This is a genomic window from Cupriavidus sp. 2SB (genome assembly GCF_005503625.1).
Lineage (GTDB): Bacteria > Pseudomonadota > Gammaproteobacteria > Burkholderiales > Burkholderiaceae > Cupriavidus.
In genome coordinates this window covers 1-46715 of sequence record NZ_SCMX01000053.1, presented here as the reverse complement: position 1 = coordinate 46715, position 46715 = coordinate 1, and the positions used below count along the sequence as shown (strand labels likewise).

The window sequence follows — 46715 nt, the reverse complement described above, 5'->3', positions numbered from 1 at the left end:
GTCCTCGTACGTCCGTCGCATTGTCGATGCATGCGTGGCGTGCGACGGGTATCAGACATTCTCGTCTCACAAGCCAATCCAATTACCTCAGGTCATTTCATGACATTTGTCAGAAATTTCCGTAAGACGTTTCTGCACCTCCAAATATCGATGACTAAACGACTTGATTTTTCGTAGAAGTCCGATTTCCGAAGCTGTTTCCGAGCCTTAGCCTTACGTTCGCCACGATGCATTGATCAGAAGCGATATCGAATCGCCGCACAGACCTTGTCAGCTTCTCAGACGGGTTCGGATTGAGTTGCCTTTCCTGCCGCTTCTGCCATTCGTGACGCAACTTGTTCCTCCACTCTTGAAGGCCAGTAAAAATGAGATATCTCAAGGCAACGCTCTTCGCAGCCGCGGCGTCCCTCGCCACCATCGCTCCCCAGGCGTTCGCTGCCGACGGCACCATCACCTTTACCGGCGCAGTCAGCGCCCAAACCTGTACCGTCGCCGGCCCGGGTGGCAACACCGACTTCTCCGTGACGCTGCCCACGGTGCGCGCCGCCGCGCTGAGTGCAGACGGTGATACCGCCGGCCGTACGCCTTTCAATGTCCAGTTCACGGGATGCAATCCCACGACGGGCAACGTTGCGGTGTACTTCGAGCCCAGCGCTTCGATGGACGTCGCCACCGGCCGTCTGCGCAACATGTTCCAAACCGTGCCAGCCACCGAAACCACCCCGGCTGTGAACCCCGCGGGGAACGTGCAGATCGGCGTGTTGAACGCTGACCTCTCGCAGATCATGATGGGTTCTGCCTTTGGCACGCAAAACTCCCAGACCGTCCCCCTGGCGGCCGGCGCCGCCACGCTGCGGTACTTCGCCCAGTACGTGGCAACGGGCGGTGGAGCCTCTGCCGGCCAGATCTCCTCCACCGCCACTTACTCGGTCGTCTATCCGTAAGGCTGCACGACATCACCGCGGCATGCATGCGCATGCCGCTTCTACCCATTCCCTCCTGTGACGCAGGAACCGGACGCACTTCGCCATAGAGCTGTCATGTCACGCATTTCGAGATTGCGAGTTTCGCTCGCCGGCCTCCTGTTGGCCTTCGCTTCCCATGCAACGTTTGCTTCGGTTGTCCTGACCGGCACCCGCGTCATCTACCCCGCCGCCGAACGTGAAGTCACCGTGCGGCTAAGCAACGAGGGCAAGGCACCGGCTTTGGTCCAGGCATGGATCGATGACGGCGACCCCAATGCATCGCCGGACGAATCGAAATCGCCGTTCCTGATCACGCCGCCCCTGTTTCGCCTGGATCCCCAGAAGGGCCAGTCGCTGCGCATCATCCACCTGCAACAACCGCTGCCGGCCGACCGCGAGTCGATCTTCTTCCTCAACGTCCTGGAAGTGCCGCCGATGGGCAGCAGCAATGCCGATACACCCCAGAATTCCCTGCAACTGGCCTTCCGGTCGCGCGTCAAGCTGTTCTTCCGCCCCACAGATCTGAAGGGCGACGCGGACAGCGCGCCAGCCAAGGTCACATGGCGCTTCATCCGCAACGCCGAAGGCAAGCACGTACTCGCCGCTACCAACCCTACGCCGTATCACATCACCTTCACGCGCGTCGAAGCCACGCACGGCGCGAGCACGATGCGCGACGATAAAGGCGGCATGGCAGGCCCGGGGGAAACCATCGAATTCACCGGTGACGGCGCTCCCGCATTCGAAGGCCAGCCAGACCACGTCAAGTTCATCACGATCAACGATTTCGGCGGAGATGCAACGAGCGAGTTCAAGGCCAAGCGATCACTATTACCTGACACCAGCCAATGAACTCGCGCAACCGGAAGCCCAAGGCGTTCGCCCGCCGGTTCTCGGCGCACTGGCTGCTTGTCGCTGCCTTTCCGACGGTAGTCCTGGCCGAGGAACAGCGTCCCACCGTCAAGGTGGCGGAAGTCCAGTTCAATCCCGATTTCTTCCGTCGGCCAGATGGATCGAGCGTCGACGTAAGCCGCTACGCCAAGGGCAATGCGGTCACGCCCGGCGACTATCCGGTGGACGTCTACCTGAACGACCTCTGGGTCGGACGCCGGACCGTCCGCTTCCGTTCACCTGGCACCGCCGAGGGCGCCGTCGGCCCATGCATGGACCCGGCGCTGGTGAAGAGCCTCAATCTCGACGAGAAGGCGCTGTCGCCCGCGTACGCCGAGGGGAAGGACGCAGGCGGCGACGCTTGCGTGCAGCCTGCGGGGCTTTCCGAGGATATCGACTGGTCGTTCGATTTCAACGAGCTGCGGCTCAATCTGAATGTTGCGCAGGCGCTGCTGCGCCGCAGTCCGCGCGGCACCGTGGACCCGTCGCTCTGGGATGCTGGCGTGCCGTCGGCCTCCGTGTCCTACAACGTCAACACTTTCCACGCAGCCGGCCAGACTTCCACCTACCTGGGCCTCGACAGCGGGTTGAACATCGGCCGTTGGCACGTACGCCAACGGTCATCGATGTCCTGGCAGGACAGTAGTCCCGGCACCGGCACCGGCTCCTACAAGTACCAGAACATCGCCGCCTATGTGCAGCACGACATCGAGTCGCTGCGCAGCCAGCTCACGCTGGGCGATGCCTTCACCGACGGTGCAGTGTTCGACAGCTACTCGGTACGGGGCGTCAACCTTGCCACCGACGACCGGATGCTGCCCGATTCCGCGCGCGGCTACGCGCCGGTGGTGCGCGGCGTGGCCCGCTCGAACGCCCGCGTCACGGTCACCCAGAACGGCAACAAGCTGTACGAGACCACCGTCGCGGCAGGGCCGTTCGAGATCGACGACCTCTATGCCACCGGCTACGGCGGCAACCTGCTCGTCACCGTCACCGAGGCGGACGGCAGCAAGAGCAGCTTCACGGTGCCCTACTCGTCCGTGGTACAGCTGTTACGCCCCGGCACCACGCGATACTCAGCCACCGTGGGGGAATACCGGAACCCCGCGATCAAGTCGAATCGACGGGAGAAGCTGGTACAGGCCACCGTGCAGCACGGCTTCAACAACCTGATGACCGGCTATGCGGGCATGGTCCTCTCCGAAGGCTACCAGGCTGGCATTGCCGGCGCTGCGCTCAACCTGCCCGTTGGTGCCGTCGCGCTCGATGCGACCTACGCACGCACAAGTATCGGTAACGCAGATGCCGAGACCGGCCAGAGCTTGCGGCTGAGCTACAGCAAGTACGTGCCGACGACCAGCACGAACATGACTATCGCTGCCTATCGCTATGCCACGAAGGGTTTCTGGTCGATGTCCGACGCATTCATCGCACGCAGCGACCCCGAACGCGGCGCGATGGTGGACCGCCCGCGCAGCCAGGTACAGATCACGTTGAACCAGAGCCTGGGCGAGCGATGGGGCAATATCTACCTCACGGGTTCCTCGATCAACTACTGGAACCGCGACAACGCCGCCCTGACGTTCCAGGCGGGCTACAGCAACGCGATGAACGTGTGGGGCCTGCCGCTTTCGTACAACATCTCTGCATCGCGCCAGCGGGATGCGATCACCGGCGCCTACAGCACGCAGGCATTCTTCAACGTGATTGTGCCGCTGGGACGCGCCCGGCATGCACCCATGCTCTCGCTGGGCTTCGTTCGCGACGGAGCGGGCGAGACCTCGCAGCAGGTACGCGTCAATGGCACCGCGCTGGACGACAACTCCTTTTCCTACGGCGTGAACGCCGACCGGAACTCGCGCACCACTACTGCCGGAGCAAACGTCCAGTACCGCAGCCCGTTCGCAACCTTTATCGGTTCGTATAGTGGCGGCGGCGGTTCCAGCCAATACTCTGCCGGCATGCAAGGCGCCCTTGTGGCGCACCCCGGCGGGCTGACCCTGGCGAACTTCCTGGGCGACACGTTTGCGATCGTCGAGGCCAAGGGTGCGACCGGCGCCGCGGTGTTGAACGCGCCGGGCGTGCGTATCGATCCGTTCGGCTACGCGATCGTTCCCTATCTCCAGCCGTACAACATGAATTCGATCGAGTTGGACCCGAAGGGTATCCCGCTGGATGTATCGCTGGATGCCACCAGCATGAACGTGGCTCCTCGCGCAAATTCCGCCGTGAAGATCGCGTTCGCCACGCTGTCCGGGCGTTCGGCCATCGTCTCGGCCGCCCTGCCGGATGGCAAGTCCCTGCCGTTTGGCGCCACCGTACTGGACAGCGCAACGGGCTCGGAAGTCGGCGCCGTGGGTCAGAGCGGCATCCTGTTTGCACGTGGCCTGGGCGACGGCGGAAAGCTGACGGTCAATTGGGGCAACGACGCCCGCGACAGCTGCGAGATCGAGTACAAGATGCCACCGCGCGATCCGGGTGCCACAAGCTATACCAGGATCCAGGGCGTTTGCCGACCGCTCGCTTCTACGGGTAAGAGGACAAAGTAATGCAGGCCAACTATCGTCAAGAGACTTCGCGTCGATCCGGCGTCGCCCGCCTCCTCCTTGCGGCGCTGCTGATTGGCGCCCCGGCAGCCACCATGGCGTGCTCCATCTCCACCGATTCGCGCTTGAGGTTCGATGCAATCTCCACGACGCGCGATGCTCCGGTGGGCACGACGCTGGGTCCTGTCGAAACGTCCCAAGTCACAGTGGATTGCAATGCCAACCCAAACCCCGCCGGAGATAGCGCGGGGTATGAGCTCCGGCTCTACCCGGCCCTGCCGCTGTCCAGCACGGTGCCAAATGTCTGGCAGACCACCACCCCGGGCGTTGGGATACGCGTGGTCAACACGACCGAGAACATGCCCCTTTCCACGAGTGCCAGCGGCTCGTACACGTTGTTCGCGCCCATTCTCGGGCAGACGGCCAGGTCCCGGCAGAGCTACGTATTCTCGTACCAGTTGGTCAAGACCGGTCCCATCACACCCAGCACAGGACGCGTGGCGCAGCAGCGCCTGTACGAGCTGTACAGCTACAACCGCAGAACCGGGGTCCGATCGAGGTTGCCAGAGCCGGTGAACATGAACTCGGTCAATTTCGCGGCCCGGTCCTGTGCCATGGCCACCCAGGCCCTCACGAAGCGTCTTCTGCCCATCGGCCAGTCGAGGCTCATCATCAACGGCATTGGCAACCTCGAGGGCTTCAGTCTCTATTTGACTTGCCCCGACACCACCGTGACGATTCTCGTGACGATGACTGACCACACCAACCCGGCCAACCGCAGCGACATACTGAGCCTGACGCCCGAATCCACGGCCAGGGGCGTGGGGCTGCGCATTCGCCGGCGCGGCACTACCCCCGTCTTTTACGGGCCGGACTCCGCGGAAGCCGGAAATGAGAACCAGTGGGCCTGGAGTCTAGGATCAACCAGCGGGCTGTCGACCCTTCCGATGACAGTGGAATATGTGAGGACAGGAAGAGTGCGAGGCGGCTCCGTACATGCAATAGCCAGCTTCACATTCAGCTACCAATAGCCCGTCAGTCCTCGGGGTCGCCATCGGCCTGCGCCTGGACGCGGCGGGCATTTCGACGGTGCTCTGCCTCGGCCATGGCGACAAGGCACGCCGCTGCGTCGCCGTGCACAAGCTTGACGCTGCACGCGAGCATCAGGTTCATCGGCAAGCCGAAGTTTTCGACGACATACCCGCGCGCATCGCGTGCATCGCCGTCTGTATCGGTGGTCACGCGCGTACGATCCAGCAGCGTTCCGGCATCTGTCGCGTAGCCCCAGACCGGCTTCTGCAGCGCTACCGCGAAACCCACTTCGAAGGCCGTGCCGCTATCCGGTTCTCCCGGGCCGCGAAAGTCATCGAGATTCGCCATCACGATGTCGGCGCGGCGTATCAGCGCCACGTTGGCCTCATAGATCCACTGCGCGGTGTCCGGCCCAGACAGGCCTTGCGGCGCCGACTTGTCGAGCGGATACAGCCCTTCGAAGCCATGCTGCGCACACAACGCCTTCAACTGCTCTCCCCACGCACGCGCATCCTTGCGAAACACGTCGAATCCGGCGAGATAGATGATTTTCATGGCAGCTCCCTGAGGTCGGGGGAAGGATACACCCCACGCAAATACTCTGGGCGTGCGCCCCTCTCCCACGCAGTGGGAGAGGGGCGCAAACCATGCGGGATCTACACGTCCCCTACGGATTCAGCGCCGGATGCTTCAATGCGTGCGCTGCCTCAGCCATGTGCTGTTGGTACTGCGCCTCGTCCTGCGCAAGCCCAAGCTCTCCGTTGCGGTAAGCCATCGCCAGCGCCTGCAGCGATGCTGGATGCGCCCGTTCTCCTGCGGCTTCATACCAGGACACGGCGCGTGCTTCGTCGCGGATCACGCCATTGCCCTCGCGGTAGGCATTTGCCAGCAGGAACATCGCCTGCGGCACGCCAGCGTCGGCCGCCACCTGAAACCAGCGGGCCGCACGCGCAGAGTCGACTTCGCGGCCATAGCCACCGCGATACAGCAATCCGAGGTAATAAGCCGCGCCCACATCGCCGGTGCGTGCCGCTGCGTCGAGCCACTGCCACGCGAGCGGTGCATCGGTGCGTCCCGATGCCAATCCACCGAGCATCGCCGCCTTCCCCAGCAGGAACTGCGCACGCACATTGCCCTTCTCTGCCGCCGCTCGTAGCCAGCGTTCGCCATCGGCCCGCGTCGCTACTTCCGTACGTACCATCAGCACTTCGCCCAGCGCGGCTTGCGCCGAAGTCTCGCCTGCGGAGGCCGCTTGCTGCAGCCGATCCAGCGCGCGAGCGTCGGCAACCGAAGTGGCCAGGCGCTGCCACTGGGCGATTTCCGTCTGGCGCGTCTCGGACTGATGGCGCCATACGGCAGCGCCTGCCACACCGGTCGTGGCAACCGCCACCGCCAGCGTGGCCGCCACGAACATCGGATGGATGCGAATCCCACGCCGTGGTGCGGAGCGGTGCGAGGAAACAGCGGGCATGGCGTTGGCTTGCATGGATGGCGTCGTTACTGGCTTGGTCTTGTGGTCTGGGCTGCAACCGGGAATTGTGAGAAGGCCGGATGGCAGGGGAGTGGCGAAACCGCGTCAAACTCATGACAGGATCGTCACAAATGTCCTAAAGAGCACTTCCCACGATCGCGCCCCGAGACCACTATTTCCTTCGGCTGAACTGCCCTATCCATTCGGAGCATTGCACCCCGCTATATAGATGCGTATATTGCGGATAATCCATTCGTGCCGACTTCTTCTCTTTTCCTGCGATCCGATCCATGCGACTCCCCGCCTTTGTCCGCCGTGCCACGTCCGGCGCCGCCCTGGTTGCCCTGACGCTGGCCGCATCGCCCGTCTTCGCCGCCGACCTCGTCGTTTCCGCCGCCGCCAGCCTGACCAACGCGTTCAAGGTGCTGGCCGAGCAGTACGAGCGTGCCCATCCGGACACCAAGGTGGTGCTGAACTTCGGCGCGTCGGACGTGTTGATGCAGCAGATCGTCAAAGGTGCCCCGGCCGACGTGTTCGCCTCGGCGGACCAGGACGCGATGAACAAGGCCGAAGCCGAGAAGGTGGTGCAATCCGCCACGCGCAAAGACTTCGCCGCCAATGCCATCGTGCTGATCGTGCCGCACGACAGCAAGCTCGGCATCGCCACGCCGAAGGACCTGACGCGCGCCGACGTGAAGCGCGTGGCGTATGGCAACCCGTCGTCGGTGCCGGTGGGCCGCTATACCAAGGGCGCGCTCGAAACGCAGGGTCTGTGGAATGCCGTGGCCGCCAAGGGCGTGCCAGCCCAGAACGTGCGGCAGGCGCTGGACTACGTGGCGCGTGGCGAGGTCGATGCCGGCTTCGTGTTTGCCACCGATGCGGCCGTGATGCCCGACAAGGTGACCGTTGCCGCGCGCGTGCCGACCACCACGCCCGTCACCTATCCGATCGCCGTGACCGCGCAGACGAAGCAGGCGGGCGCCGCCAACGCCTTCGTGCAATACGTGCTGTCGGCGGAAGGCCAGTCCACGCTGGCGAAGTACGGCTTCCAGAAGCCCTGATCCGATTCAACACACTGCCATGGATGCCGTCTGGATACCGCTGCTGTTGTCGCTCAAGGTTGCGGGCTGGGCCACGGTGCTCAACGCGATCCTCGGCGTGGCGGCAGCCTATGCCATCGCGCGCTGGCGCTCGTCGGCACGCGACATCGTCGATGCCATCCTGACGCTGCCGCTGGTGCTGCCGCCCACGGTGCTCGGCTACTACCTGCTGGTACTGGTGGGCCGGCGCGGCGTGTTCGGCGCGTGGCTCGAAAGTATGGGGATCGAACTGGTCTTCACATGGCAAGGTGCGGTGCTGGCATCCACGGTCGTTGCGTTTCCGCTCGTGCTGAAGTCCGCGCGTGCCGCGTTCGAAGGTGTCGATCATCAACTCGAGAATGCCGCGCGCGTGCTCGGCATTTCCGAGACCGCGATCTTCTTCCGCGTGACATTGCCGATGGCCTTGCCTGGCATCGTCGCCGGTGTACTGCTTGCATTCGCGCGTGCGCTGGGCGAGTTCGGCGCCACGCTGATGATTGCGGGCAACCTGCCAGGTCGCACGCAGACGCTTTCGGTAGCGATCTATGAAGCCGTGCAGGCTGGCAACGACGACACCGCCAACCTGCTGGTGCTCGTCACGTCGATCACGTGCATCGTATTGCTGGTGGTGGCCGCGCGGCTGGTGCCGCCTGCGCAGCGCGGCACGGCCAATTTGTTCGAGCGTCGCCGGTTCCGCCGCAACGCCGTGGGACGGTGAGACCGTCATGACGATGCACATCGCCATCCGCAAACACATGGCTGCGCAGGATCGCCGCTTCGCGCTCGATATCGCGTTCGAATCGGACAGCCGGCGCATTGCACTGTTCGGACCTTCGGGCGCGGGAAAAAGCCTGACCTTGCGCGCGATTGCCGGACTGATGGCGCCGGACAGTGGCCGCATCGTACTCAACGGCAACACGCTGTTCGATAGCGAGACCGGCATCGATGTCCGGCCGCAGGAACGTCGCGTAGCGTATCTGTTCCAGGACTACGCGCTGTTTCCGCATCTCACCGTCGCGCAGAACATCGCGTTCGGGCTCAAGCGCGGCTGGCGCAATCCGTCGCGGCGCGCGTTGCCGCCCGAGGCCGTGCGATGGATCGATGCTTTCGGCTTGCGCGAAATCGTCAACCAATATCCGGCGCAGATTTCCGGCGGACAGAAGCAGCGTGTGGCGCTGGCCCGTGCGCTGGCGGCGAAGCCCGATATCCTGCTGCTGGACGAACCATTTTCGGCGCTCGACCCTGCCCTGCGCGCGCGGATGCGTGAAGAACTACGCGCGCTGCAGGAAAGCCTGGACGTGCCGATGCTGATGATTTCGCATGATCCCGAGGATGTCGAAGCGCTCGGCGACCACGTGCTGGAAATCCGCGATGGCCGCATTCATGCCAGCGGTCGCGCGCACCGGCACCCACCCGTCTACGCACCCATCCACGCGCACGCGGTCTAGCCCTGCCGCAGCAGGTCCACGTAGGCGCCTTCCACCAGCGCCTCTGACGCCACGCCGAGTTGTGCCATCAAGGCATGCGCTTCTTCCACGCCTGCTTCGGCTGGCTCGCCATCGTGCAGCACCACTTCAAGCTCCAGGAAATCGCCAAGCCCCTCGACGCGGTCGAGATGGATGCGCGTGCGCCCGGCCAGGAACAACGTCCGGTGCTTGCGCACGCGCCCGCCTGTGCCATGCGCAGCGGTCAGCGCCTCGCGCAATGTGTCGGGCGATGACGTTGGCGAAAGAATGTAGAAGCTCTCCTTCGGGCCTGATGCATCGGGACGCGCATAGAAGATCAACTGGCCGCGTTCCGCATCGAAGGCACGCAGCTTGAGGCGGCCATTCGGGCAAGGAAAAAACGTGTCGTCCTGATCGATGAACTCGGGACCGTGCGTGGCGATGGCCGCCGCGCGTGGGGTCAATGCTTCGACGCTGCCGATCTGCGCCTTGATTTCGATATTGCGTGCCATCTCGTTCAGCCCATCGTGCCCAAAATCACGCTCGATGCCTTGAAGATCGCCAGCGCGCGCGTGCCCTCCGCAAGCCCAAGCTCGCTCACGGCGCCATTCGTGATGATGGCCGCCACCGTGCCGCCGCCATCGAGGTCGAGCACCACTTCCGCATTGACCGCACCGGGTGTCAGGCGTGCGACCACGCCGGGCAACTGGTTACGCGCAGACAGCCGCAGCGCAGGATCGGGCAGGCCGATCATCACCGACGATGCCTTGACGAGTGCAAATGCTTCGGCACCGGGTGCCAGCCCCAGCGTCTCCACGCTCTCGTGCGTAATGGTGGAAACAATGCGCTGTCCTCCGGCCAAGGCGAGCGTGACTTCGTCATTGACGGCGCCGCCGCGTACGTTATCGACGCGACCGAACAGCTTGTTGCGGGCACTGGTCTGGATCATGAATCGCTGGATCAGATGAAGGTCATCGGAACTGGCCTGTGCCATCGCACTGCCAGCCTTTTCGAGATGCGCGATAAAGCGCGCGTGCTCGGTCGCCATCGCATGATAGGTCGCAATCAGCCGCTCTGCCCGCTCGGTGAGCCGCGTACCGCCACCGCCCTTGCCGCCGGCTGCGCGCAGGACCAGCGGCTCGCCGGCGCTGTTGTTCATGGCGTCGATGGCGTCCCAGGCGCCCTTGTAGCTGATGCCCACCGCACGTGCGGCGGCCGTGATCGATCCGTGTTCGCCGATGGCAGCCAACAACGCGATGCGGTCCTTGCCGCCCCACGCCTGCTGGCCGGCGCGGAACCAGATGGCGCCCTGGAGTTCAAGCATGTGCGGAGATGTCCGAAAGTGAAGGATGCCGTATGGTAGCGCCACTCACGCCAATACGGTTCAGCTCTGGTGTGCCGGGATGTACCAGCGCATCACGCTGCCGGCGAAGTACTGCTTGTCGAGTTGTCGAAGCAGGCGCCACGCGGTGAACGCGTCGATTGCCAGATCGACCCATGCCCACGGACGATCGGGGTCGCCCTCACGCACGATTTCGATGGAATTGACCGGAGCGTAGATCTTGAGCTTCTCGCGCAGCATTTCCTCGGTCACATCGCGATGCAGCCCTCGGATCAGTACCTGCATTGCAGCCTCTGTCTTGTTGTCGGGGTGATGCATTCATTCTAGGCCGCACGCAGATGGCCGGTGCCATCCCATGCGGCTATCGCACGTTTCACGCCATGATGTGCACACCACCATCCACATAGACCGTGTTGCCCGACAAGCGGCGCGCATACGGCGTGGCCAGGTATGCCGTAGCAAAGCCCACGTCCATGATGTCCACCAGTTCGCCGATCGGTGCCCGGCCTGCGGCCTCGGCCAGCAGCAGGTCGAAATCCTTGAGACCCGAAGCGGCCCGCGTCTTCAGCGGCCCCGGCGAGATGGCATGGACGCGAATGCCTTGTGGGCCGAGCTCGTAGGCCAGATAGCGGCAGGTGGCCTCCAGCGCGGCCTTCACCGGCCCCATGAGGTCGTAGTTGGGCACCACGCGATTCGCGCCGTCATAGCTCATGGCGAACAGCGTGCCGCCTTCCTTCATCAGCGGCACTGCGCGGCGAGCCATGCGGATGAACGAATGGCACGAGATGTCCATGGCCCGCGCAAATCCCGGCGCCGAAGAATGGATGAGGCCATTCTGCAGGTCCTCCTTCGGGGCGTACGCCACCGAGTGCACCACCGCATCGAGCCGGCCCCACTCCTTGCCGATATGCGCGAACAGCGCATCCATCTGCCCATCGTTCTCCACATCCAGCGGCATCAGGATCGGCGCGCCAATCCGTTCCGCCAGCGGCGCCACGTGCGGCCGCGCCTTCTCGTTCAGATAGGTGAGCGCCACGTCGGCGCCCAGTTCGTGAAACGCACGTGCGCAGCCCCACGCAATGGAGTCTTCATTCGCCACGCCCACCACCAGCACACGGGCGCCGGACAACGGCGGATTGGGTACCTGGACCATGATCACGCCTCCGTGGGTTTCGCCTTGCCGTTGCCGTGGTCGGTGCCGAGTGTGTCGGCCACTTCGCGATACCGCTTCAGCCAGTCGTCATCCAGCGGCCCGCCGATGGTCAGCACGCGATGCGCCAGCACCATGATGCGGCGGCGCTCCTTCATGTCGGGCACAAGTTCCGGCAGCGCCTTGAGCGCGGCCTCCGGATCGAGACTGACGATGTAGCTCTGCCGCCTGACTGCCGCCTTGAATTCCGCCAGCGTGATCTTTTCTTCCGCAGGATTCTCGCGCGCCAGTTTGCGCAGCAGGTTGAAGGGCCGTTCTTCGATGGCCGATTTGCCCTGCGTCACGTAAGACAGCACGCGCAGGAAGGCGTCGAGCGATGTGCCCTCGCCAATCTCGCGCCGTGCCTCGCGCTGTCGCAGGTCGGCCACTTCCTTGCGCAGTGCCGTGATGGCGGGTGATTCGGGGCGTTTCGGCGTGGCGCTCATACCGAGCATGGCTGGCAGCCACGGCGCGGCGTAGATCGATTCGAACATGCGCTCCTGCCAGGCATCGCGCGCATCGCGGTAGTCGTCCAGCGAGCGCACGATCTGTGCCGATACGGCCTGTTGCATCTGCAGGAACGGGTTGTCCGGCGACACCGGCTGGCGCGCCTCGCGCACGGCGGGCGCCATCGCGGCCACCCATTGCATCCACGGATTGCTGTCGCCGGTCACCGTGCGCTCCAGCCGCGAGGGATGCACCGCGCGAATCGCCTCGGCCGTAGTCTCGTTCGAAATCGCTCGCACGATCGGCGACGCGAACGTGTCGTAGAGATGCTGGTTGACCTCGGCCACGCGGCGCACCACTTCGAACGGCTGCTCGTCGTCGCGGCCATCGTCCAGCGCAAGGATGTCATCGATGGTTCGCCGCTCGAAGCGCACCAGATACCGCCCCTGAATCAGGTCACGGTGCGGCAGTTCGGGCGCAACGTCCTCGATCTTCGCTTCATAGAGACCCGGCGGCAACACGTCGATCAGGTCCAGCGCGCAGAACAGTTCCGAGTGTTCCTTGTTGGCAATGCTGCCAGACACGAAGATACCAAGATGTCCAATCGACGGATGCAGGCAATAGACGATGGTCTGCTCGTTGGCCACGAGTTCTTCCACGCTTGGATACAGGTCGGGGATCCAGTTCAGCGCCTGCTGTGGCGGCGTGATGTTGTCCCCCCAGGACGCGAACACGATCACCGGCGAGCGCACGTTGCGCAGGTCGATCACGTGCTGGCCATCGTTGCTGCGCACCTCGCCCGCCGTCAGGTGATTGCCGACGAACAGGTTCTGCACGATCCAGTCGATCTCGGCGCGGTTCATCAGGAAGTGCCCGCCCCACCAGCGTTCGAACTCCAGAAAGCGCGGCCCTTCCGTGTCGGCCTTCGCGTAGACGTTGTAGAGCTTTTCCCACAGCGTGTTGGAAGGATTCAGGCTCTCGAAATTCTGCACGAGCCACGCGCCATCGAAGCGTCCGTTGCCCATGTCCGCCGCCAGCGACGACAGCCATGTGCCACCAAGCAGGCCGCCCGCATAGCGCATCGGATTCTTGCCGCGCACCCCAGACCAGTACGCCACGGGCGCGCCAGCCAGCAGGATCGGGCCCGTGACGTCGGGAGCGGCCGCCGCCAGCATCAGCAGGGCCCAGCCCGCCTGGCAGTTGCCCACCACGAACGGCCTGCCCGGCGCATCGGGATGTCGCCTGGCCACTTCACGCAGGAACAGGCCCTCGGTACGCGCCACGTCCTCGATGGTCTGCCCCGGACACGGATCGCGGAAGAACGTGATGAAGTAACAGGGATGCCCCGAGCGGATCGCGTTGCCGATCTCGCTATCGCTTTTGAAACCGCCGATGCCGGGACCGTGGCCTGCGCGCGGGTCCATCACCACGAACGGGCGATTGGTCATGTCGGTCGGATGCTCGGGCGGCGGCACGATCCGCAGCAATGCGTAGTTGACGGGGCGCGGCAAGTCTCGCCCGTCCATCAAGACTTCGTGCTCGAACACGAGTACCGCAGGGAATCCACCGCGCTCATGTTCGACGGTCTCGGCGGCGCGGCGCCGCAGGATGTCGAAGAACAGGATGGAGCGCTGCCATGCATCGACGCCATATTCCCAGGCGGCGTGCGCCAGCGGGTTCATCGGAACGGGTGGGAAGGCGGTGAACAGCGATGCCGGATCGAACGTCGGGGGAGACGAGGGCGAGGAAGAACTATCGGTGGGGGCGGTGGTAGCAGGAGTGTCCTGCGGCGTCGACTGCCCAGCCACAGGCTGGCGTGCATTCATTTCCGTTTCTCCTTGGGGATTGGCGGATCAACTGGCGTGCAACGGGGACGAATCCAGAGGTGAAATGTGCGTGCTGCGATGCAACACAACAAAATCTACCAGCGAAGATCGCGGATGACAACCGCCCTGCCCATCCCTGCGCGCTGACCGCACCGAATAGGCCGGTCACCAAGTCGACCCCACGCCACGCGTGTTCGCCTATACTGCCCGCAGACGTTTGCGCAACGCAGCATCTACCCGCACCAGGATGCTGGCTCGCCACCCTTCCCGTTACGGAATCCTGCCATGTCGATCCCATCGTCCACGGACAAGTACGCCCTGCTCCTCGCACGCTGCGCGGACCAGCCGCCGATTCCCACCGCCGTCGCGCACCCCTGCGATCACTCCTCGCTCGACGGCGCCCTGGAAGCGGCCCGACTCGGCCTTATCGTGCCCTTGCTCGTAGGACCCGCCGCACGCATCCGGCAGGTGGCCGAAGCACACGGGCTGGAACTGGGCAACACCCCCATCATCGACGCGCCACACAGCCATGCCTCCGCCGAAGCCGCCGTGGAGGCCGTGCGCTCGGGCCAGGCCGAACTGCTGATGAAGGGCAGCCTGCACAGCGACGAACTACTGCACGCCGTGACGCGCAGCACCAGCGGCCTGCGCACCGCGCGGCGTCTGTCGCATGTCTTTGCGATGGACGTGCCGAGCTATCACAAGCCACTGTTCATCACCGACGCCGCCGTCAATATCTTTCCCACGCTCAACGACAAGGCCGATATCGTGCGCAACGCCATCGACCTCGTTCGCGTGCTGGGCATCGAGCGCCCCAAGGTGGCCATCCTCTCGGCCGTGGAAACGGTGACCGACAAGATTCCCTCGACCATCGATGCCGCCGCGTTATGCATGATGAGCCTGCGCGGCCAGATCGAAGGCGGCATTCTCGATGGCCCGCTGGCCTTCGACAACGCCATCAGCAAGGCAGCCGCCGAGACCAAGGGCATCCAATCCGAAGTGGCCGGTGACCCCGACATCCTGCTGGTACCCGACCTCGAAGCCGGCAACATGCTGGCCAAGCAGTTGACCTTCCTGGCAGGTGCCGAAGCCGCCGGCATCGTGCTGGGCGCGCGCGTGCCCATCATCCTGACCAGCCGTGCCGATAGCGTGCGCGCGCGTATCGGCAGTTGCGCAATTGCCGTGTTGCTGGCCCATGCGCGCCGCGTCATGGACGCCGCAGTCAAAGTCTGACTTCCGCGAGAATCCGCAAGCATCCGCATCAAGGAGCGAGCATGAGTACCGCACCACCCGTGCAACCCGTCCATCCGGTCATCCTGGTCGTCAACGCCGGATCCTCCAGTATCAAGATTTCTATCTATGTGGTACCCGACGCCGCGCACGACAATGTGGATGTACAACCCACGCTGGCCGCGCACGGGCAGATCGAAGGCATTGGCGTGAAGCCTCACCTCATCGCGCGCATGGCCGATGGGCGCGTGGTGGCCGAAGAGCATTTCCCGGTGGAGCAGGTAGCCGACCACAACGCCGCATTCCGGCTGATCCGCCTGACACTAAGCGTGGGATTGCGCGACTCTCCACCCGTGGCAATCGGACATCGCGTGGTGCATGGCGGCGTCCGCTACACCGATGCCGTGCGCATTGACGACGAAGTCATCGCCACGCTGGAGGAATTGGTGCCGCTTGCGCCGCTGCATCAGCCGCACAACCTGACCGCCATCCGCGCGATTCGTGGCGCAGCGCCCGAGCTGCTGCAGGTAGCCTGTTTCGATACCGCATTCCATGCGGGCCATGATCCGCTGGCGCAATTGATGGCGCTGCCGTACGAATACTACGAGCGCGGCGTGCGACGTTATGGCTTCCATGGCTTGTCGTATGCCTATATCGCGCGGCAGTTGCGGCAGGTGGCGCCCGAGATTGCGCGGGGCCGCGTTATCGTCGCGCATCTTGGCAATGGCGCCAGCCTCTGCGCAATGCACGACGGCAAGAGTGTGGAATCGACAATGGGCCTGACCGCACTCGACGGCATGCCGATGGGTACGCGCTGCGGATCGATCGATCCCGGTGCGGTCCTCTACCTCGCCGCGCAGGGCATGAGCGCCGAGGAGATCCAGTCGATGCTCTACGGCAAGTCCGGCCTGCTCGGCATCTCGGGCATCAGTAGCGACATGCGCGCACTGCTGGCCAGCGATGCGCCACGCGCGAAACTCGCGGTCGATTTCTACGCATACCGCGCCGCGCAGGAAATCGGCAAACTGGCCGTCACGCTGGGCGGTCTCGATGGGCTGGTTTTCACGGCTGGCGTCGGCGCCAACTCGCCAGAAGTGCGCGCGCGAATTTGCGAACACCTGGTGGATATCTTCGGCGTGAAGCTGGATGTTGCGGCCAACAACGAGAACCGTCAGCGTGTCAGCCGCGATACCAGCCGCATTCCCGTGCTGGTGGTGCCGACCGATGAGGAAGGGATGATTGCGCTTTCTACTGCGCGGTTGCTGCGGGAAGGTGTTGAGCGCTGACAAGCGGTAGTTCGCTCCCCTCTCCCGCGCAGTGGGAGAGGGGCTGGGGGAGAGGGCCGGAGGCTCTGCTTGCCGGCCACGTCGCGATTTGCACCGCTGGCCCTCTCCCCCGCCCCTCTCCCGCAAGCGGGAGAGGGGAGAAAACCATCGAAGAGAAAATTTCAGTCGAGATAGTGCCCGCGCAAGCGATCCAAATCGATCTTCAAATAATCGCCAACGAATCCTTCGATGCTGCCGTAGGTCTTGCCGATCGCATCCATCGATGCTTCCAGATACTCGGGCCGAACATCAAGCAAGGGCTTCATGACCTCGGCCGACACACCGTACTGGCCCACGCCGGCCAGGATCCTTTCATTGAGCCCGGCGTTCCAGTGGTTCGACTCCAGGTAGTTCGCCACGATATCGTCGTGCGCCACGCCGAGAACACCGAGCAATAACAGCGATGCAAAGCCCGTGCGGTCCTTGCCTGCGGTGCAGTGGTACAGGAGCGTCTTGCCGGCTTCCGCATGGCGCAGGAATGCACCGAACGCATCGCCATAGCGCACCGGAAAATCGCGATAGACATCGACCATGAATGCATGCATCTGCGCGGGCGAGCTGGCCTTCACGCGCGGCATCAGCACGTCCATCGACATCGTGCCATCCAGTACCGGCACAGCAAGCCACTGGAATCGCTGACCGAACACCGACTCTGCTGGCGACTTCTCTCCGGCCGAGCGGAAGTCCACCACGATGTCGAGTGCCAGCGCGTGCAGGCGGTCCAGATCGGCGGCGCAGGCCAATGCGGGATTGGCGCTGCGATACAGCTTGCCGTGTTTCACGCGACGTCCGGCCCGCGCAGCCAGCCCGCCAAGGTCGCGTGCGTTGGAGATGGTCTCCAGTTCCAGCCCCGGCCGCAGTGCGGCGATCACCTGGTTCATGGTTTGCGTCATCGCATGGTCGTTTTGATTGGTCATCTCGCCTTGAGCGGCTGAATAAGCCCGCATTCGAAATTGTTCAGCATCGGCGTCAATTCTTTCAGATCGAACGCCACGCGTACATCGTACGCGCGATGGCCGCCCGCGAACCGTTGCCAGACCTGCAATGCGGCGTTTCCCTTGACAACATCTGACTCTCCAGCGATTTGATTTAGCGCAAATTCGAGGGTGTGGCGTCCTTGGAACTCTATCAGCAGATTTCCATAATGGACGCATGTCGAACGCGGCGATCCTGCGTCGCGACGCGTTCGACAGGCTGATCCATATCAAGGGATTTCAAGATGCCTGATCCGCAACCCTCCCCCGCCGCACCTGGCGGCTCCACTGCTGCCGTGGCAGCACCGGCAGCACCGCAACTCCGTATCCACTGGCGCCTTTACCTCGCTGTCGCCGTACTGCTCGGCGTGCTCTGGATCGATACGCCCGAAGGGCTTCCGCTTGCGGGCCATCGCATGCTGGCCATCCTTGCATTTGCCGTGGTCGTCTGGATCACCGAGGCCGTGACCTACGAGACCAGCGCCATCATGATCACCTCGCTGATGGCGGGACTGATCGGCTTTGCACCGACGGTGGCCGACCCCAATACGATGTATGGCACGTCACGCGCGCTCGGCATGGCGCTGGCCGGATTCTCGAACACCGCACTGGCGCTGGTCGCCGCCGCACTGTTCATTTCCGCCGCCATGACGGTCACCGGACTCGATCGGCGCATCGCGCTGGTCACGCTGTCCGCCATCGGCACCAGTACGCGCCGCATCCTGCTCGGCACCATTGCCGTGACCATCATCCTGAGCCTGGTCGTGCCGAGCGCCACCGCGCGCAGCGCGTGTACCGTCCCGATCATGATGGGTGTGATCGCCGCGTTTGGCGTGGACAAGAAGTCGAACATCGCGGCCGGCATCATGATCATGGTGGCGATGGCCACCAGCGTGTGGAACGTCGGTATCCAGACCGCCGCCGCGCAGAACCTGCTGACGGCGGGCTTCATGGACAAGCTGCTTGGCGAGCGCGTGACCTGGCTGCAATGGCTGATCGCCGGCGCACCCTGGGCGCTCATCATGTCTGGCGTGCTGTATTTCCTGATCCGCTGGCTGCTCCCGCCCGAAACGGATGCGATTGCCGGCGGCAAGGAAGCCGTGCAGCGCGAACTCCACGCACTCGGCCCCATGACCGGTCCGCAGAAGCGGCTCGCGGCTGTGGCCATCGGCCTCCTGCTGTTCTGGGCCACCGAAGGCAAGCTGCACTCGATGGACACGGCCACTGTCACGTTCGTGGGCCTGGTGATCCTGATGATGCCGCGCATCGGCGTGATGGACTGGAAGACGATGCAGCAGCGCACGCCGTGGGGCACGCTGATCGTGTTCGGCGTAGGTATCAGCCTGGGCACCGCGCTGTTGACCACCGAGGCGGGGCAATGGCTCGGCAGGTTCGTGGTCACGCATACCGGCTTGGCCGAGCACGGCGCAATCATGGTCTTCGCGGTGCTTGCCGCGTTCCTGATCCTGATTCACCTGGGCTTTGCCAGCGCCACCGCGCTGACGGCCGCCATGATGCCGATCCTGATCTCGGTGCTGCAGACGCTGCCGCCCGGCATCAACCAGATGGGCATGACGATGCTGCTGGGCTTCACGGTGAGCTTCGGCTTCATCCTGCCGATCAATGCGCCGCAGAACATGGTCTGCCTGGGCACCGATACGTTCAACGGGCGGCAGTTCGCCAAGATCGGGATTCCGGTCACGATCATCGGCTACCTGCTGATGCTGCTGTTCGCAGCCACCTACTGGCGCTGGCTGGGATGGATGTGATGCTGCCCTGAGCGCCCTCTAACCTTTCAAGCCGCCCTCAATCATGAAGCTCTCGCTCGATAGCGCGCGTACCTTCGCGCGCCAACTCCTGACCGCACAGAATGTGCCCGAGGACATTGCTGACGATGTGGCCGAGCACCTGGTCGAGTCCGACCGGTGCGGCTACGTCAGCCACGGCCTGTCGATCCTTCCCAACTACCGCCGGGCGCTTGACGGCAACAACGTCAACGCCACCGGGCGCGCCGAGTGCGTGCTCGACCGCGACATGATGATGGTCTTCGACGGCCACGGCGGCTTCGGCCAGCACGTGGGCAAGGCCGTCATGCAGCAGGCCATCGAACGCGTGCGCCAGCATGGGCACTGCATCGTCACGCTGCGGAAGTCTCACCATCTTGGCCGCATGGGCCACTACGGCGAGATGGTGGCCGCGGCCGGATTCGTGCTGCTGAGTTTCACCAACGTGATCAACCGCCCGCCCGTGGTGGCGCCCTTCGGCGGCCGCGTGCCGCGCCTGACCACGAATCCCCTCTGCTTTGCAGGGCCGATGCCGAATGGCAGGCCGCCGCTGGTGGTGGATATCGCCACCAGCGCCATCGCCATCAACAAGGCCCGCGTGCTGGCCGAGAAGGGTGAGCCAGCGCCCGAGCACAGCATCATCGACGCCGATGGGAATCCGACGACAGACGCCTCGGTCATGTTCGGCGAACATCCCGGATCGCTGCTGCCGTTCGGGCAGCACAAGGGCTATGCACTGGGCGTGGTAGCCGAACTGCTGGCGGGCGTGCTGTCCGGTGGCGGCACCATCCAGCCGGAGAATCCGCGCGGAGGGGTGGCCACCAACAACATGTTCGCGCTGCTGCTCAATCCGGAATTCGATCTTGGTCTCAATTGGGAGCGAGGCGAGGTCGAGGCGTTTATCCAGTACCTGCACGACACGCCCACTGCACCGGGCTGCGATCAGGTGCAGTATCCCGGCGAGTATGAAGCCGCCAATCGCGCGCTGACGACCACGCATCTCGATATCAATCCGAATATCTGGCGGAATCTGGAGACGTTGGCGGGGGAATTGGGGGTGGAGGTGCCGAAGGGGTAACCGAGAGCGCTTGATATGCCTGTGGTGTGCTCCCCTCTCCCATGCAATGGGAGAGGGGCTGGGGGTGAGGGCTGGAGGGTCTGCTTGCCGGCCGTGTCGCAATTTTTGCGGCTGGCCCTCTCCCCCGCCCCTCTCCCGCGTAGCGGGAGAGGGGAGTAAACCGGAAGGCAGCCATGAGGCAATGGCACAATACGCGCCATGCAACGTCTCTGGTCTGTCTTCGTCAAGCTGGTGCTGCTCGCCCTCGTGGGTGGCGCGCTGCTGATTGCGTTTGCCGTGCTGATGGCCAGCCGGCAACTTCCTTCGCTCGATGCGCTCACGGCGTTCCGGCAGTCGCCGGGCTACGTCAGGCTCGCTGACTTCCCGCACACCTTGCCCGAGGCCGTTGTTGCCATCGAGGACGATCGCTTCTATCTGCACGACGGCGTCGACTATGTGGGCGTGATGCGTGCCGGCGTCGCCAATCTTTCCGACGAGCTGTCGCAGGGCGCATCGACCATCACGATGCAGGTGGCGCGCAATTTCTTCCTGTCGCGCAAGAAGACGTACACGCGCAAGCTCTACGAGATCCTGCTTGCGTACCGGATCGAGAATGCGTTGAGCAAGGACGAGATCCTTGAGCTATACCTGAACAAGATCTACCTGGGCCAGGGCGCGTATGGTTTCGGGGAAGCTGCCGATACCTATTTCGGCAAATCCGTCGGGCAACTGACGCTGGCCGAATGCGCGATGCTGGCCGGTCTGCCGAAGGCACCTTCGGCCAACAACCCTGTGGTCAACCCGCGCCGCGCACGGCAACGGCAGGCGTATATCCTGCTGCGCATGAAGGACCTCGGACGCATTACGGGTGCCCAATACGACGCTGCGCTGCTGGAGCCGCTCCGGTTGAAGTAAGCCGCAACCGGCACCCGTGTCAGCCGCCGCCCGACGGCGGCCGTGCATCCTGCGTGATAGCCTCACCTCACCACCGGCGCACGCCGGGACGCGCATAACGAGGCGGCCATGGATGGAATCTGGGGCGAGGTATATAGCACGCTGCGGGCGGAGTTCGCGGACGTGAACAATGTCAGCGAACTCACGAAGATCCTGGTCAGGCTGACGCTGGCCTGCCTGCTCGGCGGCCTGATCGGCTGGGAACGCGAGTCGGCGGGCAAGGCAGCGGGCCTGCGCACACACATGCTCGTGGCGATGGGCGCGGCACTGTTCGTACTGGTGCCGTTATTGGCAGGCACCCCGCTGGCGGACATGAGCCGCGTACTGCAGGGCCTGATCGCCGGCATCGGCTTTCTGGGCGCGGGTGCCATCATCAAGCACACCGACGAGAAAGAGATTCGCGGCCTGACTACGGCAGCGAGCATCTGGACCGTGGCGGCCATCGGCGTGGCCTGCGGCCTGGGCCGGGAATCGACAGCCGTGATCGCCACGCTGTTCGGCCTGGCGATCCTGCAACTGCTCTTTCGCATGGAGAAGCGCGCGTCGTAACGCACCCGCGCGTCAACGCCATGCCATGCCTCGCGCCTCAGGCAGCGGCGCGCAGTGTCACCTCGAACTTGTCGCGATGACGTGCCACGGCTTCGATCACGATGGGGTCGACCCCTTCCCCGCCCGCGTCCACATGCGTCAGGAACGCGCGCTTCATGCGTGGTTCCCAGAATTTTTTTACATGGTTGGCGATGTCGGCCAGCGCCTCGTCATGGTCGGGCATGGCTTCGAAGAAGCTGCCGATCTGGTTGGCCATCTTGACCAGGTTTTCGATATGCATTGCCGGACCCTATGCCATATGTAGTCGTTGGGGATGCGTATAGACGACGAGGCTGCCGCCCCGCACGAACCCGGCCAGCGTGATGCCCGCACTATCAGCCAGCCGCACCGCCATCGCGGTAGGCCCTGACACCGCAGCCAGCACGCCCGCACCGATGGCCGCCGTCTTCTGCACCATTTCATAACTCGCGCGGCTCGTGACGATGACCGCCCCGTGCGCGATATCTTCCTGCCCGCCACGCGACAACGCGCCCGCCAGCTTGTCGAGCGCGTTGTGGCGGCCTACATCCTCGCGCACCAGCGCCAGCTCGCCATCGGCACGCATCCAGCCCGCCGCGTGCGTGGCACCGGTATCGCGCAACAACGCCTGCCGCTTGTGCAACGCCGCGAACGCATGCTCGAACACCGCCGGATCGAAGACCGCCGCGCTCTGCACCGGCTGCGGCACGCGCATCACTTCGTCGAGCGATTCGGTGCCGCACAGTCCGCAGCCCGTGCGGCCCGCCATCGCACGGCGACGCCCTTTCAGCGCGACGAATGCACCCGTGGCGATATCGAGCCTGACCGTGATGCCCTGCTCGCTGGTCTCCACGTCGATGCCGTAGATATCGCCGGCACGTTCCACGATGCCTTCGCTGAGACTGAAGCCGATTGCGAAGTCTTCGAGATCGGCCGGCGTCGCCAGCATCACCGCGTGCGAGATGCCGTTGAACTCCAGCGCGACCGGCACCTCTTCGGCCAGGTGGTCCACTTCCGTGCCCGCCTTGCCATGCCGCCAGCGGCGCACCTCGAAGGTGCGCTGCGCGGGCATTTCTGCGGTGCCGGCGGCGCTGTCGGGTGACGGCACATCACGCTTCATCGCGTTGCGCTCCCCTGATCAACCGGCCGGCGCCGTTTCACCGGCCGCACGCAGGTGGGCCAGTTGCTCCTCATTGAATGCCTGGTAGTTGCGCTGCCATGTGGAAGGCTGCGCGACCGGCATCACCTGTACCGCCGTCACCTTGTATTCGGGGCAGTTGGTGGCCCAGTCAGAGTTGTCGGTGGTGATCACGTTGGCGCCCGACTCCGGGAAGTGGAATGTCGTGTAGACCACGCCCGGCTGCATCCGGCTGCTGACGATGGCACGCAGCACCGTCTCGCCCGCGCGGCTCTGCACGCCGACCCAGTCGCCGTCCTTGATGCCACGTTCCTCGGCATCGTGCGGATGAATCTCCAGCCGGTCCTCGTCGTGCCAGTGCACATTCTCCGTACGCCGCGTCTGCGCGCCCACGTTGTACTGCGACAAGATGCGACCAGTGGTCAGGATCAGCGGGAACTTGCGATTCACCTTCTCGTCGGTGGCCACGTACTTGGTGATGATGAACTTGCCCTTGCCCCGCACGAACGCATCGACGTGCATCGTCGGCGTGCCCTGCGGCGCTTCGGCATTGCACGGCCACTGGATGCTGCCGAGCTCTTCGAGCTTCTGGTAGCTCACGCCCGAGAACGTCGGCGTCAACGCCGCAATCTCGTCCATGATTTCCGACGGATGCTTGTAGTTCATCGGATAGCCCAGCGCATTCGACAGCAGGATCGTGGCTTCCCAGTCCGAGTAACCGGCCTGCGGCGGCATCACCTTGCGCACGCGCGAGATGCGGCGCTCCGCATTGGTGAACGTGCCGTCTTTCTCCAGGAACGACGAACCCGGCAGGAACACGTGTGCGTACTTGGCCGTCTCGTTCAGGAAGATGTCCTGCACGACGATGCATTCCATCGACGACAGTGCTTCGGAAACGTGCTGCGTGTTCGGGTCGGACTGGACGATGTCCTCGCCCTGGCAGTACAGGCCCTTGAACGTGCCGCCCAGCGCGGCTTCGAACATGTTGGGAATGCGCAGGCCCGGCTCCGGATTGATGTCCACGCCCCATGCCAATTCGAACTCGGCACGCACCGTGGAATCCGATACGTGGCGATAGCCCGGCAGCTCATGCGGGAACGAGCCGATATCGCACGAACCCTGCACGTTGTTCTGGCCACGCAGCGGGTTCACACCCACGCCTTCGCGGCCGATGTTGCCCGTGGCCATGGCGAGGTTGGCGATGCCCATCACCGTGGTGGAACCCTGCGCATGTTCGGTCACGCCCAGGCCGTAATAGATCGCCGCGTTACCGCCCGTGGCATAAAGACGTGCGGCACCGCGCAGCGTATCGGCAGGCACGCCGGTGACGGCTTCCATCGCTTCCGGCGAGTTCTCGGGCAGTGCCACGAAATCACGCCACTGCTGGAACGCGCGATCTTCGCAACGTTCGGCGATGAACTGTTCGGCCAGCAGCCCTTCGGTGACGATCACATGCGCCAGCGACGTGACCAGCGCCACGTTCGTACCCGGACGCAATTGCAGGTGATAGTCGGCGCGGACGTGCGGCGAATCCACCAGATCGATCTGGCGCGGATCGACGACGATCAGCTTGGCACCGGCACGCAGGCGGCGCTTCATGCGCGAGGCAAACACCGGGTGGCCGTCGCTCGGATTCGCACCGATCACCATGATCACATCGGCCTTGGCCACCGAGCGGAACGTCTGCGTACCCGCCGATTCACCCAGCGTGGTCTTCAGGCCGTAACCGGTCGGCGAATGGCAGACCCGTGCGCAGGTATCGACGTTGTTGTTGCCGAACGCGGCACGCACGAGCTTCTGCACGAGATAGCCTTCCTCGTTCGTGCAGCGCGACGACACGATGCCACCAATCGAATCCTGGCCATGCTGGGTCTGGATGCGGCGGAACTCCGAGGCCGCATAGTTGATGGCTTCTTCCCACGACACTTCGCGCCACGGATCGGTGATCTTCGCGCGAATCATCGGCTTGAGGATGCGGTCCTTGTGCGTGGCGTAGCCCCATGCAAAGCGGCCCTTCACGCAGGCGTGGCCTTCATTGGCGGCGCCGTCCTTGTACGGGACCATGCGCACCACTTCATTGCCCTTCATCTCGGCCTTGAACGTGCAACCCACGCCGCAGTAGGCACAGGTCGTGACCTTGCTGTGCGACGGCTGGCCCAGCTTGATCACCGACGTTTCGGTCAGCGTGGCCGTCGGGCATGCCTGCACGCAGGCGCCGCACGACACGCAATCCGATTCCATGAACGACTGGCTCGTGCCCGGCGATACACGCGAATCGAAGCCGCGTCCGCTGATGGTCAGTGCAAACGTGCCTTGCGTTTCCTCGCAGGCGCGTACGCAGCGATTGCAGACGATGCACTTGGACGCGTCATACGTGAAGTACGGATTGGACTCGTCCTTCTTCAGATGCGTGTGCGTGGCGATCGGTGCGGCACCGCCTGCACCATCGGCATAGCGCACTTCGCGCAGACCCACCACACCGGCCATGTCCTGCAGTTCGCAGTTGCCGTTGGTGGGGCACGTCAGGCAGTCCAGCGGGTGATCGGAGATATACAACTCCATCACGCCACGGCGCAGGTCGCCGAGCTTGCCGCTTTGCGTGCGCACCTTCATGCCGGCTTCCGCAGGCGTGGTGCACGATGCCGGATACCCGCGCCGGCCCTCGATTTCCACGAGGCACAGGCGGCATGAGCCGAACGGTTCCAGCGAGTCGGTGGCGCAGAGCTTGGGCACACCGATGCCGGCCTCTGCTGCGGCGCGCATCACGGAGGTGCCAGCGGGTACAGTGACGGCTACACCGTCGATCTCCAGCGTGACCAGTGTGTCGGTCTCGATGGCCGGAGTACCAAAGTCGAAATCGTCGCGTGCTTGCAAGGGACGTCTCCCGAAATACTGCTTGTGAGGATGCGCATCCCTGAGGGATACGTCAGTCTGTATGGTGCGTGGTCAGCCTAAGCCGCCTGCGCCGGCTTGGGTTGCAATCCAAAATCTTCCGGAAACTCGTTCAGCGCGGAGAGCACCGGGTACGGCGTCATGCCGCCCATGGCGCAGAGCGAGCCGCTCAGCATCGTGTCGCAGAGGTCGCGCACCAGCGCCACGTGCTTCACGGGCTGGTCGCCGGCCATGATGCGGTCGATGACTTCCACGCCGCGCGTCGATCCGATACGGCACGGGGTGCATTTGCCGCAGGACTCGATGGCGCAGAACTCCATCGCATACCGGGCCATCTTCGCCATGTCCACGGTCTCGTCGAACACGACGATGCCACCGTGACCGACCACCGCACCGAACGCTGCATAGGCCTCGTAATCGAGCGGCACATCGAAGCGCGATTCCGGCAGGTACGCACCCAGCGGGCCACCGACCTGCACGGCGCGGATGCTGCGGCCGCTACGCGTGCCACCGCCGAAGTCCATCAGCAGTTCACGCAACGTGATACCGAATGCCTTTTCCACAAGACCACCCTGGCGGATGTTGCCAGCCAGCTGGAACGGCAGCGTGCCGCGCGAACGGCCCATGCCGAAGTCCTTGTAGAACGTGGCACCACGGGAAAGGATGATCGGCACCGTGGCCAGCGAGATCACGTTATTGATGACCGTGGGCTGGCCGAACAAACCCTTGAGCGCCGGCAATGGCGGCTTGGCGCGTACCACGCCGCGCTTGCCTTCCAGGCTCTCCAGCAAGGCCGTTTCCTCGCCGCACACATAGGCACCTGCGCCCTTGCGCACTTCGAGATGGAACCGCTTGCCGGTGCCCCGGATGTTGTCACCGAGCCAGCCGGCCTGCATGGCCGTCTCGATGGCCGCTTCCGTCGCGGCAATCGCATGCGGGTACTCGGAACGCGTGTAGATGTAGCCCTGTTCGGCGCCAACGGCCAGGCCCGCAATCGTCATGCCTTCGATCAGCACGAACGGATCGTCCTCCATGACCATGCGGTCCGAGAACGTGCCCGAGTCGCCTTCGTCGGCATTGCAGACGATGTACTTGACCGGCGACTGCGCGCCCAGCACCGTCTTCCACTTGATGCCAGTGGGGAACGCCGCGCCGCCGCGACCGCGCAGGCCGGAGTCGAGCACTTCCTGCACGACCTGCTCGGGCGACATCGACAATGCGCGGGTCAATCCCGCAAAGCCTTCATGCCCGATGTAGTCATCGATCGACAGCGGATCGGTGATGCCCATCCGTGCAAAGGTCAGTCGCTCCTGATTCTTCAGGAACGGGATCTCGTCGGTCAGGCCGTGTGCCAATGCGTGCTGGCCGCCTTTGAGGAATCCCGCATCGAACAGCGCCGGCACATCATCCTCGGTGACCGGGCCATAGGCCACGCGGCCCGCGTCGGTCTGTACTTCGACCAGCGGTTCGAGCCAGAACATGCCGCGCGAGCCGTTGCGGACGATGCGTACCTCGGCACCGCGCTGTGCGGCTTCGCGTGCGATGGCCTGCGCCACTTCGTCGGCATCCAGCGCCAGCGCGGTGGAGTCGCGCGGCACGAAGATCGTGATCGGGTTCGTGCTCATGCGCGTACCTCCTCGTCTTCGCGTACTGCGTCGATCAGGCGATCGAAGCGTCGGGCATCGACCCGCCCATGCACCCGCTCACCGATCATCATCGCCGGGCCGGTTGCGCATTGGCCCAGGCAGTAGACCGGTTCGAGCGTGAACTGGCCGTCAGCGGTGGTCTCGTGGAAATCGCAGCCGAGCGACTGGCAGGCATGCGCGGCCAGACCATCGGCACCGACCGACTGGCATGCCTCGGCGCGGCACACCTGTACGACGTGGCGTCCGGCGGGCTGCTCGCGGAAGTGGTGATAGAACGTGATCACGCCATGCACCTCGGCGCGCGAGAGGTTCAGCGCCTTTGCGATGACGGGCACCGCGCTGGCGGGAATGAAACCCTGGCTGTCCTGGATGTCATGCAGGATCGGCAGCAATGCACCGGGCATGTCGCGCCGCGCCTCGACGATGCGCGCAATGGCGTCGCTGGCCGCAATCGTCGAGTTCGCTGCGTGGGCCGCGGCGGCATCGTCGCTGCCGGCTGCCGCCTGGGGAATGGCGTTTTCTGGCATCTTGTCTCCTGTTTCTTGTCGGCCCCGATATCGGCTTTTTTATTCATATTCGGGATCACCGCAGCGGGCTTTTTATCCGCTTTATGCGACTATAGGACCGTGTTTTGCCCCATTCAATATGCTATTTTCCGCATATGCTACGTATCTCGATCCTTCCCCACCTGCAGATCCGCGACGACACCGCCCTGGCGCCCGCGCCAGCGCTGGATGTGTCACGCCTGGTCGCCCTGCTGAGCCTTATCGAATCCACCGGCAACATTGCGCAATCGGCAGAAGCCATGACGTTGTCTTATCGCTACGCCTGGGGAATCCTGCGTGACGCGGAGACGCTTTTTGGCGGCGCGCTCATTGCCAAGACCCGGGGACGGGGATCGACGCTGACGCCGATGGCGCAACAACTCGTGTGGGCCAGCAAGCGCATTGCAGCGCGCCTCACGCCTACGCTCGACAGCCTGGCCTCCGAGCTGGAGATCGAACTCAAGAAGCTGATGGCAGCCTCAGACCCCGCCGTGCGCATTCACGCCAGCCACGGTTTCGCGGTTGCTGCACTGCGGGATTTTCTCGACGAGCAGAAGGTGCGGCACGACCTGAAGTACTGCGGCAGTCTGGAAGCCGCAGCCGCGCTGGCCGAAGGCGCCTGCGACGTGGCGGGGTTTCACGTACCGATCGGGGAATTCGAGGAAGAGACGCTGCGCGGCTTCACGCGCTGGCTGCAACCGGACAAGCATTGCCTGATCCATCTCGCCACCCGCCAGCAAGGGTTGTTCGTGCGTCCCGGCAATCCGCTCGGCGTTACGTCGCTCGAAGACCTCACGCGCGCGGACGTGCGCTTTGTGAATCGCCAACTGGGTTCGGGCACGCGACTGCTGCTGGATCTGATGCTGGCGCGGCGCGGCATCGACACCAGCCGCATCGAAGGTTTCAGCAACGGGGAATTCACCCATGCAGCGGTGGCCGCCTATATCGGCAGCGGCATGGCCGACGTGGGCTTCGGCGTGGAAACCGCCGCCCGCCGTTTCGGTCTGGAGTTCGTGCCCGTGCTGCAGGAACGCTACTTCTTTGCCCTGCAGAAGGAGGCGCTGCACAGCCCCGCCATGCAAGGCGCGGTCAGCGCCATGAAAAGCGCGACCTTCCGCGAACGCGTCAACGCGCTACCGGGCTACAACGGCGCGCTGACGGGCCTGGTGCAGACGTTCGCGGCAGCGTTTCCCGGGGTGGATTTGTAAGGCAGGGCAAGCACGCAACGTGTGCGCTTGTCCTGCCATCACAATCCCATCAATACACCACCACCGACAACGTCACGCCGGCCGGTACGCGCACCTTGTCGCTATACACGCCGTTGGCATCGCTACGCGGGGCAATGTAGCTGCCGAGGCCCAGCAGGGAGGCGGGCGCCGTGGCGGGGAGTTTGCGCAGCGTGGTGTACTTGCTGGCCGATGGGTCTATCGCGGGCAGCGTGAATGTGCCGTCGGTCCAGGCGGGATAGCCGTAGTCAAGCGGGGTGCGGGCGGCGGGCATGCTGCTGTTGGTCGTCGCGCGCCAGTTCACGAATGCCCTGTCGAACGTCCAGCCCGCATGGACGGCGATGGCATCGGACAGTACCTGCTTCGAACCCACGGTCTTGCGGGTCAGCAGGTCGCGGAGGAACGCCACGCCGAGCTGGCGGTTCAGGAAGCCGCCGAAGCTGCCGGACACCGCATAGCTTTCGCAGGTCACACCGAAGCCGGTGAAATCGAGCAGATTGCAGTTGTAGTCGCTGTAGCGGTAATAATCAGGCAGGCGCACATCCCCAATGGGGCTGTAGCCGGATACGATGATGCCGCTCAGGAAGTCTTCCATCTGCATAGCCGTCATCTCTTCCAGCCACGCGTCGTATGCGTACTCGGCACCCATGGTGACCTGGCGACGGTAGAAGTTCTGCATGTGCGTGCCTTCATGCGCCATCGTGGTCTTGATCGACTGCATGCCTGCCGCCGCGCCCAGCGACAACGTTTCGCTATCCAGATACAGCGAAATCGCTTCGTTGCTGTTGGCTTCCTTGGTCTTCAGGAAGTTGTGCACGCCCCAGAAATAGCCGACCGTGCCATACGGCTTGGCGTCGTGATTGAAGTTCAGCACCACGATGTCGATGGGCCGGCCAGAGGGCAGCAGCGTACCGCTGAAGTTGTTGGCACCCCAGACCGCGCCGCCCACCTGGACCAGCCGATCGTAAAGCAGGCCCGGTCCGGCAAACGTGGTGGCGAGATCGAGCACCATCGTATCGGTCACGGCACTTGCCTCGGCCACTTCCACCCAGACGTTGACCGTGGTGCCGTCGCTGGCCGTCACCTGTTTGCGCAGCGTGGCCGGACGCGACGTGCCATCGGTGTGATACCAGCTACGCGTGGCGCCTTCCGTCATGCCCTGGGTGCCGAGCGATGCCGCCAACGGTGCCGGCGCAGCCAGCGTGTTCTTCATGGCGCCCGATGCAGGCGCGCTCTGGGCCCAGCCTGCGCGATTGAATTCGCGGATCGCACGCTGCGCGGTTTCCTCGGTCGATTGGACGCTGAGCGACTGTGGCGAGATCATCTCGGCCGCTACCTGCGACGAGAGACCGGTGGGCATGGCCACGGCAGCCGCGCCCAGGTTGGTCAGTTGCATGGCAATGGTCTTGCCGGCCACGCCAGTGATCGAATACTGCACGTCCACGGCGTTGGCCGTGGCATTGGGATAGCCCCAGGTGCCGACACTGGTGCCGGCATAGGCGCCGCTGGTAGCCGCACCGCAACCCGAGCACGTCTGCGAGAGACCCGAGACCAGTTGCGGTGCATCCGATGTCGTGACGGGCGCTGCCGCAGCCTGGGCCGTGGCGGCTTGGGCGCTATCGTCGCCACCGCCACCACCGCAGGCAGTCAGTAGCAGGGCGGCGGCAGCGGCCAGGCCGCGCAGAGCGTGGGGAGCAGGGAAGCGCGCTCCGGGGCGCGGGGACGAACGACGCATCGAGGAACTCCAGAAACATGTGCGAACTCCGGAATGTCCCGGAGCGGTCTCTCAATAACGACGCGTGAAGCTCTTTTTTGAGCATCGATTGCGTCGTGCGGACCATGTTTCGTCCCTACGATCGTTTCAATCTGTTGTCATCCGCACCCAGCGCGGCCGGGGAATACCGGGTGTCAGTACACCTCGGGAATGACCATCTCCGACGGCACGGGCAGACGCGTGTAGTCGGCGTGGCGCTCGCGATCCGGCAGCACGATGGTGGCCGCTGACGGCTCCACGTACGGCATCTGCTGCAGCAGGTGATGGATGCAGTTGAGCCGTGCGCGCTTCTTGTCCACCGCCTGCACCACCCACCAAGGCGCCTCGGCAATATGCGTGCGCTCGAGCATGATTTCCTTGGCACGCGTGTAGTCTTCCCAGCGGCGGCGCGACTCCAGGTCCATCGGGCTCAGCTTCCACTGCTTCAGCGGATCGTGGATGCGGCTCAGGAAGCGCAGGTGCTGCTCGTCGTCGGTGATCGAGAACCAATACTTGATCACCTGGATGCCCGAGCGCACCAGCATGCGTTCGAACTCCGGCACCGAGCGGAAGAACTCCTCGTACTGGTCATCGGTACAGAAGCCCATCACGCGTTCCACGCCGGCGCGGTTGTACCAGCTACGGTCGAACAGCACCATCTCGCCAGCGGCAGGCAGATGCGAGACATAGCGCTGGAAATACCACTGCGTGCGTTCGCGGTCATTGGGCGCCGGCAGCGCGGCCACGCGGCAGACGCGCGGGTTCAGGCGCTGCGTGATGCGCTTGATGACACCACCCTTGCCCGCCGCATCGCGTCCTTCGAAGAGGATCACGACCTTGTGGCCCGTGGCCACCACCCAGCTCTGCAGCTTGACCAGTTCGCCCTGCAGGCGGAACAGTTCGCGGAAGTACATGTGGCGCTCGGCACGCTCGGCCTCATCGCCATTGAGATTGCTGTTGTCGCCGGGGCCGCCAATGTCTCCGGACAATACCCGCTGCACCAGCATGGGATCGCGGTCCTCGAGTTCAAGCTCGAGTTCCTCGTCGTAATAGTCCGCCACCTCGCGGTGAATGCGCTGGATCAGCGTTTCGTCGTTGTAATCCATGGATATCCTCCGTCACCCGCGCCCGAACGGACGCATGGCTCACGCCAACCATGCTACGCCTGCGAGATGGCAAATAGGTGACTTGTCATAAATGTCACGCATGGCTGCCCGATCACTCGCCCGATCGTTCCGATTGCTACTGGCTCTGCTGCTTCCTGAACGCCCACCGTCCGGCCAGCGCGGTAAAGCTGGCAACCAGTGCCACCAGTACCCAGAAGCCGTGGGGATGTTCCGCAAGCGGAATCCCGCCCACGTTCATGCCGAAGAAACCGGCCACGATATTGATGGGCAGCGCCAGCACCGTGACCATCGTCAGGGTGAACAGTGTGCGGTTGGTCTGCTCGTTCAGCTTGGCGGCGATTTCTTCCTGCAGCAGCTTGATCCGCTCCACCAGCGCCGCCAGATCGCTCAGCACCAGCGAGAACTCTTCGGTGGATTCGCGCAACTCCTGCAGATCGGTTTCCTGCAGCCACGCGGGCGGACGGTTCAGCAGGCGGAACAGCGCGCCCGGTTCCGGCGCCAGCAGCCGCTGCAACCGCACCAGGCCACGCCGCATGGCGCCGACATCCGTGCGGTTCGAGCGAAGCCGCTGCGCCAGCAACTGGTCTTCGATCTGGTCGACGTTGACGCCGGTCTCGCGCACGATCTGCACCAGCACATCGGCCTGATCGCGCAGCAGATGCACGACCAGATCCAGCGGGGAGCGGAACGCTTCGCCACGCCGCACGGCTGCGCGCAGGCGATCCACGGATCGCAGCGGCCGGGCACGCGCGGTGACCAGCAGCCGGTGATCGGCGTGCGCCCAGAGCGTGGAGATATCGGTCGAGGTCACGCCGAAGTTGTAGATCACGTCGTTGACCACGGCCAGCAGCGCCGCATCCTGCCGCTCGATGCGCGTGGAGTGCGATCCCTGCCGCAGGGCCTCGAAGAAATCCTCGGGCAAGCCAAGCTGACTACGCATCCAACGTTCGCAGGCACTATGCGCGAGATTGAAGTGCAGCCAGACGAAGGGACGCGTCTGACCTTCCTGCGCCACCACAGCCGGGGCGTGCAGCCACGCGGCCGCCTCGCGCGAATCGATCTCGCGCACCGGCTCGCCCGGGACAAACAGGAAACCGCTGATCAGCCCGACCGGGTCGGATCCATAGCCGGCCTCGACAATGCCCGATTGCATGAACTCTCCTCTGACCTCTGTCCTGACATTTCTCACGCGCGACGTTAGCACGCCGGCGTGACGATGCCTCGACGTTCAGGAGGCGCGCGGCCTGGCGCGCGATGCGGCGAGCTTCTTGTAGAAGGCGGCACGGCTGATGCCGACGCGTGCGGCGGCGTCGGCCACGCGGCCCTCGCAGGCATCCAGTGCCTGGGCGAGGAAGGCGGCTTCGAAGTCGGCGAGGGCTTCGGCGTAGGTGGTGGGGGTGGGGGTGTACGCGGGCGATGGCGGTGTTTGAACTGCCTTGCCCTCATCCCCTCTGCCGCTTGCGGGAGAGGGGAGCAAACCTTCAGCGCCAATCTCTCCCGTGGTGTTCTCCCCTCTCCCGCCTGCGGGAGAGGGGCCGGGGGAGAGGGCCAGCGCGTCAACACCCGCCACCGCCTTCCTCCCTCCCAGCAACGGCGCCAACGTCTCCGCATCCAGATCATCCTCATCGCACAGCAACACCACGCGCTCCAGCACGTTGCGCAGCTCGCGCACGTTGCCCGGCCAGTCGTAGTCACGCAGCAGTGCCAGCGCATCGTCGTTGAGCCCGATCGGATTGCGCTCGGCCCGCAGGCACAGCTCCTCGATGATCGCGTAGGCCAGCGGCAGCAGATCGGCACGGCGGTCGCGCAGCGGCGGCAGGTCGATCGTCAGCACGTTCAGGCGATAGAACAGGTCGGCACGGAACTGCCCGGCCTGCACCAGCGCGGGCAGGTCGGCGGATGTCGCGGCAATGATGCGCACATCGCTGCGCACGATGCGGTTCGATCCCAACGGTTCGAACTCGCGATCCTGCAACGCGCGCAGCAGCTTGCTCTGCAGCGACAGCGGCATGTCGCCGATCTCGTCGAGAAACAGCGTGCCGCCGTCGGCCAGTTCGAACTTGCCGACGCGGCCTTTGCGGTCCACGCCCGTGTAGGCACCGGGTGCGGCGCCGAAGAACTCCACTTCGAGCAAGGTATCGGGAATGGCGGCCACGTTGACCGTGACCAGCGGTTGCTCGGCGCGCGCCGAACCGGCATGGATGCCGTGCGCGAGCAGTTCCTTGCCCGTGCCCGTCTCCCCCAGCAGCAGCACCGGAGATTCCGCCAGCGCCGCGCGGCGCGCGTGGCGCTTGACCTCCTGCGCGGCCGGGCTTGTGCCCACGAAGCTTGCAAAGGTGTACTTGGCCCGGCGCGCATGGTCCAGCGAGCGGCGCGCTGCCGCCAGTTCCGATTGCACGCGCGAGTAATGGGCAAAGATCGGCGTCAGGGCCTTGAGTTCGTCGAACAGTGCGAAGCCCACGCCGCCGATGGTGCGACCGGAGTCGTCCTTGATGGGCAGGCGCGTGACGATCATCGGCTCGCGGTCGGTCTCCAGCAGGTCCAGCAGGATCGGTTTGCCTGTGCTCACCACCTCGCGCATCAGGCTGTTCGGAATGACCTGTTCGCAGTCGAGTCCGATGGCCGCCTGGGGATCGGTGAAGCCAAACCGTGCCGCGTAACGTTTGTTGATCCACACCACGCGTGCGTGCTCGTCCACGACGAACGTGCCCTCGCTGAAATTCTCGAAAGTGCGGAACAACGTCTCCATGGCGCGTCGCGCCACATCGTCGTAGTCGAACAGCAGGGCGCCACCTGGCTCGGCGATCTTTTGCATGGGGGGATTTGTCTCGTTTTCTTATCAGTCTCTGATTGGAGACCGAGTGTCTCACATTGGAGATTTCCACGCGTTGGGACGCGCTTGTTCTGTCTCAAGGAAGAGACATGAGCAGCAAGGTTACACTTTCCAAGGCTTTATGCGCCTTTTTCATAACTTTTTGGCGCGGGCACGGAGCCTGCTAAGGAAGCGTCCCCCGGTCCTCTTTCCGGGGGACGCTTCATATTTGGCGGCACCCCGGGCAGCAGACGGCAATCCCAGGCGGCCCGACCGCATTCAAGAACAAGCAATGGAGACCCCATGTCATTTGTAGTAGTGATCGCCGCGCTGGCGTTCCTGATGTTTGCCGCCTATCGCGGCTACAGCGTGATCCTGTTTGCCCCGCTGGCCGCGCTCGGCGCCGTCCTGCTGACCGATCCGTCGGCCGTCGCGCCGATGTTCGCCGGTGTCTTCATGGAGAAGATGGTCGGCTTCGTGAAGCTGTACTTCCCCGTGTTCATGCTCGGTGCCGTGTTCGGCAAGGTCGTCGAACTCTCCGGTTTCTCCGAAGCGATCGTCGCTGCTGCCATCCGCTACATCGGCCGCTCGCGCGCCAATGCCGTGATCGTGGCCGTCTGCGCGCTACTGACCTATGGCGGCGTCTCGCTGTTCGTGGTGGTGTTCGCGGTCTACCCGTTCGCCGCCGAACTCTATCGCCAGAGCAACATTCCCAAGCGGCTGATGCCGGGCGCCATCGCGCTGGGCGCTTTCTCGTTCACGATGGATTCGCTGCCGGGTACGCCGCAGATCCAGAACATCATCCCGACCACGTTCTTCAACACCACCTCGTGGGCCGCACCGGTGCTTGGCGTGATCGGCTCGCTGTTCATCATCGCCGTGGGCCTGACGTATCTGGAGTGGCGCCGTCGTGCCGCCGCCGCACGTGGCGAAGGCTATGGCACCAACCTGCTCAACGAACCGCAACGCGTGGAAGGCGGCAAGCTGCCGTCGCCGCTGCTGGCCATCCTGCCGCTGATCGTCGTTGGCGTATCGAATTTCTGGCTCACGCGCATGATTCCGCTGTGGTACGGCCAGAGCCATACCGTGTCGATGCCGGGCCTGGCCAAGCCGGTGGAAACCAAGATTGCCGGCGTGACCGCCATCTGGGCCGTCGAAGGCGCGCTGATCCTGGGCATTCTCGTGGTACTGGTGACCGCATTCAGCACGGTAAAGGCCCGCTTTGCAGAAGGCACGAAGGCCGCAGTGGGCGGCGCGCTGCTTGCTTCGATGAACACGGCATCGGAATACGGCTTTGGCGGCGTGATCGCCGCGCTGCCCGGCTTCCTCGTGGTCAGCGATGCGCTGCGCAGCATTCCCAACCCGCTCGTCAACGCCGCCGTGTCGGTCAGCACGCTGGCGGGTATCACGGGCTCGGCATCGGGCGGCATGAGCATCGCGCTGGCCGCGATGTCCAACGCTTTCATCCAGGGGGCGCAGGCAGCAAACATTCCGCTGGAAGTGCTGCACCGCGTAGTGTCGATGGCCAGCGGCGGCATGGATACGCTGCCGCACAACGGCGCGGTCATCACGCTGCTGGCCGTGACCGGCCTCACGCACCGCGAGGCGTATCGCGACATCTTCGCCATCACCATCATCAAGACACTGGCCGTGTTCTTCGTGATCGCCGTGTTCTACACGACCGGCCTCGTCTAAGGAATTCGCAATGTTCACCCTGCAAGGCAAGACCGCACTGGTCACCGGCTCCACAAGCGGCATCGGCCTCGGTATCGCCCAGGCACTGGCGCAGGCCGGCGCCAATATCGTGCTGAACGGCTTCGGCGATATCGACGCCGCGCTGGCCTCGATCACTGCCACCGGTGCCCAGGCCATTCATCATCCCGCCGACATGCGGCGCCCGGACGAAATCGCGGCCATGTTCACGCTGGCACAGGAGCGTTTCGGCGGCGTGGATATCGTCGTCAACAACGCCGGCATCCAGCACGTGGCACCCGTCGAGGATTTCCCGGTTGAAAAGTGGGATGACATCCTCGCGATCAATCTTTCGTCCGCATTCCACACTACGCGCCTGGCACTGCCCGGCATGCGTGCCAGCAACTGGGGCCGCATCGTCAATATCGCATCGGTACACGGACTAGTGGGCTCGGCAGGCAAGTCCGCCTACGTGGCAGCCAAGCACGGCCTGGTGGGACTGACCAAGGTGACGGCACTGGAAGCCGCCGGCACCGGCGTGACCTGCAACGCCATCTGCCCCGGCTTCGTGCTGACGCCGCTGGTGGCTGCACAGATCGACGCCATCGCCCAGCGCGAAGGCATCACCACCGAAGCGGCACAAGCCCGCCTGCTCGCCGACAAGCAACCCTCCGGGCAATTCGTCACCCCGGAACAGCTCGGCAACCTCGTGCTGATGCTGTGCTCGCCGATGGGCGATCAAGTGCGCGGTGCGGCCTGGGCGATGGATGGAGGCTGGACGGCGCAGTAAGCACTACGGCTTTTAATGCAGCACTGAGAGCCCCGGCGGAAGTCGGGGCTTTTTTTGTTTGTGATGGTCTTCAAACGCTGCGGGTTTTCTCCCCTCCCCAAGCGCCTTGCACGTATCACCTGGCAATCATCGGCTAGTCCGATCATACGTAAGCATCCACCCGTCGATACCGACGTGTAATGGCTTCCCATTGCCCTGCCTTCCAGAATGAACCTGGGCCGCAGCAAGCCGCTGTCATCGGGACAGCGCGTTGCGGCACGGCATTGCCAGGAGGCCACGCACATGGACGTTCAGACCATCCGGGAGCGCGCGTATGCCACGCCGCTAGTCAGCCCGGCCTACCCGATGGGACCCTACCGGTTCCTGCAGCGGGAGTACTTCATCGTCTCGTACCGCACCGATCCGGCGTTGCTGCGCCAGGTGGTGCCCGAACCGCTGCAGGTTGCCGAACCCGTGGTGCACTACGAGTTCATCCGGATGCCGGACTCCACCGGCTTCGGCAGCTACACCGAATCGGGACAGGTGATCCCCGTGACGTTCCAGGGCCACGCCGGCAACTACACCCACTCGATGTTCCTGGACGACCATCCGCCGCTTGCGGGCGGGCGCGAGCTGTGGGGTTTTCCGAAGAAGCTGGCCAACCCCCGCCTGTCGGTCGAGACCGATACGTTGCTCGGCACGCTGGACTACGGCCCGGTACGCGTGGCCACCGGCACGATGGGCTACAAGCACCAGTGCATCGATGCTGACAAGGTGCGCCAGTCACTGGTGACGACGCCGAATTACCTGCTCAAGATCCTGCCCCATGTCGATGGCTCGGCGCGTGTGTGCGAGCTCGTCTGCTACTTCCTTACGGACGTGGAGGTCAAGGGCGCATGGACCGGCCCCGCCGCGCTCTCGCTGTTTCCGCACGCGCTGGCGCCGGTTGCCCAGTTGCCGGTGCTCGAAATCGTCGGCGCGAAGCACTACGTGGCCGACCTGACGCTCGGCCTCGGCGAGGTGGTCTACGACTACCTCCAGCCTTGACGCCGCACACCCTGCATTCCCGTTTCCCTTCAGTGCCCCGGTGTCCATGACGGGCGCCGGCAATTCATTCATCCGGAGAACAACATGAAGCTTCAAGGCAAATCGGCCATCGTCACGGGCGCGGCCAGCGGCATCGGCAAGGCCATCGCGGAACTGCTGGCATCCGAGGGTGCGGCGGTCGCCATCGCCGACCTCAACGAGGAAGCAGCGCGCAAGGTGGCCGAGGGCATCGAGGCCAACGGCGGCCGTGCCATCGGCGTGGCGATGGACGTCACCAATGAGGAAGCCGTCGACCGTGCCACCGACCTGGTGGCCGAACAATTCGGCGGTGTCGATATCCTCGTGTCCAATGCCGGCATCCAAATCGTCAACCCGGTGCACGAATACAACTTCGACGACTGGAAGCGCATGCTGTCCATCCATGTGGATGGCGCCTTCCTGACCACGCGCGCCGCGCTGCGCCACATGTACCGCGACAATCGTGGCGGCACGGTGATCTACATGGGTTCGGTCCACTCGCACGAAGCATCCCCGCTCAAGTGCGCCTACGTGACCGCCAAGCACGGCCTGCTGGGTCTGGCGCGCGTGGTGGCCAAGGAAGGCGGCGCGCACAACGTGCGCTCGCACGTGATCTGCCCCGGCTTCGTGCGCACGCCGCTGGTAGACAAGCAGATTCCCGAGCAGGCGCGCGAGCTTGGCATCAGCGAGGAAGAAGTGGTGCGCCGCGTGATGCTGGGCGGCACCGTCGATGGCGTCTTCACCACTGTCGATGACGTGGCGCAGACCGCCCTCTTCCTGTCCGCTTTCCCATCCAACGCGCTGACCGGCCAGTCCTTCGTGGTCAGCCACGGCTGGTACATGCAGTAAGCCGACTGCGCCCCGCTGTCATGAATCATGAAGCGAGAGCGGGGCAAATGACCCATGGCTCAAGGAATCGAACATGTACCACGAAAAGCAGGACCTGCAGGGGTCTTCCGGCACAGCCACCGCGCGCCTGGAGATCGACCGGAGATATGCCGTCAAGGCGCTCGTGCTGCAAGGTGGCGGCGCGCTGGGCGCCTATCAGGCAGGCGTCTATGAGGGCCTGGCCGAAGCGGGCATCGAACCGAACTGGGTGGCGGGCATCTCGATTGGTGCGCTGAACGCAGCCATCATCGCGGGCAATGCACCGGGGCAGCGCGTGGCCCGGCTACGCGAATTCTGGGCGCATATCTGCCGGCAGCCGTGGCTGCCCAGCCTGTTTCCCTACGAGATGATGGCCGACAGCGCGCAGCACTGGCCCGATCCGCTGCGCATCTGGTTCGACGGCATCGAGGCGGCCCGGGCGCTCGTGGAAGGCCAGCGCGGCTTCTTCTCGCCGCGCGTCTGGCCCACCGGTTTCGCGCAACCTTCGGCGATCAACAGTGCGAGTTACTACGACACCACGCCGTTGAAAGCCACACTGGAGCGCTTTGCCGATTTCGACCGCATCAATCGTCACGAAGAGATGCGCGTCTCGGTGGGTGCGGTCAATGTGCGCAACGGCAACTTTGTCTACTTCGACAATACGCAGATGCGCCTGCGCGCCGAACACTTCATGGCTTCCGGCGCGCTGCCGCCCGGCTTTCCGGCCGTGGAAATCGATGGCGAGCACTACTGGGATGGCGGACTCGTTTCCAACACCCCGCTCTCCGTGATCCTGAAATCGCAGCCGCGCCGCAACGCGCTGATCTTCCAGGTGGACCTGTGGAGCGCGCAAGGCGCCCTGCCGCATACGCTCGCGGATGTGGCCACGCGGCAGAAGGACATTCAGTATTCCAGCCGCACACGCTTCATCACCGACTACATGAGCGAGCAGCAGAATTTCCGTCGCCTGCTTGCCGATGTGCTGGCACTGGTACCGCCGGAACGCCGCGAAACCGACGCCTACCGTCAGGCCGCGGAAAGCGCGTGCGATGCGCGCCACAACGTGATTCAGTTGATCTATCGCGACAAGTCGTTCGAAGGCAGCGCGAAGGATTTTCAGTTCGGACCACTGACGATGGCCGAGCACTGGAAGAGCGGGCGCGAGGATATCCGCGGGACCCTGCTGCATCCGGAATGGCTGGCCATGCCGACGCACGACAATCCGTTCGTCTCGCACGACATCCACCGCCAATAGCCTCCGCCTGATTCAGTAGCCCGGCGCCCACTGCGGCGCCGTTCCCGATTCCGCTCCCATGTGGCGGCGCTGCGCCGTTGTTGCAGGCTCGCGCATCATGGGCAGTTCAAGCTCCAGCTCCAGCGCCATCTTCACCAGATCCGCGAATGTGCGGGCCGCCATCTTGCGCATGGCACGGCTGCGGTGGATCTTGATGGTCACCTCGCTGATGCCGATGGTGGCCGCGATCTGCTTGTTCATGAGTCCGGACGCGGCCAGCGTCATGACTTCGCGCTCCCGGTCACTGAGCGTGGCCAGCCGCGAGCGCAGATCGTCGCTGCATTGCAGGACGTGCCGCTTCTTGCGGTCGGCGGAAATGCCTTCCGCCACGGCGTCGAGCAAGTCCTGGTCCCGGAACGGCTTGGGCAGGAAATCCACCGCGCCAGCCTTCATCGCCCGCACCGACATCTCGATATCGCCATGGCCCGTGATGAACACCACGGGCAGGCACATGCCGCGCCGCTCCATTTCGCGCTGCACCTCCAGTCCATTGGTGCCGCGCAGCCGCACGTCCATGACCACACATCCTGGCGCCGTGTCGATGGTGGTCGTCAGGAACGCCTCGGCCGAGAGAAACGCGCGCGTGCGCAGGCCCACGGACCGCAGCAGGTCCTGCAAGGCGTCATTCATGCCCACATCGTCATCGACGATGTAGACCACAGGTTCACAGGCCGCGCGGCCACCAGCAGGATTCGAGGGCGATGCTTTCACGATGCAACTCCGGATTTCGGAAGGGCTTGAGACTTATGTGCGCATCGGTCAGATGAAACCGGGAAGATATGTTGCATCCGCCATGCGCCTTATATAGGGCAAGTCTATGCAGCGCTGCAGGGCGTCACAAGCCACGCTGGGGGGAAGCGGCGTTTCCGATTGCGCACCAATCGACGGAGCACGAAAACAAGGAAGGATGGACGAAAAAAAACCGGCGCCCCCGGAGGTGGAAGGCGCCGGCCAACGGGATGAAGACGGTGCTTCAGGCGTAGCTGATCTCGGGGTCTCCAGCGGCCAGCGCCTGCTCGCGATCGGCGGCGGGTGGGTAGATCCACTGCGTGTTGATCATGATCTTGCGTTCCTTGCCCTCGGCGCGTACGAGCTTGACCTGTCGATCCCAGCCTTCGGTGTAGACCGCGCCCCAGCTACCAAGATCGAGACAGGTGGCGTAGAACGCCTGGCGATACGCCTTCGTCGGCAGGCCCAGCAGATCCGCTGCGACGTTGTAGCCGGCAAAGCGCCCCATGAACAGCGCGTGCTGGCACGACATCAGCGAGTAGTGGCCGTCGTCATCGGTCAGCGCACGCACCACGTCACCGGCGCCGAAGACATCCTTTGCACCGGTCACGCGGAGATCCTCGGTCACTTCCAGGCGACCCTGTCGATCGACGGTCGGCACCACCTGCGTGGTGAGCGCGCTGGCCACCATGCCGCCCGTCCAGATCACGGTGGCGGCATCGATGCGCTCGCCCGTGGCAGTCACCACGCCATTGGCATCGAACGACACCACGCCGCCGCCAATACGGGTCTCGATATTCAGTTGCTCGAGCGCCTCCACAATCTGCGGACGCGGACCCGGGCCGAGATCGGGACCGATGGCATCGGCGCGTTCGACGATGACGATGCGCGGACGCATGGTGTCGCCAAAGATCTTGCGCAGCCGCTCCGGCAATTCCGTTGCCACTTCCAGACCGGTAAAGCCACCGCCCACGACGACGAACGTGTTACGCGCCGCGGTGTCGGTCTTTGATGCAAGACCCTCCAGGTGCTCGCGCAGCTTCACGGCCTCGTCGAGCTGATCCACGGCGAACGCGTGTTCGGCCAGCCCCGGCAGCGGCGGACGGAACAGGCGGCTGCCGCTGGTCAGCACCATGCGGTCATAGGGGAACGCTAGCGTCTGGCCGGCGGCCGTCTGGATATCGACGATGCGATCCGCCGGATGGATACGCTCCACCGTGCCCTCGATGAACTTCACGTTAATGGCATTCAGGATCGGCAGGAACGGTACGGCCATCTGCTCGGGATGCGTCTCGTGCAGACGCGGCCGCACATGGAGTTCGGCACGCGGCGACACCAGCGTGATTTCCACGTCGTCAGCCTTGTCGCCTTGCTGGTCGACAACGCGCGCGGCACCGAGTGCCGTCCACAGTCCGGCAAAGCCGCCGCCAATGATCAGGATCTTTCGTGTCATGGTTGTCCTCTCGTATTCAGTACTCGGGTAATCGGGTGGAAATGCAAGGCAAACGTCTCCCCCTTTCCAGGACGCCATCGCGCCGGTCAATGAGAAGACAGGAGGGGGAAAGCGACGGGCACGGCCAGACGCAGCCGTGCCTGTGGGACAGCGGGCTACTTTTCCAGTGTCAGGATCGGAGCGCCCTGCTTCTTGAGGAGGAAGACGACGAACTTCGCCTTCTTGGTCTTGCTGGCATTGCGGCCCACCGTGTGGACATCATCGGGGCCTTCGTAGAAGGTGTCGCCGGGTTTCAGCGTCACCTCCTTGCCGCCCTTCACACCCATCACGATGCTGCCTTCGAGCACGTAGATGAAACCGTGCGCGTCGTGGCGATGCACGGGATCGGCACCGCCTGGCCCGTATTCCACGACGATCATCTGCACTTCCTTGCCGGGGTAGTCAGCCAGCGGCTTCACGAGCAGGTCCTTCACCTGCACATCGTCCGTCGCGGCGTGTGCGGCCGGGGCCGCCATCAGCACCGACAGCGCCACCGCCGCCGTCATGGATAGAAGCGCTTTCATGGCATTACTCCAGGTTGGCCTTGTCGAGGCCGAACGCCTTGTCCGACGATCCCGGCACAATGCGGAATGCTACGTTCAGGCGGTTCCATGCGTTGATCGAACCGACCAGGAACGTCAGGTCCGACAATTCCTTCTCGCTGAATTGCGTCAGCACGCGCTCGTAGATGTCGTCAGGCACACCCTGGGCGCCCAGATGCGTCACGGCCTCGGCCCACGCCAACGCGGCACGCTCGCGCGGCGCGAACAGCGTGGACTCGCGCCAGATAGCCACGTGGTAGAGGCGCAGCTCGCGCTCACCGTGAATCTTGGCCATCTTGGTGTGCATGTCCACGCAGAATGCGCAACCGTTGAGCTGGGACGCGCGGATCTCCACCAGTTCGCGGATATGCGGCTCGATCGTGGTCTTCTGGAACAGTGCGCCGAGCTCCATGAGCTTACGGGACAGTTCCGGCGATTGTTCGAAGAAGTTAATACGTTGCGTCATGATTCCTCCTGGTGGACTGATGGGAGCGATGACATCCTGCATCGCACGAGATGCATCGTAGGTGTTGGCGGCGCGACGCGGTAGTGCCGCCGAGGAGCCCACTCTGTTGCCGGCCGCGCACCAATCACAACGGCTGCGCACCTGTGCCGCGAGCCGCTCAGACCAGCACCGTGATCACGCTGTGCATGCCCTCGCGCGCCAACTTTGCATAGGGGCACATGCGCTCGGTGTTGCGTACCAGTTCCTCGGCCACCGCCTTCTCCACGCCCGGCAGCCGAACGCAAATCTCGGCCGTCAGCGCATAGCCGCCATCGACCGGGTCGCGCCCGAACGCAACCTGCACGACCACCGTGATGCCTTGCACCTCGATACGTTCGCGTCGCGCAATCAGGCTGAGTGCCCCGTGAAAGCAGGCGGCAAAGCCCGCCGCAAAGAGTTGCTCGGGATTGGTGCCACCGCCCGGGCCACCCAGCGCCGCGGGCAGGCGCAGGTCGAGAACAAGGTTGCCATCGTCGGACCGGGCCACGCCCGATGCACGGCCATGCGCCGCTTCGCCGCCGGATACCGTCACCGTCGTCGAGTAAAGCGGCGTAAAACCTTCACCGTGGTATCGGTCGAGCAACGTCAGCGGTGGGGGTTGAAGGTGTGCTTCCTTTTCCATGAAGTCTCCTCCGGCGCCGGGTTTATTTTTTCTGGGACGTCCGCATCCATTCCTCGAAACCGATGCGGCCCAGGCGTGCCTGGCCTTCCGGTACGAGCGTGCCTTCCTGCAGGTCGGCGCCGAAGTAGCGCGCTGCAGGATCGGGGGCAACGGTGCGCTTGTCGCCGATGGCCGTGAGATAGCGCTGCACAAGGTCGCTCATCTTGAATCGCTCGGGACCGGCGATCTCGACGATGCCGTTGACGGGTGCAGCCAGCGCGGCGTCGGCCACGGCTTCCGCCACATCGTCGGAAGAAATCGGCTGGATCAGCGCAGTGGTGATCGGAACGGCGTCTCCCTCACCCGCCGACTGCGCGATGGCGCCGAGGAATTCGAGGAATTGCGTCGCACGCACGATCGTGAACGGTATTCCCGCGCGGCGGATCAGTGCTTCCTGCGCATTCTTGGCGCGGAAGTAGCCGCTTTGTTCGAGCTTGTGGGTGCCCACCACCGAAAGCGCCACATGGTGCGCCACGCCAGCGGCCTTCTCCGCCTCGGCAAGGTTGCGGCCCGACGTCTCGAAGAAGTCCAGTACGGCCTTGTCTTCAAAGGACGGCGAGTTGGCCACATCGACCACGACCTTTGCCCCGGCCAGCGCCTGTGCCAGCCCTTCGCCGGTCAGCGCGTTGACACCATTCTTCGGCGAGGCAGCCACCACCTCATGGCCCTGCGCCACCAGCCGCGCCACCACTTTCGTACCAATCAGTCCCGTACCGCCAATCACAACGATCTTCATGATGCTCCTCCGTCTGCGAAAAATGGAATGACTCCATGCTCATGCTAGGCATTGGTCCTGGCACGCACCAGACCGACGCATGGCGCACGGTGTTTCCCATTTCGCACCAATCGGGGATCGAGGATCGTGGTGTGGAAGATGTCGTAAGACGCGCGCCTAGCGATTCACCTTGAGCCGGTATTCGCTCGGCGAGAGTCCGAAGTGCCGCTGGAAGGCCACGCGCATGCGCTCCTCGCTGCCGAAGCCGCAATCGCGCGCGATCAGGTCGATGGGACGGGTCGGGTCCTGCAGTAGCCGGCGTGCGGCTTCCATGCGGAAATGCTCCACGCCCTTGGCCGGTGTGCGCCCCGTCTTCTCCTTGTAGACGCGCGCAAAATTGCGCGGACTCATGCCCACGTGCTCGGCCAGATGCTCCACGCCGAGCGCTTCGCACGACAGGTTCTGCACGATCCACAAATGCAGCGATTCGAAGACCGGCACCTGCCGGCTTTGCGAGATCAGGATCTCGCTCAACTGCGGCTGGCCGCCCGGCCGCTTCATGTACACGGCCAGTTCCTTGGCAGAGTTGAGCGCCACCTCGTGGCCGTAGTCGGCCTCCACCATCGCCAGCGCCAGGTCGATGCCGGTGGTCACGCCAGCCGAGGTCCACAGGTTCTGCTGTTGCACGAAGATCGCGTCGGGATCGAGGTCGACCGTGGGAAACAGTTCGCGAAAGCGGTCGAGCATGGCCCAGTGCGTGGTGGCGCGCTTGCCGTCGAGCAGCCCGGCATAGGCCAGCAGGAACGCCCCGCTGCACACCGACGCCACGCGCCGCACCGTGCCCGATGCCGAATGCAGCCAGGCGATCAGCGGCGCGGAGTTGCGCGCCACCTGGAGGATGTCCGGCGAGCCCGGCACGATCACCGTATCGATCACGCGCGGATCGTAGGTGCCGATCGCCTCGGTCTGCATCACCGTGCCTTCCACCGATGCCATCACCCCGCCGTCAAAGCTCGCGGTCAGGCAACGGTAGCCCGCCATGCCGCGCGCACGGGCGTAGTTGCTGGCAGCCCAGAACACGGTCTGAGGGCCGGCAAGGTCGAGAAGGCTCACATCGGGGT

43 protein-coding genes are annotated in these 46715 nt (G+C 64.3%); 19 read left to right on the top strand and 24 right to left on the bottom strand.

The genetic code is table 11. The features are described 5' to 3' along the window. Positions 1-365: 365 nt before the first annotated feature. From FFS21_RS22100 to FFS21_RS22085, 4 genes are all read left to right on the top strand, one after another. A complete protein-coding gene (locus tag FFS21_RS22100) occupies positions 366-944 on the top strand; it encodes a fimbrial protein (protein WP_137926866.1) in 579 nt (192 codons plus the stop codon). Positions 945-1040: 96 nt separating this feature from the next. Then, positions 1041-1817, top strand: coding sequence for a fimbrial biogenesis chaperone (locus tag FFS21_RS22095; protein WP_137926865.1), 777 nt, complete (start codon positions 1041-1043; stop codon positions 1815-1817). Then, positions 1814-4405 (top strand): fimbria/pilus outer membrane usher protein, encoded by a 2592-nt coding sequence (locus FFS21_RS22090; RefSeq protein ID WP_137926864.1) that lies wholly within the window; start codon positions 1814-1816, stop codon positions 4403-4405. The genes FFS21_RS22095 and FFS21_RS22090 overlap by 4 nt, the downstream gene beginning before the upstream one ends. Continuing rightward, the gene (locus tag FFS21_RS22085; protein ID WP_137926863.1) at positions 4405-5433 is read left to right on the top strand and encodes a fimbrial protein; all 1029 of its coding nucleotides are present in this window, start codon (positions 4405-4407) and stop codon (positions 5431-5433) included. Before FFS21_RS22090 ends, FFS21_RS22085 begins: the two co-directional genes overlap by 1 nt. Positions 5434-5437: 4 nt before the next feature. Here the strand turns inward: FFS21_RS22085 and FFS21_RS22080 are convergent, their stop codons facing one another. Continuing rightward, positions 5438-5989 carry a nucleoside 2-deoxyribosyltransferase gene (locus FFS21_RS22080; protein WP_137926862.1) on the bottom strand — a complete coding sequence of 184 codons (552 nt, stop codon included), beginning with the start codon at positions 5987-5989 and terminating at the stop codon, positions 5438-5440. 112 nt (positions 5990-6101) lie between these two features. Beyond that, entirely contained in the window at positions 6102-6920 is an 819-nt protein-coding gene (locus FFS21_RS22075; RefSeq protein WP_237380031.1) for a tetratricopeptide repeat protein, read from the bottom strand. A 275-nt stretch (positions 6921-7195) separates the two neighbouring features. On the opposite strand from FFS21_RS22075, the gene modA reads away from it, so the two are divergent. From modA to FFS21_RS22060, 3 genes are read left to right on the top strand one after another with little or no spacing between them, the layout of a single operon-like run. Beyond that, positions 7196-7966, top strand: a complete 771-nt coding sequence (gene modA / locus FFS21_RS22070) for a molybdate ABC transporter substrate-binding protein (RefSeq protein ID WP_137926861.1) — start codon at positions 7196-7198, stop codon at positions 7964-7966. 19 nt (positions 7967-7985) lie between these two features. Beyond that, positions 7986-8702 (top strand): molybdate ABC transporter permease subunit, encoded by a 717-nt coding sequence (gene modB, locus FFS21_RS22065; RefSeq protein ID WP_137926860.1) that lies wholly within the window; start codon positions 7986-7988, stop codon positions 8700-8702. A 7-nt stretch (positions 8703-8709) separates the two neighbouring features. Then, positions 8710-9432 (top strand): ATP-binding cassette domain-containing protein, encoded by a 723-nt coding sequence (locus FFS21_RS22060; RefSeq protein WP_137926859.1) that lies wholly within the window; start codon positions 8710-8712, stop codon positions 9430-9432. On the opposite strand, the gene FFS21_RS22055 is transcribed toward FFS21_RS22060, so the two are convergent. The 5 genes from FFS21_RS22055 to FFS21_RS22035 form a co-directional block, all read right to left on the bottom strand. Next, positions 9429-9941 (bottom strand): class IV adenylate cyclase, encoded by a 513-nt coding sequence (locus FFS21_RS22055; RefSeq protein WP_137926858.1) that lies wholly within the window; start codon positions 9939-9941, stop codon positions 9429-9431. The two genes, FFS21_RS22060 and FFS21_RS22055, sit on opposite strands and share 4 nt — an antisense overlap. 5 nt (positions 9942-9946) lie before the next feature. After that, on the bottom strand, positions 9947-10753 hold the full coding sequence (locus tag FFS21_RS22050) for a TOBE domain-containing protein (protein ID WP_137926857.1): 807 nt from the start codon (positions 10751-10753) through the stop codon (positions 9947-9949). A gap of 60 nt (positions 10754-10813) precedes the next feature. Beyond that, positions 10814-11056, bottom strand: coding sequence for an RNA recognition motif domain-containing protein (locus FFS21_RS22045; protein ID WP_137926870.1), 243 nt, complete (start codon positions 11054-11056; stop codon positions 10814-10816). Positions 11057-11144: 88 nt separating this feature from the next. Beyond that, positions 11145-11924 (bottom strand): enoyl-ACP reductase FabI, encoded by a 780-nt coding sequence (gene fabI, locus FFS21_RS22040; protein WP_137926856.1) that lies wholly within the window; start codon positions 11922-11924, stop codon positions 11145-11147. A gap of 2 nt (positions 11925-11926) precedes the next feature. Continuing rightward, positions 11927-14233 carry a DUF3141 domain-containing protein gene (locus FFS21_RS22035; protein ID WP_137926855.1) on the bottom strand — a complete coding sequence of 769 codons (2307 nt, stop codon included), beginning with the start codon at positions 14231-14233 and terminating at the stop codon, positions 11927-11929. Between the two features lie 285 nt (positions 14234-14518). On the opposite strand from FFS21_RS22035, the gene FFS21_RS22030 reads away from it, so the two are divergent. Together FFS21_RS22030 and FFS21_RS22025 are read left to right on the top strand one after the other, a co-directional pair. Then, the gene (locus tag FFS21_RS22030; RefSeq protein WP_137926854.1) at positions 14519-15466 is read left to right on the top strand and encodes a phosphate acetyltransferase; all 948 of its coding nucleotides are present in this window, start codon (positions 14519-14521) and stop codon (positions 15464-15466) included. Between the two features lie 41 nt (positions 15467-15507). Next, positions 15508-16749: an acetate/propionate family kinase gene (locus FFS21_RS22025; protein WP_249359551.1), complete on the top strand. Its 1242-nt coding sequence runs from the start codon at positions 15508-15510 to the stop codon at positions 16747-16749. A gap of 161 nt (positions 16750-16910) precedes the next feature. Here FFS21_RS22025 and FFS21_RS22020 read toward each other — a convergent pair whose 3' ends face one another. Further along, positions 16911-17681: a tyrosine-protein phosphatase gene (locus FFS21_RS22020; RefSeq protein ID WP_249359552.1), complete on the bottom strand. Its 771-nt coding sequence runs from the start codon at positions 17679-17681 to the stop codon at positions 16911-16913. Positions 17682-18007: 326 nt separating this feature from the next. Here FFS21_RS22020 and FFS21_RS22015 point away from each other — a divergent pair, with 326 nt between their 5' ends. The 4 genes from FFS21_RS22015 to FFS21_RS22000 all read left to right on the top strand — a co-directional run bounded on the left by FFS21_RS22015 (position 18008) and on the right by FFS21_RS22000 (position 22106). After that, entirely contained in the window at positions 18008-19531 is a 1524-nt protein-coding gene (locus tag FFS21_RS22015; RefSeq protein ID WP_137926852.1) for a DASS family sodium-coupled anion symporter, read from the top strand. 43 nt (positions 19532-19574) lie between these two features. Continuing rightward, positions 19575-20624, top strand: a complete 1050-nt coding sequence (locus FFS21_RS22010) for an Ldh family oxidoreductase (RefSeq protein WP_137926851.1) — start codon at positions 19575-19577, stop codon at positions 20622-20624. Positions 20625-20822: 198 nt separating this feature from the next. Next, on the top strand, positions 20823-21518 hold the full coding sequence (locus tag FFS21_RS22005) for a transglycosylase domain-containing protein (RefSeq protein ID WP_137926850.1): 696 nt from the start codon (positions 20823-20825) through the stop codon (positions 21516-21518). Between the two features lie 108 nt (positions 21519-21626). Further along, positions 21627-22106: an MgtC/SapB family protein gene (locus FFS21_RS22000; protein WP_137926849.1), complete on the top strand. Its 480-nt coding sequence runs from the start codon at positions 21627-21629 to the stop codon at positions 22104-22106. 37 nt (positions 22107-22143) lie between these two features. On the opposite strand, the gene FFS21_RS21995 is transcribed toward FFS21_RS22000, so the two are convergent. From FFS21_RS21995 to FFS21_RS21975, 5 genes are all read right to left on the bottom strand, one after another. Next, positions 22144-22386 carry a formate dehydrogenase subunit delta gene (locus FFS21_RS21995; RefSeq protein WP_137926848.1) on the bottom strand — a complete coding sequence of 81 codons (243 nt, stop codon included), beginning with the start codon at positions 22384-22386 and terminating at the stop codon, positions 22144-22146. A 9-nt stretch (positions 22387-22395) separates the two neighbouring features. Next, positions 22396-23244, bottom strand: coding sequence for a formate dehydrogenase accessory sulfurtransferase FdhD (gene fdhD, locus FFS21_RS21990; RefSeq protein ID WP_137926847.1), 849 nt, complete (start codon positions 23242-23244; stop codon positions 22396-22398). Between the two features lie 18 nt (positions 23245-23262). Next, complete coding sequence (gene fdhF / locus FFS21_RS21985; protein ID WP_137926846.1) at positions 23263-26136, bottom strand: formate dehydrogenase subunit alpha; 2874 nt, start codon at positions 26134-26136, stop codon at positions 23263-23265. Between the two features lie 77 nt (positions 26137-26213). Further along, positions 26214-27779, bottom strand: a complete 1566-nt coding sequence (locus FFS21_RS21980) for a formate dehydrogenase beta subunit (RefSeq protein WP_137926845.1) — start codon at positions 27777-27779, stop codon at positions 26214-26216. Continuing rightward, a complete protein-coding gene (locus FFS21_RS21975) occupies positions 27776-28327 on the bottom strand; it encodes a formate dehydrogenase subunit gamma (protein WP_137926844.1) in 552 nt (183 codons plus the stop codon). The genes FFS21_RS21980 and FFS21_RS21975 overlap by 4 nt, the downstream gene beginning before the upstream one ends. A 134-nt stretch (positions 28328-28461) precedes the next feature. Between FFS21_RS21975 and FFS21_RS21970 the strand changes: the two genes are divergently transcribed. Then, on the top strand, positions 28462-29553 hold the full coding sequence (locus FFS21_RS21970) for a substrate-binding domain-containing protein (RefSeq protein ID WP_137926843.1): 1092 nt from the start codon (positions 28462-28464) through the stop codon (positions 29551-29553). Positions 29554-29602: 49 nt separating this feature from the next. On the opposite strand, the gene FFS21_RS21965 is transcribed toward FFS21_RS21970, so the two are convergent. The 4 genes from FFS21_RS21965 to FFS21_RS21950 form a co-directional block, all read right to left on the bottom strand. Further along, a complete protein-coding gene (locus FFS21_RS21965) occupies positions 29603-31306 on the bottom strand; it encodes a M30 family zinc metallopeptidase (protein WP_137926842.1) in 1704 nt (567 codons plus the stop codon). 173 nt (positions 31307-31479) lie between these two features. After that, positions 31480-32430 carry a polyphosphate kinase 2 gene (gene ppk2 / locus FFS21_RS21960; RefSeq protein WP_137926841.1) on the bottom strand — a complete coding sequence of 317 codons (951 nt, stop codon included), beginning with the start codon at positions 32428-32430 and terminating at the stop codon, positions 31480-31482. A gap of 136 nt (positions 32431-32566) precedes the next feature. Beyond that, positions 32567-33604, bottom strand: coding sequence for a transporter (locus FFS21_RS21955; RefSeq protein ID WP_137926840.1), 1038 nt, complete (start codon positions 33602-33604; stop codon positions 32567-32569). A gap of 75 nt (positions 33605-33679) precedes the next feature. Then, on the bottom strand, positions 33680-35266 hold the full coding sequence (locus tag FFS21_RS21950; protein WP_137926839.1) for a sigma-54 interaction domain-containing protein: 1587 nt from the start codon (positions 35264-35266) through the stop codon (positions 33680-33682). Positions 35267-35566: 300 nt separating this feature from the next. On the opposite strand from FFS21_RS21950, the gene FFS21_RS21945 reads away from it, so the two are divergent. The 5 genes from FFS21_RS21945 (at position 35567) to FFS21_RS21925 (ending at position 40911) form a co-directional block, all read left to right on the top strand. After that, complete coding sequence (locus FFS21_RS21945) at positions 35567-36958, top strand: GntP family permease (protein ID WP_137926838.1); 1392 nt, start codon at positions 35567-35569, stop codon at positions 36956-36958. A 10-nt stretch (positions 36959-36968) separates the two neighbouring features. Then, on the top strand, positions 36969-37745 hold the full coding sequence (locus FFS21_RS21940) for a 3-hydroxybutyrate dehydrogenase (RefSeq protein WP_137926837.1): 777 nt from the start codon (positions 36969-36971) through the stop codon (positions 37743-37745). A 282-nt stretch (positions 37746-38027) separates the two neighbouring features. Further along, positions 38028-38771, top strand: a complete 744-nt coding sequence (locus tag FFS21_RS21935) for an acetoacetate decarboxylase (RefSeq protein WP_137926836.1) — start codon at positions 38028-38030, stop codon at positions 38769-38771. 84 nt (positions 38772-38855) lie between these two features. Next, positions 38856-39638, top strand: coding sequence for a 3-hydroxybutyrate dehydrogenase (locus FFS21_RS21930; protein ID WP_137926835.1), 783 nt, complete (start codon positions 38856-38858; stop codon positions 39636-39638). Between the two features lie 73 nt (positions 39639-39711). Continuing rightward, entirely contained in the window at positions 39712-40911 is a 1200-nt protein-coding gene (locus FFS21_RS21925) for a DUF3734 domain-containing protein (protein WP_137926834.1), read from the top strand. 12 nt (positions 40912-40923) lie between these two features. Here the strand turns inward: FFS21_RS21925 and FFS21_RS21920 are convergent, their stop codons facing one another. The 7 genes from FFS21_RS21920 to FFS21_RS21890 form a co-directional block, all read right to left on the bottom strand. Continuing rightward, complete coding sequence (locus tag FFS21_RS21920) at positions 40924-41661, bottom strand: response regulator transcription factor (protein ID WP_346809968.1); 738 nt, start codon at positions 41659-41661, stop codon at positions 40924-40926. A 262-nt stretch (positions 41662-41923) separates the two neighbouring features. Next, positions 41924-43132: an NAD(P)/FAD-dependent oxidoreductase gene (locus FFS21_RS21915; protein WP_137926833.1), complete on the bottom strand. Its 1209-nt coding sequence runs from the start codon at positions 43130-43132 to the stop codon at positions 41924-41926. 155 nt (positions 43133-43287) lie between these two features. Further along, positions 43288-43695: a cupin domain-containing protein gene (locus FFS21_RS21910; RefSeq protein ID WP_137926832.1), complete on the bottom strand. Its 408-nt coding sequence runs from the start codon at positions 43693-43695 to the stop codon at positions 43288-43290. Between the two features lie 4 nt (positions 43696-43699). Continuing rightward, positions 43700-44179: a carboxymuconolactone decarboxylase family protein gene (locus FFS21_RS21905; protein WP_137926831.1), complete on the bottom strand. Its 480-nt coding sequence runs from the start codon at positions 44177-44179 to the stop codon at positions 43700-43702. A gap of 157 nt (positions 44180-44336) precedes the next feature. Further along, the gene (locus FFS21_RS21900) at positions 44337-44840 is read right to left on the bottom strand and encodes an Ohr family peroxiredoxin (protein WP_137926830.1); all 504 of its coding nucleotides are present in this window, start codon (positions 44838-44840) and stop codon (positions 44337-44339) included. A gap of 22 nt (positions 44841-44862) precedes the next feature. Further along, positions 44863-45615, bottom strand: a complete 753-nt coding sequence (locus tag FFS21_RS21895; protein WP_137926829.1) for an SDR family oxidoreductase — start codon at positions 45613-45615, stop codon at positions 44863-44865. Between the two features lie 156 nt (positions 45616-45771). Then, positions 45772-46715 (bottom strand): GlxA family transcriptional regulator (locus FFS21_RS21890; protein WP_249359550.1); only part of this gene is annotated, 944 nt, incomplete at its 5' end.

Bases quoted from the DNA above. Each gene is read 5' to 3' on its own strand.
- FFS21_RS22100 (WP_137926866.1), top strand. From the start codon at position 366: ATGAGATATCTCAAGGCAACGCTCTTCGCAGCCGCGGCGTCCCTCGCC.
- FFS21_RS22095 (WP_137926865.1), top strand. From the start codon at position 1,041: ATGTCACGCATTTCGAGATTGCGAGTTTCGCTCGCCGGCCTCCTGTTG.
- FFS21_RS22090 (WP_137926864.1), top strand. From the start codon at position 1,814: ATGAACTCGCGCAACCGGAAGCCCAAGGCGTTCGCCCGCCGGTTCTCG.
- FFS21_RS22085 (WP_137926863.1), top strand. From the start codon at position 4,405: ATGCAGGCCAACTATCGTCAAGAGACTTCGCGTCGATCCGGCGTCGCC.
- FFS21_RS22080 (WP_137926862.1), bottom strand. From the start codon at position 5,989: ATGAAAATCATCTATCTCGCCGGATTCGACGTGTTTCGCAAGGATGCG.
- FFS21_RS22075 (WP_237380031.1), bottom strand. From the start codon at position 6,920: ATGCAAGCCAACGCCATGCCCGCTGTTTCCTCGCACCGCTCCGCACCA.
- modA (WP_137926861.1), top strand. From the start codon at position 7,196: ATGCGACTCCCCGCCTTTGTCCGCCGTGCCACGTCCGGCGCCGCCCTG.
- modB (WP_137926860.1), top strand. From the start codon at position 7,986: ATGGATGCCGTCTGGATACCGCTGCTGTTGTCGCTCAAGGTTGCGGGC.
- FFS21_RS22060 (WP_137926859.1), top strand. From the start codon at position 8,710: ATGACGATGCACATCGCCATCCGCAAACACATGGCTGCGCAGGATCGC.
- FFS21_RS22055 (WP_137926858.1), bottom strand. From the start codon at position 9,941: ATGGCACGCAATATCGAAATCAAGGCGCAGATCGGCAGCGTCGAAGCA.
- FFS21_RS22050 (WP_137926857.1), bottom strand. From the start codon at position 10,753: ATGCTTGAACTCCAGGGCGCCATCTGGTTCCGCGCCGGCCAGCAGGCG.
- FFS21_RS22045 (WP_137926870.1), bottom strand. From the start codon at position 11,056: ATGCAGGTACTGATCCGAGGGCTGCATCGCGATGTGACCGAGGAAATG.
- fabI (WP_137926856.1), bottom strand. From the start codon at position 11,924: ATGGTCCAGGTACCCAATCCGCCGTTGTCCGGCGCCCGTGTGCTGGTG.
- FFS21_RS22035 (WP_137926855.1), bottom strand. From the start codon at position 14,233: ATGAATGCACGCCAGCCTGTGGCTGGGCAGTCGACGCCGCAGGACACT.
- FFS21_RS22030 (WP_137926854.1), top strand. From the start codon at position 14,519: ATGTCGATCCCATCGTCCACGGACAAGTACGCCCTGCTCCTCGCACGC.
- FFS21_RS22025 (WP_249359551.1), top strand. From the start codon at position 15,508: ATGAGTACCGCACCACCCGTGCAACCCGTCCATCCGGTCATCCTGGTC.
- FFS21_RS22020 (WP_249359552.1), bottom strand. From the start codon at position 17,681: ATGACGCAAACCATGAACCAGGTGATCGCCGCACTGCGGCCGGGGCTG.
- FFS21_RS22015 (WP_137926852.1), top strand. From the start codon at position 18,008: ATGCCTGATCCGCAACCCTCCCCCGCCGCACCTGGCGGCTCCACTGCT.
- FFS21_RS22010 (WP_137926851.1), top strand. From the start codon at position 19,575: ATGAAGCTCTCGCTCGATAGCGCGCGTACCTTCGCGCGCCAACTCCTG.
- FFS21_RS22005 (WP_137926850.1), top strand. From the start codon at position 20,823: ATGCAACGTCTCTGGTCTGTCTTCGTCAAGCTGGTGCTGCTCGCCCTC.
- FFS21_RS22000 (WP_137926849.1), top strand. From the start codon at position 21,627: ATGGATGGAATCTGGGGCGAGGTATATAGCACGCTGCGGGCGGAGTTC.
- FFS21_RS21995 (WP_137926848.1), bottom strand. From the start codon at position 22,386: ATGCATATCGAAAACCTGGTCAAGATGGCCAACCAGATCGGCAGCTTC.
- fdhD (WP_137926847.1), bottom strand. From the start codon at position 23,244: ATGAAGCGTGATGTGCCGTCACCCGACAGCGCCGCCGGCACCGCAGAA.
- FFS21_RS21980 (WP_137926845.1), bottom strand. From the start codon at position 27,779: ATGAGCACGAACCCGATCACGATCTTCGTGCCGCGCGACTCCACCGCG.
- FFS21_RS21975 (WP_137926844.1), bottom strand. From the start codon at position 28,327: ATGCCAGAAAACGCCATTCCCCAGGCGGCAGCCGGCAGCGACGATGCC.
- FFS21_RS21970 (WP_137926843.1), top strand. From the start codon at position 28,462: ATGCTACGTATCTCGATCCTTCCCCACCTGCAGATCCGCGACGACACC.
- FFS21_RS21965 (WP_137926842.1), bottom strand. From the start codon at position 31,306: ATGCGTCGTTCGTCCCCGCGCCCCGGAGCGCGCTTCCCTGCTCCCCAC.
- ppk2 (WP_137926841.1), bottom strand. From the start codon at position 32,430: ATGGATTACAACGACGAAACGCTGATCCAGCGCATTCACCGCGAGGTG.
- FFS21_RS21955 (WP_137926840.1), bottom strand. From the start codon at position 33,604: ATGCAATCGGGCATTGTCGAGGCCGGCTATGGATCCGACCCGGTCGGG.
- FFS21_RS21950 (WP_137926839.1), bottom strand. From the start codon at position 35,266: ATGCAAAAGATCGCCGAGCCAGGTGGCGCCCTGCTGTTCGACTACGAC.
- FFS21_RS21945 (WP_137926838.1), top strand. From the start codon at position 35,567: ATGTCATTTGTAGTAGTGATCGCCGCGCTGGCGTTCCTGATGTTTGCC.
- FFS21_RS21940 (WP_137926837.1), top strand. From the start codon at position 36,969: ATGTTCACCCTGCAAGGCAAGACCGCACTGGTCACCGGCTCCACAAGC.
- FFS21_RS21935 (WP_137926836.1), top strand. From the start codon at position 38,028: ATGGACGTTCAGACCATCCGGGAGCGCGCGTATGCCACGCCGCTAGTC.
- FFS21_RS21930 (WP_137926835.1), top strand. From the start codon at position 38,856: ATGAAGCTTCAAGGCAAATCGGCCATCGTCACGGGCGCGGCCAGCGGC.
- FFS21_RS21925 (WP_137926834.1), top strand. From the start codon at position 39,712: ATGTACCACGAAAAGCAGGACCTGCAGGGGTCTTCCGGCACAGCCACC.
- FFS21_RS21915 (WP_137926833.1), bottom strand. From the start codon at position 43,132: ATGACACGAAAGATCCTGATCATTGGCGGCGGCTTTGCCGGACTGTGG.
- FFS21_RS21910 (WP_137926832.1), bottom strand. From the start codon at position 43,695: ATGAAAGCGCTTCTATCCATGACGGCGGCGGTGGCGCTGTCGGTGCTG.
- FFS21_RS21905 (WP_137926831.1), bottom strand. From the start codon at position 44,179: ATGACGCAACGTATTAACTTCTTCGAACAATCGCCGGAACTGTCCCGT.
- FFS21_RS21900 (WP_137926830.1), bottom strand. From the start codon at position 44,840: ATGGAAAAGGAAGCACACCTTCAACCCCCACCGCTGACGTTGCTCGAC.
- FFS21_RS21895 (WP_137926829.1), bottom strand. From the start codon at position 45,615: ATGAAGATCGTTGTGATTGGCGGTACGGGACTGATTGGTACGAAAGTG.